Genomic DNA, 56640 nt, shown 5'->3' on the forward strand with positions numbered 1-56640 from the left:
AACACAAGACCCCGAATGACCCTCGGCTGGGCCAACCCAGCTGACAAAATGGCCCAACTACTCGGTGTTGCAACCACCGGTTGAGCTCGCCATACGAGCCGTAACTCATCAAGATCTCGGGCTCGAAATGCCCGGCGCACTGGCCGGCGGCCCGAGCTGCGAGGGTGGCCAGCGGTTGGGATTCGAAGCATGCCGCGCGGCGCGAACAGCGCCATCAGGCGTACAGGAAGGCATGCGGCCTGCGGGGGCCGAGGTGTGCTGTCCGCCGCCTCCTGCGGCCGCGCCGATCAAGGCAATGTTCATCGATCAAGGGCGAACGCACGCGGAAAAGAGATCCAACCACGTGCATTCGCCCTTGATCGGCGGAACGTCGGCCGGGCGCGCGGCCGACGCGGGTGGGGTGGCGCGAAGCGGCGGCGCAGCCAAGCGGGAGGGGTGGGGGTTAGGTGGTTCGGTCTAAGGGGCCCCAATCGGGGGAGTGTTGGGCGTTGATTAAGTGCTCGGACTCGGTCAAGGCTTGCTCGGCTATCCAGGCGATCGGGCGGCGGCAGTGGACCAGCGGCTCGTTGTCTGGTCCGCGGCCGATCTCCTCGCCGATCAGCACCCATGGCCGTACGCCGGGACCGCGTAACTCTCGCAGGTGCCGGTAGTCGTACAGGCGGCGCGCCACCCACAGAAGTACGGGCCGGTCGCCCCACCAGGGCTCGACGGTGAGCGGGTTGGCGGAGAGGCCGGGCAGGGGTACGCCGGTGAGCGCGTCGCGGCTGGTCTGCTCGCCCGGGTCGGCCAGGTCCGGGTCAGGCCCCTTCGACCAGCGGACGTACAGGCCGGAGTCTTCCTTCTCGACGAGCTCAGCCAGCTCGCGGAGCGTGTCGACGGTCGGAAGGCTCACCGGCTCCCCTTGATCGCCAGTGTGCCGGCGACCGCGACCAGTACCGTGCACACGCTTGCCCCGAGCCAGCCGCCGGCGTACGCGAAGGCCGGCACAGCGGCCCAGAGCAGGACGGCGACGGCGATCAGCGTGGGTCCCCACCGCCGCCGCCGTTCGTCACCGAGGCCCATCCGGGCGACGAACTCGGGGTCGGTCGTACGCAGGCTCCGTGCGATCTCGTCCAGCCGGCGCTGGTCTTCTCCGCTGATCATGGCGCGGCCCTTCCACCCGGTGTTGCGCCATGGATACCCCGGGTACGCGCGTGATATGCGGGGGCATGTGCCATATCGGCGCGGGTCTACCTCGCGCCTCTCTTAGGCGAACCTTAAATCTCCCTGTGGTAGTCATCCGTAACAACGTCATCGACGTTGGGTCGTACGGGCCGATTTGTGCTGCTCCGCAGCTACGTCACGGGAGCCGCCGGAGCGTGTGGGGGTGCAGCGCTGGCTTAAGCGTTACAGCTGACCCCCGGTGGGCGTCTTGAGCCGATGAGGAAGGTTAACTACCGTCCCGTACGCCGCAGTGGGAAGAGAATCGGGACGGTACATGGCTGACCGGAATGTGCCACGCCACCGACCGTACGAGGAAGGTCGGTGGGAGAGTCAGGTCGTCTCCGCCGACAGCACCACCCGCAAGCCGCACTCGCACCACTACCGCCCCTACCAGCCGCCGCCCCCGCGTCACCGGGCACCATCCGAGCCGGCGCGCAGGGCGGAGCCCGAACGCAAGCCGGAGCGCGCGCGCCGTGCACCGCGCGAGGTCGCGCCGGGCAAGGTGGGGCGGCGCAGCGCGCTGCTCGCGCTGGGGACCCTGATCGCCGGTACCGCCGCCACGCGCACCCAGCAGGGTGGTCGGGTGGTCGACTGGGTACTCGGACGGAGCCAGACCGCCGGTGGTGGTGCCGGCACCGGTGCGGGCATCGTGCCGGACCGCCCGTCGGGCCAGCAGCCGAGCACCGTGCGTACCTACACGGAGCAGAACGAGTCGTACATGGGCTCGAAGGCCGGCGACGCGCTGAAGAAGAACGCGCCCGCCGGTGGCCGCAGGTTCTCCAGCCCGGCGATCGCCGCGAACGCCACCAAGGTCACCGTCGACACGGTGCTGTCCAATGACCCGGCCCGGCACCTCGCCAGCCGGTTGACGTTCGGCCCGACGCCGAAGGTGATCGCCGAGATCAACCAGCTCGGCATCGACGAGTGGATCGAGGTCCAGCTCGCTCCGGAGCGGATCGCCGAGACGCCGGCCGAGAAGAAGCTCGCCGAGTTGACCACGCTGGGCATGACGATCCCGCAACTGCGGGCGGCGCGCGCCGACCTGGAGTCCAAGGGCATCCGGGCCGACGAGCAGGCCGTGCAGGCGACCATCGCCCGGCAGATCTGGTCGGACCGGCAGCTCTTCGAGGTCATGGTCGCCTTCTGGAACGACTTCCTGCACGTGCCCGCGTTCTACGAGGGCTCGCAGGTGCAGCGGGCGTCGTTCGACCGTGACGTGATCCGGCGGTACGCGCTCGACAACTACCCGGACATGCTGGTGGCCGCCAACCAGCACCCGGCACTGCTCACGTACCTGGGGCAGAGCGCATCCACGAAGGACCGCGTCAACGAGAACCTGGCCCGGGAGAACCTGGAGCAGTTCTCGGTGGGCGTCGACGGTGGATACACCGAAAATGACGTCCGGCAGGCGGCGCTGCTCCAGACTGGCCACGGCGTCAAGGACGACCAGTACGCGTACCGGTCGGGCGACCACCACGTCGGCCCCGTGAAGATCATGGGGTTCTCGCACCCGAACGGTTCGGCCGCCGGTGGCGAGCGCGCAGCGGAGGAGTACCTGCGCTTCCTGGCGAGCCACCCGGCGACCGCCCGGGCGATCGCGGCCAGCCTCGCCACCCGCTTCGTCTCCGACACGCCGCCGAAGTCCCTTGTGGACCGGCTGGCGAAGAGCTACACGGTCAACCGGGGCCGGATCAAGCCGGTCCTCATGGAGCTGCTGAGCTCGTCGGAGTTCTGGGCGTCCGTGGGGCAGAAGGTGCGCCGGCCCCTGGAGTACGTCGTCGCCACCTACCGGGCGCTCGGGGTGTCGCCGGAGACGCCGGCCGGGTACCAGCCGGGGCCGGACAGCGGCGGGCGCACGCCGTTCGTCGACGGGCTCCGGCAGCTGCAGCAGAAGCTGGAGGAGCTTGGCCAGTACCCGATGGGCTCGCCGACGCCCGGTGGGTATCCCGACGTCTTCGTCGCCTGGACGTCGGCGGGGTCCATTGTGAACTGCTGGAACGAGGCGGGCGACGCCATCGTCGGCCGGCGGTCGATGTTCACGTACGTCAAACCGGAGCAGCTCGCCGGCGCCACGCCCGCCACCGCGGGTCCCTATCTGGAAGCGCTCACGAAGCGGCTCGTCTTCCAGTCGATCAGCATCCGGGAGCGCGTCCTCATCCTCGGCATCGCGGGCCTCACCCCCGACACGCCGGTCGACCCGACACTGAACGGCGCTATCGTCCCCATCGCACGCGCCATCCTCGCCTCGCCCCAACACCACCTGAGGTAGGTCATGAGTACCCGCCATCCCGAGTTCAGCCGCCGTGCCCTGCTGACGGGTGCCGCCGCGACGGTGACGGCGGTCGCCACGAGCCAGGTCGTGGCGGGGCGGTCGGCTTCGGCCGCTACCGCCAACGGCACGCTCGTGCACGTTTTTCTGAGCGGCGGGCTCGACGGGCTGAGCGTGGTCGCCCCGGTGGACGACCCGGTGCTGCGCAAGACCCGCCCCAACCTGCGCCTCACCGACCGCACCGCCCTCGCCCTTGACCGCGAGTTCCAGCTCACCAGCGCGTTCGCGCCGCTGGAGCGGTACCTCAAGGACGGGCACCTGGCGTTCATCCCCGGCGCGTCCGACACCCGCCTGTCGCGCAGCCACTTCCAGGCCGTCGACGCCTGCAACCTGGGCGGCCTGCCGAACGAGACCGGTGGACGGGGCTGGCTCGACCGGCTGGCAGACCACCTCGGCCCGGGCACCGCGTTCCGCAGCGTAGGCATCGGCGGCACGCTGCCGCGCTCGCTGGTCGGTGCGAACGGCGCCCTGTCGCTGCGCAGCGTGGAGGGTCTGAAGCTCAACGGCGATCCCAAGTTCGCCGCCGCGTCGGTCAAGGCGATCGAGGGGCTCTTCGGCGACATCAACCACCCCGTGGAGCAGTCGATGAAGGCGGTGTTCGGCGCGCTCGGCGCGCTGCCGGCGCCGTCCGAGCCAGCGGCGGGCGTGACCTACGAGGGGATCGGCGTCGCGTTCCGGCAGGTGGCCGAGCTGATCAAGGGCGGCTCGAACGTCCGCATCGCGGCGATCAACAGCGGCGGCTGGGACACCCACGAGGACCAGGGCACGGCCGACGGCGGGTACCTGCACGGCCGGCTCAGCGATCTCGCCGACGGCCTGGCCGCGTTCTTCGCCGATCTCGGCGACAAGGCGAGCGGGGTCACCGTGATGGTGTCCAGCGAGTTCGGGCGCCGCGTGGCCGCGAACGGCAGCGGCACCGATCACGGTCACGGCGGCGTGGTCGCGCTGCTGTCGGGCCGCAAGCTCGCCGGCTCGCTGCTCGGCCGGTGGGACGGCCTTGGCCAGCTCGACGGCGGTGACGTGCCGGAGTACAACAACCTGTTCAACGTGTACGGATCGGTGGCGCAGAGCCAGTTTGGACTCACCGACGCCCAGATCCGCAAGGTGTTCCCGAAGCGCCAGTACTCCCCGATGAAGCTGTTCGCCTAAGAAGCTGCTCGGCTAGACGGCGTGGCCCGTGCGCGGGCGGAGCGTGCCCGCGGGGCGTGATCCGGTGGGCCGCGAGCCGCCCGGCCGTGATCCCGATGGGCGGGTACCGGCCCACCGGGACAGCGCGGATACGCCGTTCAGGGTCTCGACCCCGAACGCGCGTCCCACTACGTTGACACCTAACATGCGCACCCCCGCTCGCGCCTGTCCGGCGCTACCAGCCTTAACGACCGCGGAGCCGGCCGGTCGCTGGTACGCGATCAAGCCGTGCCTAGGCGGCGCGTCGCAAGGTCGAGGTCTGGCGGGGCAGTCCCGGTCGGCGCGTCGCCGTGGCGGTGCGCAGCGCGTCGACCAGCATGCCCTGCACCGCGTACGAGTCGGGCAGCAGCCAGCATGTCTCCTGTGGAGACACCGACCAGCGCACCGGGCCCTCCGGGAGCCGGGTCGGTGGCGCCGGGATCCACGATCCGGGCCCGTGCCGCACGACCACGAGGCTGTCGTCGAGCTCGGGACGCAGCGGATCGCCTGGGCGTACCAGAAACATCCAGCGCCCGGTCGGCGTCACCGCGACCGGACCACGCACCTGTCCGCGTCCCGGTCCTACGACGCCCGCGTACAGGCGAGCCGCACCCAGTACACGCAGGCCGAGGTGTGCCGACACCTCGAGCACGTCGAACGCCCTGCCGGTCGGCAGCAGCACCGCGTGCGGCTGCTGCCGCCACCAGGCGGCGATCTGCACGCAGTCGGCGGAAGCGTCCTCCTCCCAGCGTTCCAGGGCGGGGTGGCAGCCCATCGTGGGGCAGCCAGGGCGGGCGCAGTCGAAGCGCTCGCCCGCGAAACAGGCACCCGGCGTCACGTCCCAGCCGTGTTCGGCGTAGCGCATCGCGGCGCGGCGCAGACGGGTGCGGTCGAGGGTCAGTTGCAGGCCCCGCGCCCGCGGTGCGGACGGGTGGACGAATGGCGGTCGCGGACTCCACCGCATGGGTATAAAACCTCCCGCGTCGGGGGCCGGCGTCATATCAGACGGCCGGCGCCGTCACTTGCTACGACACGCGTCGTTGCTCCAGACAGAGAGCCGTTTTGCAACTTGCATCAAAAGTACGAGCCACGGTCAGCGAGCCAGCGCACACACAGTGCGACCAGCACCAACGGGTGACCGCCTCCGTCACCCGGGACCGCAGCGCTCGACCGGTAGGCCACTGCCGGTGAACGCAAGGGGAGGGGCGGACGTGGATGAGCTGCCTATCGGGCGCCGCGTCGCTTACTGGCGCGCCCGCCGGAAGATGTCGCAGCAGGTCTTCGCCGACCGGCTGGGTAAGTCCAAGAGCTGGGTCGACAAGGTGGAGCGTGGGGTACGCCGCCTCGACAAGTTCTCAGTCGTCTACGAGATCGCCGACGTGCTCCAGGTCGACGTCACGCTGTTGCTCGGTAAGGAGCCCGAACGGCGCTCCGACAGCCTCAACTGCATAGACCAGATCGAGGTCGAGGAGATCCGCGCGGCTCTCGAACGGTACGACCAGATCAGCACGTTCTTCTTCGCCCCGCCCGAGGCGCCGCCGCTGACCGAGATGCGCAAGGCGGTCAGCCACGCCTGGCTGACTTACCAGCACGCGAAGTACGGGGTGCTCGCCCGCGCGCTGCCGAAGCTGCTGCGCGACGGCCAGGCCGCCGACATGGCGGGCAGCTGCGGAGAGAACGGCCGCGACGCCGCGCACCTGCTCGGGCAGGTGTACCAGATCGCCTCGTCGACGCTGCGCAAGCTCGGTGAGCACGAGCTGTCCTGGCTGGCGGCCGACCGGTCGATCGCGGTGTCCCAGCGGGCCGGTGACCATCTGCTGGCCGGCATCGCCACCTACCGGGTCGGCGCGGCGCTGCTCGCCCTCGGCCGGTCCCGCCCGGCGCTGGAGGTCAACGTCAACCTCGCCAACCGGCTGGCGCCCTGCGACAGCACCGAGGCGACACCGGAGCGGCTGTCGGTGTACGGGATGCTGCTGCTCAACGGCGCGATGGCCGCCGCGCGCATCGGCGACACGGCCACCGTCCGCGACCTGCTGCACGGCGCCGAAGAGGCGGCTCGCGAGCTGGGCAGCGACCAGAACCACTTCTGGACCTGCTTCGGCCCCACCAACGTGCAGCTGCACCGGGTGGCCGCCGCCGTCGAGCTCGGCGACGGGCGGGTCGCGGTCGAGACGCACGAGCAGCAGATCGACGGCGACGCGTTCGCGGCCCTGCTCCCCGAACGCCGCGCCCACCACTACATCGACGTCGCCCGCGGGTACGCGCAGATCGGCGACGTGGAGAAGGCGAGCGAGATGCTGCTCGAGGGCGACCGGCTGGCCCCGTCGGAGATCCGGTGCCGCCCCATCGCCCGCGAGGTCCTGTCCGACGTCCTGCGCCGCACCCGCGGCACGCCACCGGTACCTGTCGCCGAGCTGGCAGAGCACATGGGGGTTGGAGTATGACCGGGTGAGTCGGGGCGTCCTCTACCTGATCGCGTGCGGATCGCCGGTCGCGCGCGACATCGGCCGGCTGGTCACGCTCGCCCAGCGGGACGGGTGGGACGTGTGCGTGGTCGTCACGCCCGACGGGCGCAAGTTCGTCGACGTGCCCGCGCTCGCCCTTCAGACCGGCCATCCGGTGCGCACGCTCTACAAGAACCCCGGTGATCCCGACGTGCTGCCGCCCGCCACCGCGATCATCGTCGCGCCCGCCACGGTCAACACCATCAACAAGTGGGCCGCCGGCATCGCCGACACGCTCGCGCTCGGCCTCGTGGTCGAGGCGCAGGGGCGCGGGCTGCCGATCGTCGCGATGCCGTTCACCAACTGGGCGATGGGCGCACACCCGGCTTTCCGGGAGGGCATCGAGCGCCTGCGCGGCTGGGGTATCACCGTGCTCTTCGGCGACGACGTGCTGCCGCTGCACCCGCCCGGCACGGGTGAGCAGCATCGGGCGTCGTTTCCTTGGCATCTCGCCCTCGACGCGCTGCACGCCCGGATGGGTTCCGACCACCAGACGAGTCCAAAGGCGTAACCGACGCCGAGGCGTTGCCCGCTGGTAGCCTCGCCGCCGTGGCAACAACTCCACCCAGTGTGGCCGAAGTGGTGGCCGAGCTTGACCGGCGTTATCCGCCGGCGTGGGCGGAGTCGTGGGACCGCGTGGGGCTCGTTCTCGGCGAGCCGGACGCGCACGTCCGTCGCGTGTTGTGCGTCGTCGACTGCGTGCCCGAAACCGTCGAGGAAGCGCTGAATGTGCGCGCCGACCTGATCGTCGCCCACCATCCGCTGCTGCTGCGCGGGGTGTCGTCGGTGGCGCCGACGACGTACAAGGGGCGCATCATCCACCGGCTCATCAAGAACGACGTCGCGCTCTTCGTCGCGCACACCAACGCCGACGTCGCGGACCCAGGCGTGTCCGACGCCCTGGCCGCGCGGCTCGGCCTGCGCGACCTACGACCGCTGCGGCCCGCGGACGACAGCGGCGACGGCCGGGGGATCGGCCGGATCGGTCGCCTGCCGGCGCCCGTGACGCTCGCCGACCTCACCCTCACCGCGGCCAGGGCGCTGCCGTCGACCGCTTGGGGGGTACGCGCGGCGGGGCCACCCGATCGGATCGTCGAAACCGTGGCGGTGTGCGGCGGGGCCGGCGACTCCTTCCTCGCTGACGCAACCGCGGCGGGCGTCGACGCGTACCTGACAGCGGACCTACGCCACCATCCGGTCAGCGAGCACCTCGCGGGCGGCGGCCCGGCGCTCCTGGACGCGGCGCACTGGGCCACCGAACGCCCGTGGCTGGACGACCTGGCCGCATACCTTCGCGCCACCCTTGACGTCGAGACCGTCGTGTCCGACGTCGACACCGACCCGTGGACCGTGCACCAATCCTTGAAGGAGCCCCGCCCGTGAAGGCAGATCCGGAAGCCCAGCGGCGCCTGCTTGACCTCCAGGCGATCGACACGACGCTGGCCCAGCTCGCGCACAAGCGTCGCACCCTGCCCGAGCACGCGGAGCTGGACGAGCTCGCACGGCAGCTTTCCGCGCTGACCGACGAGCGGGCCCGCGCCCAGGTCGCCGTCGACGACATCGACCGCGACATCGCGCGACTGGAGAAGGACATCGACCAGGTGCGCGCCCGCAAAGACAAGGACCAGGCGCGGCTCGACACCGGCCGCGGCCCCGCTCGGGAGTTGGAGGCGCTCCAGCACGAGATGGCCTCGCTCAAGCGCCGGCAGACCGAGCTGGAAGACGCCGAGCTCGAGTTCATGGAGCAGCGGGAGACAGCACAGGCGACCCTCGACGAGATCGAGGCCCGGCAGGCGACGGCGCGCGAGAAGCGTGAGGCGGCCGAGGCGCGCCGCGATCAGGCGCTCGCCGACATCGCCAAGGAAGAGGAGTTCAAGTCGACGTCGCGGCAGCCGCTCGCGTCGGACCTGCCCGCCGACCTCATCGCGCTGTACGACAAGGTACGTGAGGCGTCCGGCGGCCTCGGCGCCGCACTGTTGAAGGCGGGCCGGTGCGGCGGTTGCCGGCTGGAGCTGTCCGGCAGCGAGCGGGCACGTATCAAAGCGGCGCCCGCCGACGAGGTGGTCCGGTGCGACGAGTGCCGCCGCATCATGGTCCGCACCGCGGAGTCCGGTCTATGAGCCCATCCGGGCTACGGGTCGTCGTCGAAGCAGACGGGGGCGCCCGGGGGAATCCCGGGCCCGCCGGCTTCGGTGCGGTCGTCCGCGACGCCGACTCCAGCGACGTACTGGCCGAGCGTTCCGGTGCGCTGGGCGTCACGACCAACAACGTCGCTGAGTACTCCGGCCTCATCGCCGGCCTGGAGGCGGCCGCCGAGTTCGGCGCCGCCGAGGTCGAGGTGCGGATGGACTCCAAGCTCGTCGTCGAGCAGATGTCCGGGCGCTGGCAGATCAAGAACGCCGGGCTGCGTCCGCTCGCCGCGAAGGCGGCGGCGCTCGTGCGCAGGTTCGAGAAGGTCTCGTACACGTGGGTGCCCCGCGAGCGGAACAAGCACGCCGACGCGCTCGCGAACCAGGCGATGGACGCCGCGGCTGACAAGCCTACGGCGGCTCACAAGCCTGAGAAGGTGGAGCGCGCGCCACGCGCCTCCTGGGAGCCGCCCGCGACCGTGCCAACGCGCCTTCTGCTGGTGCGGCACGGCGCGACCGAGCTGACCGCGCAGGGGCGGTACTCCGGCCGGGGCGACGTGTCGCTGTCGGAGGCGGGGCTCGCACAGGCGCGTGCCACCGGAGCCCGCGTGGCGGCCCTGGGCGCGCCGATCGCCGCTGTCGTCACGTCACCACTCACGCGCTGCGTCCGCACGGGCGAGGCGATCAGCGCGGCGCTCGCCGGTAACGTGCCGCTTGCCGTAGAACCCGATCTGGTCGAGTGCGACTTCGGCGAGTGGGAAGGGCGCACCTTCGCCGAGGTCCGTACACAGTGGCCGGACGAGATGGACGCTTGGCTCGCTTCGACGAGCGTGGCGCCACCGGGCGGCGAGTCCTTCAGAGCGGTGGCCACGCGCGTACGCCGTGCGGTGGCGACGATCCTGAAGGCGTATCCGGAGAAGACCGTCGTCGTTGTCTCACACGTGTCGCCACTGAAGCTCATCCTGCGCGACGCGCTCGCCGCCGGCGACGCTCTCCTGCACCGCCTGTACCTCGATCCGGCCGGACTGTCCATCATCGACAACTGGGCCGACGGCGGGGTGGCAGTGCGGAGCGTCAATGAGACAGGGCACCTCTAAGGTTCGGCGGGCACCGGCGTAGAATTGCGGGTGCGACGGACGAGTCGACCGGGCGGTCGCGTCGGCGGGGTTCAGGCCCCGTCGCCGAGGAACGTCCGGACTCCGTAGGGCAGGGTGGTTGCTAACGGCAACCCGGGGTGACCCGCGGGAAAGTGCCACAGAAAACAGACCGCCGAGCTTCGGCTCGGTAAGGGTGAAACGGCGGGGTAAGAGCCCACCAGCGTCACGGGTGACCGGGACGGCTCGGTAAACCCCACCCGGAGCAAGGCCAAGAAGAGCCGCCGTCGTGAGGCGGTGGCTCGCGCAGGCGTTCGAGGGCTGCCCGCCCGATGCCTGCGGGTAGGCCGCTGGAGCCTGCTGGCAACGGCAGGCCTAGATGGATGGCCGCCGGCCGGCGACACCGTCGCTGGCAACAGAATCCGGCGTACAGGTCGACTCGTCCGTCGCCTCGCACTCGCCAACCACAGTGGATCTGACGCCATCGGGTACGCCTTGCGGGTGGTCTGTGACGGAAAATTCTTCTGGACGATCGGTATGCCGTCGCCATCCGTACCTCTGTTCGCTTACCGCTGTAAATCCCTTATCGAATAAGGCCTTTCACCCGACCGAAGGTCTTCTTGTCGCGTCGTACCCTTCTCGACCTGCGCGGTCTATTGTGGAGGCGGTGCCATTTTTTCTGCTGAAAAGGTGGCGCTTGTTCGTTTCGCGGTGCACAGTGATCTCATGAGCAACAGCGGGAGTGGTGGCCGGTACTTCTGGTGCCTGCGCCATCACCGCGTCGAGGACGACTCGAACTCGTGCCCGAGCAAGTACCAATTGGGTCCGTACGCGTCGGCGGAAGAAGCCGAGCGCGGACTGGAACGTGTACGCGAGCGCAATGAGGACTGGGAAGCCGAAGACGCTCGCTGGGCCGGAGAAGAGAACTGATTCGGCGTGAACCGCCGCCGCGCCAGCAGATTCAGCTGGGCGGGTATCGCACATCGCAAGGAGGAGACCGAGATGGCCGTAGCGAAGAAGGCCACTAGCACATCGGCCGCGAAACGCGCGGCTGCCAAGAGCACCACCCCGGCGGTCGAAGCACCGGCTGCCGTACCAGCACCCAGCGAGACCGACGCCGCGCCGAAGAGCACGGTGGCGGCGACGAAGACCACCGCGCGGAAGACCGTCACGAGCAAGGCCGCCGCGAAGAAGGCGCCCGCGAAGCGGGCCACCGCCAGCAAGGCCACCACCACGGCCAAGAAGGCACCCGCCAAGAAGGCAGCCGCCAAGAAGACGGCTCCGGCTTCCCGCACCGCCGCGAAGAAGGCACCCGCCAAGGCGGCCTCTCGGGCAACGGCGGGGTCGACGCGCCCCTCTACAGCGAAGCGCGCGACTGCGGCCAAGGCGACGACGGCGAAGTCCACGACCGCCAAGCGCACGACCGCCGCGAAGTCGACTGCGGCAAAGTCGACCGTGGCGAAGAAGACGGCGGCCAAGAAGACGGCGGCCGCGACCAAGACCACCGCGGCGAAGAAGACGACCGCCAAGGCGACGACGAAGTCGACGCGTCCGGCGGCGGCGAAGAAGACCGCGGCGACGAAGGCGCCCGCCAAGAAGGCGGCGGCGAAGTCGACGGTGGCCAAGAAGGCACCCGCCAAGAAGGCCGCGGTCAAGAAGACGACCGCCGCGAAGAAGACCGCTGCGGCAAAGACGACGGCGAAGAAGGCACCGGCCCGCAAGGCGCCGGCGCGTAAGTCCGCCGCCCGCTGATTGAAAGGGGCGCCAGGCTGATATGAATGGCCCCGTGGCCACTCGACGCATCCTGGCGCCCAGCATCGACTTCGGTGCGCTGCGCCGCGAGTTGGAACTGCCCGAACAGTTTCCCCTCGCGGCGCAGCGGGAAGCCGACGAGTCGGCGGCGGCGACCGCACTGCCGGCTGTCGACCGCACCGACATTCCTTTCGTCACCATCGACCCGCCAACCTCGCGCGACCTCGATCAGGCGATGTGCCTGCGGGAGCGCGCCGGCGGCGGATACCGGGTGCATTACGCGATAGCCGACGTGGCCGCGTACGTGCGGCCGGGCGGCGCGCTCGACACCGAGACCTGGCGCCGCGGGCAGACGGTGTACCTGCCGGACGGCAAGGTGCCGCTGCACCCGTACTCCCTGAGCGAAGACGCCGTGAGCCTGCTGCCCGGCGTCGACCGCGCGGCCGTGGTGTGGACCGTCGACGTCGACGCCGACGGTTCCACTGTGGCCATACAGCTCGAACGAGCCAAGGTGCGCAGCCGCGCCAAGCTCGACTACGCGGGCGTACAGGCTGATGCCGACGCGGGGCGGCTCGCTGAACCCATCGCCGCGCTGCCCGCCCTCGGCGCTCTTCTCTTCGAGCGCGGGCTGGAGCGCGGCGCCATCAGCCTTCCGCTGCCCGAGCAGGACGTCGAGCCCGACGGCGACGGCTGGCGGCTCGTCCTGCGGGCACCGCACGCGGTCGAGGAGTACAACGCGCAGATCTCGTTGCTGACCGGGATGGCGGCCGCGAGCATCATGCTGACCGGTGGCGTGGGCCTGCTGCGCACGATGCCCGCCCCGCGGTCCGAGGCGGTGGGCCGGCTGCGCGCCGCCGCGCCGGCGCTCGGCATCGAATGGCCCGACGGCCAGCCGGCCGGCCGAGTGGTCGCCTCCGTCGACCCCGCTGACGCGCGCGCCGCAGCCTTCCTCGACCACGCCGCCGAGCTTATGCGGGGCGCCGGGTACACGGCCTTCGACGGCAAGGCACCCGACGACCCCGGGCACGGCGCGGTCGCGGCCCCGTACGCACACGTCACCGCCCCGCTGCGGCGCCTGGCCGACCGGTACGCGACCGAGGTGTGCCTCGCGCTGTACGGCGGCGTGGAGGTGCCTGACTGGGCGCGTGCGGCGCTGCCCCGGCTGCCCGAGGTGATGTCCGGCACTGACCGAGCCGCGTCGGCGGCCGAGCGCGGCGCGGTCGACCTCACCGAGGCGGTGCTGCTCGCGGGCCGGGTCGGTGACGAGTTCGACGCCGCGGTCCTCGACGTTGACGACCGGCCGAAGAAGGTGCCCGGGGGCCTGATCGCGCTCGACGAGCCGCCCGTGCGGGCGCGCTGCGAGGGCGACCTGCCGCTGGGCGAGCGGATCCGGGTGCGGCTGGTCACCGCCGACCCGGCGCAGCGCCGGGTCCTCTTCACGCGATCGGGATGAACCTCATATCAACGGGCGGCGCGACGGTGGCAGGATCTGAGCATGGGATTTGACGCGAGCGCCCTACCCGACGTGTCCGGCCGCACCGTCGGCATCATTGGCGGCACCGGCGACCAGGGGCGCGGGCTGGCGTACCGGTTCGCGCGCGCCGGGCACCCCGTGGTCATCGGCAGCCGGTCGGCCGAGCGCGCCGCACAGGCGGCGGCCGAGATCGGAGCCCTGCCCGGTGTGACCGCCGAGCCGAGTGGCGCCGCCAACGACGACGCCGCTCGCCGGTCCGACATCGTCGTGATCGCGGTGCCGTGGGACGGCCACGCGGCCACCGTGGCGGCGCTGCGCGAGCCGCTCGCCGGCAAGCTCGTCGTCGACTGCGTCAACCCGCTGGGCTTCGACAAGCAGGGCCCGTACGCGCTGCCGGTCCCCGAGGGCAGTGCGGTACAGCAGTGCGCGGCGCTGCTGCCCGAGTCGACCGTCTGCGGCGCCTTCCACCACGTGAGCGCGCCGCTGCTGGCCGACCCCGAGGTCGAGCGGATGGACCTCGACGTGCTGATCTGCGGTGAAGACCGGGAGGCGATCGCGACGGTGGCGGCGCTGGCGGGACGGATCCCGGGCATGCGCGGCATCTACGCGGGGCGGCTGCGTAACGCGCACCAGATCGAGGCATTCACGGCCAACCTGATCGCCATCAACAAGCGGTACAAGGCACACGCCGGCATCCGCGTAACCGACCTCTAACCACCGGGGTGCGTAACGAGTGTGAAATGTTCCACTAACACCTGACGGGGTCGGTGTGGCCGGTGGGACGCTTGCTCCAGAACCCGGGGACCGCGAGCGCGGCCTCGAGGCGAGAGGAGACGACGATGTCCGAGCCGGCCCTTTACGGCGGCCCTGCCACTCGACGGGTACGAACGCGCGACCTGATCGCGGCCAAGCAGCGCGGCGAGCGCTGGCCGATGCTGACCTCGTATGACCAGTACACCGCCGCCATCTTCGACCAGGCGGGCATCCCCGTCCTGCTGGTCGGCGACTCCGCGGCCAACAACGTGTTCGGCTACGAGACCACCGTGCCGGTGACGGTCGACGACCTGCTGCCGCTGGTACGCGCTGTGGTCCGCGCCACAAAGCGCACCCTGGTGGTCGGTGACATGCCGTTCGGCTCGTACGAGGAGGGCCCGACCCAGGCGCTGCGCACGGCGGTGCGGTTCATGAAGGAAGGCGGCTGTCACGCCGTCAAGCTCGAAGGCGGCCGGCGGGTCGCCGAGCAGATCGCCGCGATCACCGGCGCGGGCATCCCGGTCATGGGCCACGTCGGATTCACGCCGCAGAGCGAGCACCAGATCGGCGGCTACCGGGTACAGGGGCGTGGCGACGCCGCCGAAGACGTGGTCGCCGACGCGCACGCCGTCACCGAGGCGGGCGCCTTCGCGGTCGTACTGGAGATGGTCACCAGCGAGGTCGCCAAGCGGATCACGCACGACCTGCCCATCCCGACGGTCGGCATCGGCGCCGGGCCCGACACCGACGCGCAGGTGCTGGTCTGGCAAGACATGGCCGGCCTGCGCACGGGCCACGCGCCGCGCTTCGTCAAGCGGTACGCCGATATGGCCGGCGCGCTCACGGAGGCCACCCAGAAGTTCGCCGAGGAAGTTCGCGGCGGCGAGTTCCCCGGCCCCGAGCACGCCTTCCACTAGCGTTCCTTCGCCCTGATCACGAGGGGTGTTCGCGCCAGCGGTTGGTGATGGGTAGGCGCCGGTCGCGGCCGAACGCCTTGATCGAGATTTTGGTGCCGGGCGCGGACTGCCGGCGCTTGTACTCGGCGACGTCGACCATGCGCAGCACCCGGTCGACCAGCGCCGGGTCGTGCCCCTCGGCGACCAGCTGGTCGCGCCCGAGATCGCCGTCGACGTACCCGGCGAGGATCGCGTCGAGCTCGTCGTAGTCGGGCAGCGAGTCGGTGTCGAGCTGGCCGGGGCGCAACTCGGCGCTCGGCGGCTTGGCGATCGAGTTTTCCGGGATCGGCGGCTCGGCGCCGCGCCGCTCGGCTTCCGCGTCTCGCCAGCGGGCGAGCTTCCAGACGAGCGTCTTCGGCACGTCCTTGAGCGGGTTGAAGCCGCCGACCGAGTCACCGTACAAAGTGGAGTAACCGACGGCCAGCTCGCTCTTGTTGCCCGTGGTGAGTACGAGGTGACCCTCCTGGTTGGACAGTGCCATGAGGATGACACCGCGCACGCGCGCCTGGAGGTTCTCGACGGCGAGACCGGAGAGCGACATGTTGGCCAGGAACGCGTCGACCATCGGCTGGATCGGCTCGATCCGGTAGTCGAGGCCGGTGCGCTTGGCGAGGTCGGCCGCGTCGTCCTTCGAGTGCCCCGACGAGTGCTGGCTGGGCATCGACACGCCCACGACCCGGTCCGAGCCGAGCGCGTCGACGGCGATCGCCGCGACGACCGACGAGTCGATGCCGCCGGAGAGGCCGAGAACCACCGAGCGGAAGCCGTTCTTCTCCACGTAGTCGCGCAGGCCGAGCACCAGCGCGTGCCACACCTCTGCCTCGTCGGTGACGCGGTCGGCGATACCACCCTCCACAAGGGAGGACGGTGCCGGCGGCGCGGCGGGAACCTCCACGCGGCGCACTGACATCTCACCGAGGTCGCCGGTGGGCGCGTCCGGCTCCGCGGCGGGCAGGTCGAGGTCGTGGATCATCAGGTGCTCGGCGAACTGCGGCGCGCGGGCGAGCAGCGTGCCGCCGGCGGTCACCACGATCGAGTCGCCGTCGAAGACCAGCTCGTCCTGGCCGCCGACCATGTTGACGTACGCGATCGCCGCCCCCGCCTCCGCGGCCCTGCGCTGAACGAGTGAGAGCCGCACGTCGTCCTTGTTCAGCTCGTACGGCGAGCCGTTGATGTTGACGACCAGGCCGACCCGGGCCCGCCCCGCCACCGCGAACGGGCCACCGGCCTGCCAGATGTCTTCGCAGATGGTGAGCGCGATGTCGACGCCGGCCAGCCGGATGACGGTGAGCGTGTCACCCGGCTCGAAGTACCGGTCTTCGTCGAAGACGCCGTAGTTGGGCAGGTGGTGCTTGTAGTACGTGGTGAGCACCTCGCCGCCGTGCAGCACGGCGAGCGCGTTGCGGGGACCACCGTCGGCGTCGAGGTAGCCGACGACGACCGGCAGCTCGCCCAGCCCGTCGGCGGCCAGGTCGGTGGCGAGGCTCCGCAGGGCGGCCGTGGACGCCGCGACGAACGACTTGCGGAACACGAGGTCCTCGACGGGGTACCCGGTCAGCATCATCTCGGGGAACGCCGCGATCTGGGCGCCGGAGTCGGCGGCGGCGCGGCTCCACTCGCGCACGGTGGCGGCGTTGCCGGCCAGATCGCCGACGGTCGGGTTTACCTGGGCGAGGGCGATGCGCAGAGTCGGCATGACTCCATCTTCCCCGGTGACGCGGGCCACTGTCCCAGCGGCTGGGCCCGGTCGAGCGCCCGGCGCAGGGTGTCGGCCACATCGTCGGGGTCCACCGTGCCGGCGGGACCGAGGTGGCGCAGTACCGACAGCACAGCACCCACGCGACCGACCGCGAGGTACCCCGCGCGCGTGCCGCTCTCGCCGCGAGCGGTGACGCGCACCGCGTACGCCTCGTCGCCGACCCGGCGCAGCGCCATCTCGCGCAGGTGGACGCGGACGGCCGTACCGTCATCGAGCCGCGCGTCGAACTCGGGACAGGCCCCCGACGCGGCGCGGAGTTCGCCGAAGGCGCGCTGCGCGCCGTCGGATCCGAAGAGCGTGAGCGCCTGCCGCAGCAGGGTGCCGTCGCGCCGCCCGGCGAAGTCGCCGACCGCGCGGTCGGTGGCCCGGGCGCGCGTGACGTCCCACGGCCGCTCGAAGAGCGCCCGGCAGCGTTCCCGCCGGTCAGGGCCGGCGGCGGTCCGCGGCGGCGGCGTCTCGCGGTAGCCGTCCGGCAGGTCGGCGGCCGCGAGCAGCGCCTCGCTCAGCTCCGGTTGGGTCGCGGTGAGCGGTCCGAGCCGCGGGGACGGCGTGGGGTCCGCGGTGTGCCCGCCGGTCACCCGCACGTGCACGACACCAGCCAGCACGAGTACCGCCGCCAGCAGCCCGCCCAGCGTCAGGCCGCCGACGATCACGCGGCTGCGTACCATGAATTGTCCCCTCCCGGTCTGTTTGGTATCAACGGCGAGGAACCGGACAGGGTTGCGCCCAGCCCCGAGACATGCGGCGCTCGGCGTTGCCGTAACGTCGGCGTAACGGGGTAGGGGGAGACTCCGTACAGCTCAGCGACCACGTAACGGCGTCACAAGGTCACCGCGTCACAAGGGGTTAGCAGTGGACCGTCAGCAGGAGTTCGTGCTCCGCACGCTCGAAGAGCGCGACATCCGGTTCGTCCGGTTGTGGTTCACCGACGTGCTGGGCACGCTCAAGAGCGTCTCGGTGGCGCCGGCCGAGCTGGAGGCCGCGTTCGAAGAGGGCATCGGGTTCGACGGCTCGGCGATCGAGGGCTTCGCCCGCGTCTTCGAGTCCGACATGATCGCGATGCCCGATCCGACCACCTTCCAGGTGTTCCCGTTCGAGGGCGGCGTCAGCGGCGAGAGCGCCCGGATGTTCTGCGACATCCTGCTGCCCGACGGCAGCCCGTCCTGGGCCGACCCGCGCCACGTGCTGCGCCGTGCGCTGTCCAAGGCGGCCGAGAAGGGCTTCACCTTCTACACCCACCCCGAGATCGAGTTCTTCCTGCTGGAAAACGGCCCCTCTGACGGCTCGTTGCCGACGCCGGTCGACGCGGGCGGCTACTTCGACCACACCACGCACGCGGTCGCGCGCGACTTCCGGCGGCAGGCCGTGCTCGCGCTGGAGCGGATCGGCATCTCGGTCGAGTTCAGCCACCACGAGGTCGCGCCCGGCCAGCAGGAGATCGACCTGCGATACGCGGACGCGCTCACCACGGCCGACAACATCATGACCTTCCGGCACGTGGTCAAGGAGGTCGCGCTCTCGCACAACGTGCGCGCCACGTTCATGCCGAAGCCGTTCACCGACCAGCCGGGCAGCGGCATGCACACGCACCTGTCGCTGTTCGAGGGCGAGCGCAACGCGTTCCACGACGCCAGCGACCCGATGAAGCTGTCGAAGGTCGCCAGAGCGTTCATCGCCGGCCTGCTGGTGCACGCCCGGGAGTACACCGCGGTCACCAACCAGTGGGTCAACTCGTACAAGCGGCTGTTCCCGCAGGCCCTGCCCGACCGGATCACCGAGTCGCCGGCGTACGTCTGCTGGGGGCACCTCAACCGGTCCGCGCTGGTGCGCGTCCCGGCGTACGGCAAGCCAAACTCCGCGCGGGTCGAGGTCCGCTCGCTCGACTCGGCCGCCAACCCGTACCTGGCCTTCGCGGTCATGCTCGGCGCCGGCCTGAAGGGCATCGAGGAGGGCTACGAGCTGCCGCCGGGGGCCGAGGACGACGTGTGGTCGCTGTCCGTCGCCGAGCGCAAGGCGATGGGGTACGAGGCGCTGCCGGAAAACCTCTCGGAGGCGATCGACGTGATGGCCGGCTCCGAGCTGATCGCCGAGGTGCTGGGCGAGCACGTCTTCGACTTCTTCCTGCGCAACAAGCGGGCCGAGTGGGAGCAGTACCGCCGCGAGGTCACCCCTTACGAGCGCCAGCGCTACCTCGGCGCTCTCTGAGCCGGATATGGCGGTGCCGCCCGCCGGCACCCCGGGGGACGGGCGCGGCGAGCGGCACCGGGCTTGTGCTACTTCGGGCCGGGGGCGCCCTTGCCGGCGAAGCCGCCCAGGACGCCCGCCTCGTACGCCTTGAGGATCGCGTCGGCCTGCTCCTGCGTGAGCTTGCCTTCCTTCACCGCGGCGTCGAGCCGGCTCTTCAGCTCGGCCTGCCGGTCGGCCTGGGTCTTCGGTGCGCCCTTCGGCTGGCCCTGAGGCTTCTGCTGCTCGCGTACCTTCTCGACGGCGGCGGCCACCTTGTCCTCCGAGATGCCAAGCTCAGCCGCCAGGGCCTTGGCGAACGCGGCGTCCCGGTCGGCGCGGGCCTGCTTCCGGTCGGTCTGGCTGGTGGACGAGGAGCCCGAGCCATCCTCCGCGAACGCGACAGTGGGTGCGGCGATGCCGACCGCGAGCACGCCCGCCGCGGCCAACCCGGCGAACATCGTCTTCTTGGATATCGGCCTGGACATCGAACCTCCGGATACGCGGTTGGGGGTGGGTACTCGACCGACCATGGAGCGCTGGCCTGTAACGGCACCATGGCGCCCCTGTCAACGGGCTGACAATCAAGCTCCCGGGTGGCCGATTTGCGCTGCGGCGGACGGTTCGTCACCAGCGGGCGCACAGGAAGAGCCCATGGACTCATTCGTACGTGTGTCGTAACGTCGGTTCTATGAACCGCGCCGTCCGGTTGTGCGCCTTAGTGGCCGAGTTGCGCGCGGCGTCCCGGCCACGCTCCGCGTCCTGGCTGGCGCGGAGCTTCGCCATCAGCGCGCGCACGGTCGAGCGCGACGTCCGCTCGCTGCGCCGCTCAGGGCTGCCGATCGTCGCCCGTCGTGACGGATACACCCTCGACCGCTCCCGCGTCCTGCCGCCGCTGCAGCTCGCGCCGAGTGAGGCCGTGGCGGTCGCGGTGGCGCTGCACCGGCTGGGTGGCACCCCGTTTCACGCGGACGCCGCCTCCGCCCTGCGCAAGCTGGGCACGGTGCTGCCCGAGACCGACGACGAGACCGCCCGGGAGTTGGCCGAGCGCCTGCACTTCGCCGTCGGTCACCCGGCACCCGTCGTGCCCCGGGTCATCGCCGACGCGCTGCACGGTCGCACCGTCCTGCGGATCGACTACACCGACCGGTACGGGATGGCCACCACGCGCCACGTGGAGCCGCTGGGCTACGTCGGCAACCGGGAGTACTGGTACCTGGTGGCGTGGTGCCGGCTGCGCGACGGGGTTCGGGCCTTCCGCACCGATCGCATCGAGTCCGTGACGGGCACCGCCGAGCCCGCCCCGCCGCGCCGCCTGTTGCCGAGCGACCTCGATCTCCCCGGAGACCTGGTGCGGCCGCTCGTTCTCGGTTGATGGTTGCTACCTCCTGGCCCGCCGCATCCCGGACCGCATGTCGGCCCGCATGCCCACGGAGGCGATGCCCAGGCCGAGGAGCAGGCACAGGGCGCCGGCGATGACGTTGCTGACGATCGCCGAGTTGTCTGGCGTAGGGCCGTTGACCAGCCATGGCGCGACGATCGTCCAAGCGCCGATCACCGCGGTGACCCAGGTGATGCCGTGCGTCCGGCCGTACACCGAGGCGAAGACGAGCGCGAGCAGCGCGACCGCTACGCCGCTGAAGAGGTTGCTCGCGGTCAGGCTCGGGGAGTCGCCGGTGAAGCCGACGACCCACGGCGACATCGCCAGGTACAGGCCGGTGAGGAGGGTGAGCCCGTCGACCAACTGAGCGGTCGGCGTCTCAGCGACCCGGTCGTACCGTGCGCGTAGGGCGGTAATGTCCGGGTGATCCTCGATTGCGGGGGTTTGCGCTGTCATCGCAACCCCACCTCCCTCACGGAGAGAAAGGGTGGAAGTCTTCCACTCACTCGAAGCATGCTCCGGTTGCGTGGGTAGCCGCTAGAGCAAGATTGTCTACCCGGACACACCGGGCTCGACGATCAGCGTGCCGGCCGCCGCGTCCATCGTGGCCGGGACGCCGACGGGCACCGTGAGCTGGCCGTACCCGTGCCCGATGGGCAGACCGCCGAGCACCGGGACGCCGAGGTCGCCGAGCCGGTCGAGCAGCACCTCGACGACGCTCACCGGCCAGTCGTCGGCGCAGTTCGTGAACTGGCCCACGGCCACACCGGCGATACCCGCGAGCGCGCCGGCGCGGCGCAGGTGGGTCAGCATCCGGTCCACTCTGTACGGTGCTTCGTCGACGTCTTCCAGAAGCACTATCGCACCGGTCAGGTCGGGCATGTCAGGTGTGCCGACGGACGACGCGAGCAGGCTCAGGTTGCCGCCGATGAGCGTGCCGGACGCCGCACCGGGCACGGTGACCGGTGCGGTCTGCTCGCTCTCGATCCGTTTCACCACAACGGGATCGGTGCTCATCAGCGCGGCGCGCAGCGACTCCGCCGACAGCGGTGGCGTGCGCTCCTCGAGCCACGCCACGCCCGGACCGTGCACAGTGGCCAGTCGCGCTCCGCGCCACAGGGCGAGCTGGAGACCGGTGATGTCGGAGAATCCCGCGACCACCTTGGGATCGCGCCGCACCGCCGCCATGTCGATCGCGTCGACGACCCGCTGCGCGCCATACCCGCCGCGGGTGCAGAGCACGCCGCGCACCTCCGGATCGGCGAACGCCGTGTTGAGATCGGCGGCACGCAGCACGTCGGCGCCCGCGAGGTACCCCTGCCGGGCGTACGCGTTCGGCGCGAGCATCGGCCGCAGGCCCCAGCCGGTCAGCAACTCGATCCCGCGAGCCACCCGCTCCGGCCGCGTGGGCCCCGACGGCGATACCAGCATGACCGTGTCGCCGGCCCGCAACGCCCGCGCCTGCACCCCGCTGTCCACGCGCCCGAGACTAGCCGCCCGCCCCCGCCCCCAGGGCGGCATACAGCTTTCACCCTGCTTTGCTCTGCTTCCCTCACGGCTACACCGATCGGGCACGGCGAGCATCCTCCTCCGGGCGTTTCCGTCAAGGAAGTAGAGCAAAGCAGGGTGCGACCTCACCCGGTGGGCGGCGGGGTGGGTGGGTAGGTTGGGCTGCGTGAGTACGGCGCTGGTGGTGGAGAACGATCCGACGGACGACGTCCGGTTGTTGGGGGAGTGGCTGACCGAGGCGGGCCTGCGGCTCGACGTCGTGCGCGCGCACGCGGGCGATCCGCTCCCAGCCGACCTCGACGGGTACGCGGCGATCGTGGTGATGGGTGGGGAGCAGTCGGCGTACGAGCCGCGCCCCGACTGGTTCGACGATGTGGAGGCGTTGCTGCGCAAGGCCGTCCGGTACGGGGTGCCGGCGCTGGGCGTCTGCCTGGGCGCGCAGTTGCTCGCCACCGCGCACGGCGGCACGGTGGAGCGGAGCCCGTCCGGCCCGGAGATCGGCCCGGCGCTGGTGGGCCGGCGGGACGCGGCGGCGGAGGATCCGCTGTTCCGGTACGTGCCGCTGGCGCCCGACGTGCACCAGTGGCACTTCGACGAGATCACCGAGCTGCCGGCCGGCGCGGTGCTGCTGGCCGCCTCGACGCGATACCCGCACCAGGCCTTCCGGCTCGGTGAGAAGGCGTGGGGGCTGCAGTTTCACATCGAGTGCGACACCGCCATGATCGCGAGCTGGGCGGCCGCCTCGCCGCACCTGGAAAACCCGGAAGCGCTGGTCGCCGCGTTTGACGCGATCATGGTGGACGTGGAGGAGGTGTGGCAGCCGTTCGCTGCCCGGTTCGCCGCGCTCGCGCTGGGTGAGCTGCGGGATACTCGCCGTCCGCTGCCCATCCTGGGACAGTAGGCGCGTGAGCAGACCCACGAGGGCACAGGGCCGGCTGGCACGGTACGGCTTCGGGGCGCGCGCCGACGATCTGCTCGGGCCGGATGGGCTCGGGCTGTGGGACGTGGGGGCCCAGGAGCCCGCGGGTGAGACCGCCGCCGACCTGCTGACCGCGCTGTCCCGAGCGGCCGACCCGGACCTGGCGCTGCGCCAGCTGCACCGGCTGGCCGAGGCCGAGCGCCGGACCGCGCAGGTACGCGTATTAGACGCCCTCACGGCCGACGCGGGCCTGCGGCGGCGGCTCATTGCCGTACTGGGTGCCTCGTCCGCGTTCGGCGATCACCTGGTCGCCAATCCGGACCAGTGGGGCGCGCTGGTGACCGAAGAGGACGGTGTCGCGCCGAACGCCGACGGTGTGCTCACAGTGGACGATCCCAGCGTGCCCGCGCTTCGCCGCGCGTACCGGCTGGCGCTTCTGCGGATCGCGGCGGCCGACCTGACCGGCGGGCGCGGCCTGGAACAGACGATGGAGGCGCTGTCGGCCCTGGCCGACGCGACGCTCGCGGCGGCCTACGACATCGCGGCGAAGGAGGTGGCCGCCGCGCCGCGGCTCGCCGTCGTGGCCATGGGTAAGTGCGGCGGCAACGAGCTCAACTATGTGTCCGATGTAGACGTCATCTTCGTGGCGGCCGCCGACGAGGACCTCGCGGCGGGCACCACGATCGCGGCGCGCCTCATCGAGATCTGCGGGCAGGTGGCGTGGCCGGTCGACGCGGCGCTGCGGCCCGAGGGCAGCCGCGGCCCGCTGGTGCGCACGCTCGCCAGCCACCTGGCCTACTACAAGCGCTGGGCGCGCACCTGGGAGTTCCAGGCGCTGTTGAAGGCGCGTTCCGCGGCCGGCGACACCGCGCTCGCGCAGGAGTGGATCGACCAGCTCGCACCGCTGGTGTGGCACGCGGCCGAGCGTCCCGAGGCGGTCGACGACGTACGCGCGATGCGGCGCCGCATCATCGAGAACGTGCCCGCCCGCGAACTGGACCGGGAGATCAAGCGCGGGCCGGGCGGCCTGCGCGACATCGAGTTCGCGGTGCAACTGCTTCAGCTCGTGCACGGCCGGATCGACGAGTCGCTGCGGACGCCGGGCACGCTGCCCGGGCTGCGGGCGCTCGTCGCGGGCGGCTACGTCGGGCGTGCGGACGGCGAGGCGCTGCTGCGCGGGTACCGGTTCCTGCGCAACGTCGAGCACCGGCTCCAGCTTCAGGCGCTGCGGCGTACGCACACGGTGCCGGCGGACCCGGACGCCGTGCGCTGGCTCGCCCGCGCGCTCGGCTACACGGCCACGCCGGATCGCGACGCCGTCGAAGCGTTCCGCGCCGACTGGGTCGCGCACGCGGCGGAGGTACGCCGGCTGCACGCCAAACTGCTCTACCGGCCGCTGCTGGAGGCGGTGGCCCGGGTACCGGCCGAGTCGCTGCGGATGGTGCCCGAGTCGGCGCGGCGGCGGCTGCAGGTGCTCGGGTTCCGCGATCCGGGTACCGCCCTGCGGCACCTGGAGGTGCTCACCGGCGGCGTGTCGCGCACCGCCTCGATCCAGCGCACGCTGCTGCCGGTACTGCTGGAGGAGTTCGCCGACGCGCCCGAGCCCGACCGCGGGCTGCTCAGCTACCGCCAGGTGTCCGACAAGCTCGGCAGCACTCCCTGGTACCTGCGCCTGCTGCGCGACGAGGGCCCGGTGGCGCTGCGGCTGGCGCGCGCGCTCGGGCTGTCCCGGTACGTGACCGACCTGCTCGTGCGCGACCCGGAGGCGCTGCGCCTGCTGGCGGACGACGCCGAGCTGACCCCGCGCCCGGTCGAGGTACTGCGCGAGGGGTTCGCCGCCGCAGCCGGCCGCCACACCGAGCCCGCCCAGGCGATCGCGGCCCTGCGGGCGTTGCGCCGCCGCGAACTCTTCCGCCTCGCCAGCGCCGACGTGCTCAGCCGCGCCGGCACGCTCGCCCCGCCGATACCGCTCGACGTGGTGGACATCGGCACCGCGCTGTCAGCGGTCACCGACGCGACCCTCGCTGCCGCGCTGCGGGTGGCGACCGCGGCACAGCCGCCGATGCCCGGCCTGCGGTTCGCGGTGATCGGTATGGGCCGGCTCGGCGGGTACGAGATGAGCTACCCGTCCGACGCCGACGTGCTGTTCGTGTACGAGCCGCCGCCCGGCGTCCCCGACGACGTGGCGAGCGGCGCGGCGCACGCGATCGCCGAGGAGTTGCGCCGGTTGTTGGGCGCCCCCGCACCCGACCCGCCGCTGGGCGTCGACGCCGACCTGCGACCCGAGGGACGGCAGGGCCCGCTCGTGCGCAGCCTGGCGGCGTACGAGCAGTACTACGCGCGCTGGTCGAAGGTGTGGGAGGCGCAGGCGCTGCTGCGCGCCCGGTTCGTGTGCGGAGACCAGCTGCTGGGCGCCCGGTTCGAGGCGCTCGCCGACCGCGTGCGGTACCCCGATGGCGGGCTGACCCGCGAACAGGTCATCGAGATCCGCCGCATCAAGGCACGAGTGGAGACCGAGCGCCTGCCGCGCGGCGCCGACCCGGCCACCCACGCCAAGCTCGGCCGGGGTGGGCTGGCCGACGTCGAGTGGGCGGTGCAGCTCACCCAGTTGCGGCACGCCCAGCGGGTGCCGCTGCTGCGGCGTACCCGCACGCTCGACGCGCTGGTGGCGGCGCGCGAGGTCGGGCTCGTGGCACCCGCCGACGCGGCGGCGATGGCGGCGGGCTGGACGCTTGCGGCGCGCGTCCGCAACGCGCTCACCCTGGTCCGTGGCCGCCCCACGGACCAACTCCCGAGGCACGGCGCGGACCTGGCCGGCGTGGTGAGGCTCCTGAGCGGCGGTGACCCCGGCGAATTCCTCGACCACTACCTCCGCACCACCAGACGCTCCCGCGCGGCCGTAGAACGCGTCCTTGCCGCGGCCTAAGCGACGACGTAGGTGGAGTCGTCGAACTCGGCAACGACCTTGAGGTGCCCGCCGAGGGCTTCGACGTAGGCGCGCAGTACGGAGACAGAGACGATGTCGAGCTTGCCACGTTCGACATCGGACACACGTGGCCCGGACACGCCCATCGCCTCAGCGACCTCGCGTTGTGTCAGGGAGCGGTTGCGGCGTATCTCGGCGAGGTGGAAGGCGCGGATCTCGTCATCGAGTCGGCGCTGCCCTGCGGCGCGTTCGGCTTCGGTGCGGACGTGGTGACCAGCGGCGCGGCGGGTCTCCTCGCCGCGGCGCTTGGCCTCGTCCCAGCTGACGCTCTTCATTCGTAGTTCCTCGTTTCCAGTTCAGCCAGGTGGACGTCGTAGCGATCGTCGGCCAACGGGATGGCGGTGTCGTACCAGCGACGCCAGTTGCCGGACTTGTCTCCGGCGACCAGCAGGACCGCTCGCCGTACCGGATCGAACGCGAACAGGATGCGCACCTCGCTGAATCCGGTCGAACCTGGACGCAGTTCCTTCATGTTGTGGTGGCGTGATCCCCGGATCCGGTCGACCAGAGGCCGGCCGAGTGCTGGTCCGTCGGACGCTAGCCGGTCGACCGCATCTTCGATGAGGTCGGCACTGGCCGGGTCGTTCTTGGTCAGGTCGACGAACCATTCGACGACCTCATCAACCAGCAGGATCTGCCAGGCATTTACTCAACCATGTTAACGCAGGGGTTAAGTTCGTGCGGTTCTATTTGGGTCACGAAGAGAGGGTGTAGCGGCCGGGTCCGGGGACGTGGACGGCGAGCCAGGGGCCGTCGGGGGCCAGGCGGGCCTTGCCGGTCGCGGTTAGCCAGCGCGAGTGACGCACGCGGATCTCGTAGGAGCCCGCCGCTGGAGCGTCGAAGGTGAGTGATGCGGCGTCCTGCCGCACCAGCGTCGCGGGGGCGGCCACCAAGGGGACCGGGGCGGGGACCTCGTACAGGCGCCAGTGCTCGTTGCTCCAGACCTCGGTGAGGGTGGAACGGACCAGGTCGGCCTCGGCGCGGCCTACCCAGGAGAGTTGGGCGTCCGGTACGGCCACGTAGGTGACCGCGTTGTCGGCCAGCCAGGCGCGGTACGCCGGCTCGGTGAGCGCTACCCCGGTGCCGGACGCGCCGGGCACGGTCTCGAAGAACAGCGGGTTCCGCGCGATGTCGACCTGGCGCATCCAGCCCCGCGCGAGTGGAAAGCCGTCCATGTACGCCGCCTCCCAGTAGTCGCGGGTCGGTGGCACCTCGATCCGGCCGGCGGGACGGCGGGTGCGCAGCTCGGCGAGCAGGGGCGCGAAGTAGTCCCGGTCGCTGGTCGGGTTGCCCGCGTCGCGTAGGTCAGCCCAGACGACCGGGGGCTGCCACCAGTACCCGAGCGTCAGGACCGCGACGAGCCCGGCGGCCGCCCAGCGGCGCCCGAGCCACCGCGGTGCTTGGAATCGCTCGGGCGGGCGGGCGCACGCCGCGAGCACCGGCAGCGCGAACATGGTGACCAGCCGGGTGGCGTTCAGGCCGACGGGCGTGTGCACGAGGGCGGCGGCCAGCACGCCGGCCGCGGAGAGCAGCGCGCCGGCCCGCACGGGGCGGTACCCGACGAGCAACGCCACGGCCAGGCTTGTCACGACGCCGTGGATCGCGTCGGTGCGGCTGATGTTCATCCAGCCGCCCTCGCCGAACACCAGCGACGTGACCGCGAGCGGGACAGCGGCGCCCGCCGCTAGCAGCACGCCGTCGCGGCGCTTGCCCAGCAGGAGGGCCACGCCCGCCAGGCCGGTGAAGAGGCCGGCGACGGGACTCGTGGCGGCGGCGAGCGCGGCGCCGGCAGCCGCGCCGCCGTACCGGAGCCACGCGGGACGGGCGGTCAGCGCCACCAGGGCGCCCAGGGCGAAGGCGACGCCCAGCGCGTACGTGACGCGGCCGGAGACAAGGTTGCCGGCGATGCACACCGTGCCCACCAGGCCGCCGAGCAGCGGGCGGGGCACGCCGGTCCGGAAGAGCAGCGCCGCGAACGCGAGTGCCGACCCCACCAGCGACAGCGCCCCGGTCACCCTTACGCCGATCAGCGCCATCACCGCCGGCGAGACGAGGCTGTACCCGAACTGGTTGACGCCGCCGTACCAGCGCAGGTCGACGGGGCTCAAACCGTGTGCGGCGAGGAAGTCGGCCCTGGCGACCTGCGCGGAGAGGTCGGAGCCCATGGTGGGAAGGGCGAGATAGACGCCCGCGAGCAGGACGGCGAAGAGGCCCACGACGCGCACCCGCACACGGTACTGGCAGCATGGTGACCGTGCGCAGGAACGTCACCATCGTCGCGGCTCTGGCCCTCGCGGTGACCGTGTTCCTCTATTTCACGATGATCCGGCACGGCTTCTTCGACCTGCAGGTCTACTACGGTGCCGTGAACTACTGGGTGCACGACGGCGGCGAGATATACGACTGGATCAAGCTGGACAGCCGGTACGGGTTCACTTATCCGCCGTTCGCGACGCTGGCGATGCTGCCGATGGCGTTCGTGTCATGGCCGCTGGCTATGGTGATCAGCATGACCCTCGCGGTGGTCACCGGCGGGCTGCTGCTGTGGTGGCTCGTCGACCCGATCGCCCGCCGCGAGGGCTGGACCCGCTGGTACGCCTTCGCGATCGCCGTGTGCCTCGCCGCCGCCTTCGAACCGATGCGCGAGACGGTCACGTTCGGGCAGGTCAACACGCTCCTGCTCTTTCTGGTGGCCGCCGACCTGCTGTGGCTGGTGGCGCGTGACAGCCGCTGGGCGGGCGTCGGCGTGGGGCTCGCCACCGCGATCAAGCTGACGCCGGGCATCTTCATCGTGTACCTGCTGGTCACGAAGCGGTGGCGAGCGGCGCTCACCGCGAGCGGCACGGCGGCGGGCGCGACGGTACTGGCCGCCGCGGCGGCGCCGGACTCGTCGCGGGAGTTCTGGACGCAGGCGGTGTGGAACACCGACCGGATCGGCTCGTTGTCGTTCGTGTCGAACCAGTCGCTGCAGGGCGTCGTCGCGCGGCTCGACCCGACGCATCCGAGCCGGGCGCTGTGGCTCGTGCTGGTGCTGCTCACGCTCGCGGTCTGGGTGTGGCGGGTGCGGGGTGCCGACGCGAAGACGGGCCTGGCCCTGACCGGCGTACTGCAGGGCCTGATCAGCCCGGTGACCTGGATACACCACCTGGTGTGGCTGCTGCCGGCGCTGATCCTGCTGTTCGACCGGGCGCTCGCCGCCCGCGATCGCCGGCGCCTTGGCTTCGCATTCTTCGCGTACGGGCTGCTTATAAGCCGCTTTGTCTGGATTTGGGAACGCGGTTCCGGTGGGTTGATCGGCTTTCTGGGGAGCAACGCGTACGTCTGGGTGAGCATCGCCTTACTGTTCGTCGTGCCCGCCCGCGATCCGGTGGAGCCACCGCTCTCCGATTGGTCCTCTGCCAGCGGGCAACGCGAGCGCATTGTGAAGGCATGAGTGACCCGCTGCTCGATACCGACCTACCCGTCGTGCTGCACGAGGTCCACGCCGCCGCGACGCCGTACCTGGAAGCGTTGACCGACCGGCCGGTGCACGACCCGGCCACCGCGTCGCTGCTCGCCGACCTCTCCGGTGACCTGCCGGACAAGGGGGAGGGCTCGGTCGCCGCCGTGCGCCGGCTGCTGCGCATCGGTACCGCCACCGCCACGAACTCGGCCGGTCCCCGCTTCTACCACTTCGTGATCGGCGGTTCGACGCCTGCCGCGCTGGCCGGTGACTGGATCGCGTCGATGCTCGACCAGAACGCGGCCTTCCGGGCGTCGTCCGCGTTCGCCACCGAGGTGGAGACGGTGGCGCTGCACTGGCTGCGCGAGCTCTTCGGGCTGCCCGAGGGGTACGGGGGCGCGCTGGTGGCGAGCGCGACGTTCGCCAACTTCACGAGCCTCGCCGCGGCCACCCACTGGTGGGGCGAGCGGCACGGCGTCGACGTGGCGGCCGACGGCATCGCCGGGTTGCCCCGGTTGCCGGTGCTGTCCGGCGGGTACGTGCACCCGAGCGCCCGCAAGGCACTGCAGATGCTCGGGCACGGCGGGCAGAGCGTCGAGGTGTACGCCCGGGACGCGGTGGGCCGGGTGGACGTGGACGCGATCGAGCGGCGGCTGGCTTCTTACGGTGGGCCCGCGGTGATCATCGGAAACGCGGGTGAGGTGAACGCCGGCGACTTCGATCCGGTCGACGAGCTCGCGGACCTCGCTGAGCGGTACGGCGCCTGGCTCCACGTCGACGGGGCGTTCGGGATCTTCGCGGCACTGTCACCCCGCACGGCGGGACTGGTGCGTGGCATCGAGCGCGCCGACTCCATCGCGTGCGACGCCCACAAGTGGCTCAACGTGCCCTACGAGAGCGGGTTCGCGTTCCTGCGAGACCCGGCGCGGCTGGGCCGGGCGTTCGGGATGCCGGGCGCGGCGTACCTGCCAGGGCCGGACGACCCGGGTGGCGGGTACGCGATGCTCGGGCCTGAGTCGTCGCGGCGGGCACGTTCGCTGCCCATCTGGGCCACGCTCGCCGCGTACGGGCGGGCCGGGTACCAGGCGATGGTGGAGCGCCACGTCGACCTGGCCCAGCGCCTCGCCGGCCTTGTCGACGAGGCGCCCGACCTCGAACGCCTCGCCGACGTGCCGCTGTGCATCGTGTGCTTCCGCGCCCGCCCGCCGGGCGTACCCGACTCGGCCCTCGACGGCCTGAACAAGCGGCTCGGCGAGGCGCTGATCGCGGACGGCCGCGTCTTCGCCGGCACGACGGTGTACGGCGGCCGGGTGGCCCTGCGCCCCGCGATCGTCAACTGGCGCACCACCGAGCGCGACATCGACCAGTTCGTAGCGACGGTGCGCGAGCTCCTCGCGGACCTGACTCCATGATCAGGGCGTCCCTCAAGTCGCTCTAACGACTTCAGGGACGCCCTGATCACAAACGTGGGGGGCGGTGCGCGTAAGCGCACCGCCCCCCACGACCCGGACTTTCGATTACACGTCGTAAGCGGTTACACGTCGTAGTACATGGCGAACTCGTGCGGGGTGGGCCGGAGGCGAACCGGNCCCCCCCCCCCCCCCCCCCCCACGACCCGGACTTTCGATTACACGTCGTAAGCGGTTACACGTCGTAGTACATGGCGAACTCGTGCGGGGTGGGCCGGAGGCGAACCGGGTCGACCTCGTTCTCCCGCTTGTACGAGATCCAGGTCTCGATCAGGTCGGGCGTGAACACGCCGCCCTCGAGCAGGAAGTCGTGGTCGGTCTCCAGCTTGTCGAGCACCTCGGGCAGCGAACCCGGCACCTGCTTGACGTTGCCCCACTCCTCCGGCGGCAGGTCGTACAGGTCCTTGTCGATCGGCTCCGGCGGCTCGATCTTGCTCTTGATGCCGTCGATGCCGGCCATCATCATGGCCGAGAAGGCGAGGTACGGGTTGCTCGACGGGTCAGGCACCCGGAACTCGACGCGCTTGGCCTTGGCGTTGCTGCCCGTCACCGGGATGCGGGTGCAGGCGGAGCGGTTGCGCTGCGAGTAGACCAGGTTGACCGGGGCCTCGAAGCCCGGCACCAGCCGGCGGTACGAGTTGACCGTCGGGTTGGTGAACGCGAGCAGCGACGGCGCGTGGTGCAGCAGACCACCGATGTACCACCGGGCGGTGTCGGACAGGCCGGCGTAGCCGGTCTCGTCGTAGAACAGCGGCTCGCCGTTCAGCCACAGGCTCTGGTGGGTGTGCATGCCGGAGCCGTTGTCACCGAAGAGCGGCTTGGGCATGAACGTCGCGGTCTTGCCCGCGTGCCAGGCGGTGTTCTTCACGATGTACTTGAACAGCTGAAGCTGGTCGCCAGCGTGCAGCAGCGTGGAGAACTTGTAGTTGATCTCGGCCTGGCCGGCGGTGCCGACCTCGTGGTGCGCCCGCTCGACCGTGAAGCCCACCTTCAGCAGGTTGGTCACGACGTCGTCGCGCAGGTCCGCGTAGTGGTCCTGCGGCGGCACCGGGAAGTAACCCGACTTGTAGGCGGTCTTGTAGCCGCGGTTGCCACCCGGCTCGTCGGCGCCCGTGTTCCACGCGCCTTCGATCGAGTCGATGTAGTAGTAGGCGGCGTTGGCGCTGGTGTCGTGCCGGATCGAGTCGAAGATGTAGAACTCCGCCTCGGCACCGAAGTAAGCGGTGTCGGCGATGCCGCTGGACGCCAGGTAGGCCTCGGCCTTCTTGGCGACGTTGCGGGGGTCACGCGAGTAGGCCTCGCGAGTGAACGGGTCGTGGATGAAGAAGTTCAACGCCAGGGTCTTCTGCGCCCGGAACGGGTCGATGAAGGCGCTGGCAACGTCCGGCAGCAGCAACATGTCGGACTCGTGGATCTGCTGGAAGCCGCGGATCGACGAACCGTCAAAGGCGAGACCGTCCGTAAAAATGCTCTCGTCGACCGACTCGACCGGGGTGTTGAAGTGCTGCATGACACCCGGCAGGTCACAGAACCGTACGTCGACGAACTTCACGCCCTCGTCTTTGAGGTACCGAAGGAGTTCCTCGGGATTGGCGAACAACACGTCCTCCTGGCACGTCGCTGAGCTAAATGGCGGCATGGCCGCTGGTGCACCTGGCTGGTCGCGACGGTATGGCTGTGCCGTTGCCCGGGCATGTCTCCATTGTTTCCGCCGTGTTACGTCACGTTGGGAACCCGCACGTCCTCACCAGTGCATCCGAGGGGACCATACACCCGTGCGGGCTCTCCGCGACCGGTCGCTTTCGGTGCGTCCCGAACTGCGGACTACCCTCGCTCTACATGGCCACCGAACCGGTTTCCCCGCCTTCCGCACCGGCTGGCGGATTCGAGCCGCCGAGCCTGGCGAAGCGGTTCGGCGCACTCGTGATCGACTGGGTGCTCTGCCTGCTCGCGTCCCAATTCATCGGCGATCCACTGCGTGACGGATGGCCGCCGGTCGCCGTGCTGATCGCCGAGTACGGGTTTTTCATCGGCCTCTTCGCGCAGACGCCAGGAATGGCGATGACCAAGCTGCGCTGCGTCTCGTTCTCCGACGGCGGGCGGATCGGCGTCGTGCGCGCTCTGGTGCGCGGGGTACTGCTGAGCCTGGTGGTCCCGGCGCTCATCATGGACCCGAACAAGCGCGGGCTGCACGACAAGGCCGCCGGCTCCGTCATGGTGGACGCCGTGCCACCTCAGTCGAGGGCGTAGACCCGCCGCGCGTTGCGGTACCCGATCATCTCGGCGACGCGCTGGGCGTCCGCGGCTGACCAGTCGCCGCTGGCGACCCGCTCGCCGAGCACGGTGCCCAGGGCGCGGCGCCACAGCTCCGCGCCGAGGTAGTGCAGCTCCGCGGGGCCGAAGGCGTCCGACGAGTACAGCATCTTGGCGAACGGGGCCAGCTCCAGCGCCTCGGCCAGCACGGTGGAGGCGGCGGCACCGACGTAGTTCAGCGTCAGGCCCACGTCGAAGAACACATGCGGGTACGCCTGCGCGAGGTACGCCGCGTGGCGGTGGAACGGGTAGCAATGCAGGAGCAGGACGGGCACCCCGTGCCGCTCGACAAGCTCGAGAAACCGGGTCAGCAGGAGCGGATCGGCCCGGTGCAGGCGCAGGTCGGGGTCACCGAAGCCGGTGTGGATCTGCAGGGGCAGGCCGCGGTCGACGCCCGCCCAGATGACGTGCCGCAGCAGTACCGGATCGGCCAGCCGGCCGCCGCCCGCGCCGAGCCAACGGCCGGCCGCCTCGGTGACCTCGGTCGCACTGGGGCGAGCCGGGTCGAAGTCGAGGCCGTACCGGTACGCGACGACGGTCTTGAGGCCCACGGCGGTTCCGGTGCGCTCGGCCAGGCGCTCGGCGTACCGGATGGAAAAGTCCGCGGCCGCGACGTCTGTGAGCTCCTCGGCCACCGACTCCAGGCGGACCACCTCGCCCGCGACGGCGCCGGACGCCTCGGCCATGCCGGCGGGGTCGAGCAGCTCGGCGGCCCGGAAGCCGGTCTCCACGAGAAAGTGCCGTACGCCGCTCGCGGCGAGGAACCTGCGGTTGACCTCGGCGGCACCCAGCTCCTGCCGGCGGGTGAGGTAGGCGCCGGGGTCGGCGTGCGGCCGCAGGTCGAGCACCGGGGCGCACCAGCGCCGGATCGCGAACCCGAGCGGCGAGTCGAAGGTGGTCATCCACGCCGGCACAGGCCGGTCGGACTCGGTGATGGCGTCTTCGAACTCGGCCCGCGTCAGGTCGTCGCGGCGCGCGCCGTGCACGTGGTGATCGACCAGCGGCAGCGCCGCCAGATCCACGGTCAGCGGCCGCGCGTCTGGCGGAAGGCGCCCTTCGAGGGACGCATGTTCTTGGGGATCGCGCCCTTGGGCATCTGCGGACGGGCGGTGAGCGCCTTCATGCGCTTGTCGAGCGCGTTGACGTCCTTACCCGTGAGGTTGCGCGGCAGCCGCATGAGCGTCATCCGCAGCTTGCGGACGGACAGCTCCTCTTCGCCCTGGCCGACGACGTAGTCGTAGAGCGGGGCGTTGCCGATCACCTTGGAGAGCCGCCGCTTCTCCTGGCCGAGCAGGCCGCGCACCCGCTGCGGGTTGCCCTCGGCGAGCAGGATCACGCCGGGGCGACCGATCACGAGGTGCACCATGTCCATCTGGGTGGTGGAGCTCATGGCGGGTGTCACCCGCCAGTCGCCGCGCATGTTCTCCACGATCTGGGCCGCCGCGCCCGGCTGCCCCTCGGCCGCGTTCATCATCGCGGCGTTGGAGCGCAGGTTGAGCACGATGAGCACCGCGAGCAGCGTGAGGAGGATGCCAACCGGCAGCCACAGCCAGCCCCAGGTGATCACGGCGACAACCGTCAGCGCGATGGGGATGAGCACCGCCCCGGCGACCAAGGGCATGAACCACTTGTCGCGTTTGGCGGTGAACGAGAACACCATCCCGATCTGCTTCAGCCGCTGGCCGAACGAGACCTTCTCCTCGGGCTTTGCCATGCCCCGGAGTCTAGTGGCCGCGGTCAGTAAGTACCTTACCGGCGTGGGAGGGTCGGGTAAGGACCCTCTGAGCCGGCGGATATGCGGCATCGCCCTCATGTGGCGGGGGTGCCTTCAGGCGAAGTCTGTAAGACATGAACGCAGCAGATGTCCACACCGTCCTGACCCTTCACCGTTACCGCACCGCCGAGCTGTACGCCGAGGCCGACCGCGAGCGGCTGGCCCGCGAGGTGACCCGGTCACGCTGGCTGCCCCGGATCGCGAGGCGGCAGCGCGCGGCCACCCGCGCACCGGCCATGTCCTGATCCGTGGAAATGCCTGATCCGTGGAAATGAATGTGCGTGAGTGTCGGAGGGGCATGTCATGCTCGATCTCGTGACCGCCCGTGCGACCAGCACCGTCCTTGTCGGCCGAGACGCCGATCTCGCCGCCCTGCGCGAGGCCCTCAAGCGTGCGCGGGGCGACGAGGCGGCAGCCGTGCTTGTCGGTGGCGAAGCGGGGGTCGGCAAGACACGGCTGATCGAGGAGTTCCGGCGGGTGGCCGTGAGCGATGGCGCTCAGGTGCTCACCGGCCAGTGCCTGGAGCTGGGCGAGGAGGGGCTGCCGTTCGCCCCCTTCGCCGCGGCGCTGCGCGACCTGCTGCGCCGCGACGGCCCTGGCGTCTTCAGCGGGCAGGAGAGCGAGTTCGCCCGCCTGCTGCCCGAGCTGGGTCCGGCGGCACCCGAGCGGGTCCCCGACGCCAACCGGGGTTACCTCTTCGACCTGGTCGCTGGCCTGTTCGGGCGGCTGGCCGAGCAGCGCCCGCTGGTCCTGGTCGTCGAAGACCTGCACTGGGCCGACCGGTCCACGCGTGACCTGATCGCTTTCCTCATCCGGTCCGCGCGCACCGCCCGCGTGCTGCTCGTCTGCACCTACCGCTCCGACGAGTTGCACCGTGGGCACCCGCTGCGGCCGTTCCTCGCCGAGCTCGACCGGGCCCGCGGCGTCGAGCGCGTCGACCTCGACCGGCTCGACCGCGACGGCACCTCCGAGATGCTCACATACCTGCTCGGCACCGAGCCCCGGTCCTCGGTCGTCGACACCATCCACCGGCGTGCCCAGGGCAACCCGTTCTTCGTCGAGGAGCTCGCCGCCATCGGCGACGGCACCGGCTGCTCCGACCTGCCCGACACCCTGCGCGACCTGCTCCTCGCCCGGGTCGACCGGCTGTCCGAGCCGGCGCAGCGGGTGCTGCGCATGGCGGCCGCCGGCGGCACCCGCATCAGCCATGAGCTTCTCGCCGCCGTCGCCGACGTGCCCGACACCACCCTCGAAGAGGCGCTGCGGGCGGCGGTCGCCGCGCAGCTCGTGGTCGCTGACCAGGAAGGCGGATACGAGTTCCGGCACGCGCTCGTCCGGGAGGCGGTGCACGAAGACTCCCTGCCGGGCGAGCGGGCTCGGCTGCACGCGCGATACGCGGCGGTCATCGAGGGTCGCCCGCAGCTCGTGGGCGCCGGCCGCGCTCCCGCGGAGATCGCCCACCACTGGTATACGGCACACGACCACCCGCGGGCGCTCACCTCCACGATGGCGGCGGCCGCGGCGGCCCGCCAGCGCTACGCGTACGCGGAGCAGAGCCGCCTGCTCGAACGCGTCCTGGAGCTGTGGGACCAGGTGCCCGACGCCGCCGAGCTGCTCGGCATGGACCACCTCGCGCTGCTCGAACAGACCTCCCGCGCCGCGTCCACAGCGGGCGACTTCATGCGGTCCATGAGCCTCACCCGTGCCGCGCTCGCCGAGGTCGACAGCGACGCGGAGCCGTTGCGCGCCGCGCGCCTGCTGGAGCGCCGCGGCCGGATGATTCGAGTACTGGGCAAGGGCAACGGCGCCGACGAGATGCGCAAGGCGTACGAGCTGGTCAGGCGGGTGCCCGACGACCCCAAGCGCGTGCGGTTGCTCTCCGACATCTCCAGCCAGCTCGGCCGCACCGACCCTGAGATGGGCGCCAGCATCGCCCGCGAGGCGCTGACCGCCGCCGAAACGCTCGGTGACGACGCGGCCTGGATCTCGGCCATGCTGACGTTCGCCCGGGTGTGCAGCCGGCGGATCTCGCTCGAGGTCGGCATGAGCGAGATGCTGCGCGCCGCCGACAGGGCGCGCACGACCGGCGACGCCGACCGTCTGGTGCACGCCCTGGTCAACATCTCCGACGCGCTCTTCGACGTGGGTAACTACACCGAGTCCGCCCGGGTCGCGGAGGAAGGCACCGTCGAGGCCAAGCGGGTCGGCATCAGCCGCTCCAAGGGCGCGTTCCTTCTCTCCAACCACGCCGAGGCGCTGGTCGCGCTCGGAAAGTGGGACCACGCCGACGCGCTCTGCGCCGAGACCGCCCGGGTCGACCCGCCCGGCACGCTCGGGCTGCACTGGCTGGAGATCCGGGCGCGGCTGCGGCTGCGTCGCGGGCACCCCCGTGCCGACGACCTGATCGCGCGCGCACTCGGCTTCCAAACCAAGCCCTACCTCGACCACCAGTTGGGCCTGCCGCTGCACGAGCTGCGCATCGAGGCCGCCCTCGCCGCCGACAACGTCGCCGACGCGGTCGCGGCCGCCCGGGAGGCGGTCGCGCTCGGTGGGCTCGACGAGGTGCCGCGATACGCCTGGCGGATGCTCGTCCTCGCGGCACGGGCCGCGGCGCTGGCCGACGACGAGGAGCTGCGCGCCCGGCTGCGCGCCCTGATCCCCACCATCGAGCCGCGGTACCCGGCTGAGCTGGCCGCCCGCGCCGAGGTGGCGGCCACGTTCGCGTCTGATCCACTACCCGCCTGGCAGGCCGCCGTGGCGGCGCGGCGAGTCGACGGGCAGCCCTACGAGTTGGGGCGGGCCCTGCTGTGGCTGGCCGAGGCGGCAGCGGCCGCCGGGGAGCGGGCGGTCGTGGCCGAGGCGCTCGAAGAGGCGGGGGCCATCGCGGCAGAGCTCGACGCGCGCCTCCTGCAAGACGGCCTCGACACGCTCGCGCGGCGGGTCGGCCTGCGCACGGCCGGCAGGTCCAGCGCGGTCGCGGAGACCGAGCTGCTGACCGAGCGGGAGCGTGAGGTGCTACGGCTGGTCGCCGAGGGGCTGAGCAACCGGCTGATCGCCGAGCGGCTGTACATCTCGCCGAAGACGGCGAGCGTGCACGTGTCGCGCATCATCGCCAAGCTCGACGTGGCCAACCGCGTCGAGGCGGCCGCGGTGGCGCACCGCTTGGGGCTGCTGGACCCGTCTTAGTTTTCGCGGGCGGCTAGTGCCTGTTGGTAGAGGCGGCCCGCGCGATACGACGAGCGCACCAGCGGGCCGCTCATCACACCGGCGAAACCGATCTGCTCGGCCTCCTGGCTCAGCTCGACGAACTCCTCCGGCTTGACCCACCGCTCCACCGGGTGGTGGCGCGGGGTCGGCCGCAGGTACTGCGTGATCGTCACCAGCTCGCACCCGGCGGCGTGCAGGTCGCGCAGCGCCTGCGACACCTCGTGCCGCTCCTCGCCCAGCCCCAGGATCAGGTTGGACTTCGTGACCAGCCCGGCGGAGCGCGCCTGGGTGATCACGTCGAGGGAGCGCTCGTATCGGAACGCCGGCCGGATGCGCTTGAAGATGCGCGGCACGGTCTCGACGTTGTGGGCGAGCACCTCGGGCTGGGCGGCGAACACCTCACCCAGCTGGATCGGGTCGCCGTTGAAGTCGGGGATCAGCAGCTCGACGCCGCATCCCGGCTGCAGCTTGTGGATCTGGCGGACGGTCTCGGCGTACAGCCAGGCGCCGCCGTCGGGCAGGTCGTCGCGCGCGACCCCGGTGACCGTCGCGTAGCGCAGGCCCATCGTCGCCACCGACTCGCCGACCCGCCGCGGCTCGTCGGCGTCGAACTCCGCCGGCTTGCCCGTGTCGATCTGGCAGAAGTCGCACCGCCGGGTGCACTGGTCGCCGCCGATCAGGAAGGTCGCCTCGCGGTCTTCCCAGCACTCGTAGATGTTGGGACAGCCCGCCTCCTGGCACACCGTGTGCAGACCTTCGCGTTGGACGAGGCCGCGCAGCTCGGTGTATTCAGGGCCCATTCTGGCCTTGACCTTGATCCACGGCGGCTTGCGCTCGATTGGCGTTTCCGCGTTGCGCGCCTCGATGCGCAGCAAACGCCGTCCCTCGGGAGCGATGGTCACGATTTTGAGCCTACGCTCACCGTGGTCAAGCTTGAACCGTGGGCGACGAGGCTCACCCCCGTCGTTATTGTGATGCCGCCCACGTGCCTTGGCTGGTAGCGTGGCCGGCCAACGGCGATGACGGAACCAAGTACCGCCCCGACCCCGCCGGCAGAGAGAGCCACCAGCAGCTGTGACGGTGGCCCGGCGCCGGGGCGCGAAGACACTCCAGAGCCTGTTTTGAATGAGGCCCCCTCCTCGGGGGTGAAGGCGCGGTGGCACCGCGAGTTCCCCACTCGCCCGCGCCCCACCGGGGTCGCGTTGCGCGATGACGAGGAGGTGCCCAATGCAACGCATCCTTTCCACGCAACTCCCTGCCCATGTGGGCCAGCCCGTGCGAATAGCCGGCTGGGTGCACCGCAGGCGATTGCTGAAATCCGTGGCGTTCCTGATCGTGCGGGACGCCGGTGGGTTTACCCAGGTCGTGGTCACCGCGCCCGAGGCGCGGGCGCTGGTCGAAAAGCTCACCGAGGAAACCGCCATCGAAGTCACCGGCGAGGTGGTCGCGAACTCCGCCGCACCCGCCGGGGTCGAGGTCGTGGAGCCTCGGGTACGCGCGCTCGGCCCACCCGCCGAAGCGCTGCCGTTCGACCTCTTCCGGCCCGACCTGGCCGCGACCCTGCCGACACAGCTCGACCACGCGCCGCTCTCGTTGCGACACCGCAGCCGCGCCACCGCGCTCCGGGTGGCGGCGGCCGCCACAGCAGGCTTCCGCTCCACACTGGACGCATCGGGCTTCGTGGAGGTGCACACGCCGAAGATCGTGGCCTCGTCTACGGAGAGCGGGGCCAACGTGTTCGCGCTCGACTACTTCGGGCGGCCGGCCTACCTCGCGCAGTCGCCCCAGTTCTACAAGCAGCTGATGGTTGGCGTGTTCGAGCGGGTGTACGAGGTGGGGCCGGTCTTCCGGGCCGAGCCACACGACACCGGCCGGCATCTGGCGCAGTACACGTCGCTGGACGTGGAGCTGGGCTTCATCGACGACCACCGGGACGTGATGGCGGTGGTGCGGTCGGTACTGGCGGGGATGGCGTCAGCCGGCTCTCACCTCGCACCTATCGAGGTGCCGGCTTCGATCCCGTCGGTGCATTTCACAGAGGCTCTGGTGATCGCGGGCGCGCCCGCCGACGAGCCCGACCTCGCACCCGCGCACGAGCGGGCGGTCGGCGAGTGGGCGAGGCGCGAGCACGGTTCGGACTTCGTGTTCGTGACCGGGTACCCGATGGCGAAGCGGCCCTTCTACACCCACCCCGACCCGGCTCGTCCCGGGTACTCGAACGGGTTCGACCTGCTGTTTCGTGGCGTCGAGCTGATCACTGGCGGCCAGCGGCTGCACCAGTACGACGACTATGTGGCAGCCTTGGCCGCGCGCGGCGAGCCCATCGAGCCGTACGCGTCCTATCTGGACGCGTTCCGGTACGGGATGCCGCCGCACGGCGGTTTCGCGATCGGGCTGGAGCGCTGGGTCTCGCGCTTGTTGGGCGTGGCCAACGTCCGCGAAGTGACCGCCTTCCCCCGCGACCGCCACCGCTTAACGCCGTAACCCGTGATCAGGGCGTCCCTCAAGTTGTTAGAGCTACTTGAGGGACGCCCTGATCACTGTTAGAGGAGCGTGGGTAGGTGGCGCTCTACGACCGGGAGGGCGTCGGCGACGCTCACGGAGCGGCCCAGCTCGGCGGTCAATGAGGTGACGCCGGCGTCGCTGATGCCGCACGGCACGATGCGGTCGTATGCCGACAGGTCGCAGTCGCAGTTGAGCGCGAACCCGTGCAGTGTCGTGCCCCGCGCCACGCGGATGCCGATCGCGCCCACCTTGCGCGCCGGGCCACGGTCGTCTTCCGGGACCCAGACGCCGCTGCGGCCCTCGACCCGGCCGGCGGCCAGCCCGAACTCGGCGCACACGTCGATCAGCAGCTGCTCGACCCTGCGCACGTAGGCCACCACGTCGACAGGCTCGGCCAGCTTGATGATCGGGTACCCGACGATCTGGCCGGGGCCGTGCCAGGTGATTTTGCCGCCGCGGTCGACGTCGACGACCGGGGTGCCGTCGATCGGGCGGTCCCACGGCTCGGTGCGCTTGCCGGCGGTGTACACGTCGGGGTGTTCGAGGAGCAGGACGGTGTCGGGCTCGTCGCCGCCCGCCACCAGCTCGTGGACGCGGCGCTGCTCGTCCCAGGCCGCGAGGTAGTCGATCAGTCCGAGGCGCCGCGTGTGCAGGCGCGGAATCGTGCTGGTCACGTACGCCAGCGTAACCCCGCGCCCGCCCGCTCCGACTCCGTGGCGGTCGTCACGCCGCCGCTCACATGATCCGGATAGCCCGCAGCCTCTGCACCCGGTCTTCGTAGATCTGGCGGCTTTCGTCGTCGCCCTGTGTCGTGGCCTCGGACAGGGCGCGCTGGGCCCGCTCGACCTCGAAGTCGCGGTGGGCGGCGAGGAAGTCGCGCACCTTGCCGATGTAGTCGTCTGTCTGCTTGATCACGACGCCAACCTCTCGTCGAGCCGACCGATCTCGTATTGGGACCTGCCAACCTCGTCGTGCCGGAAGGCTAGCCCTTCTTCGTACTGGCGGATGAGCTCAAGGTCTTTTTCCAGCTTGTCATGGAGCACGATACGTCGTAGCTGGTCAATCTCCTGCGGCTGCACAGCCACCTCCAACGCGACCTACTGACGGTCGTCGCGGGGCCATGCGACGGTGATGTGGGTTAGCGTACGCGGGTTTTCGGTGGGGGGTGGGCCCCTATCAGCGGGCGACGCGCCAGAGCCACACGTCGTCGACGCGCTCCGGCGGGCCGAGCAACTCGGTGGTGGCGCGCAGCAGGGCCTCGGGGTGCGCGGGCCACTTCGCACCGTGTACCCGGTCGGCCAGCACGACGATCTCGGCGTCCCAGTACCGCAGGTCCTCGCGGGCGGCGGCCCGGTCGGCGTCGGTGATCGGCGGTACCACGCCGGTGCGGGCGACCTCGAAGAGCAGGTCTGCCGACGGGCGAGGCACGGGACCGATGCGACCCTTGCCGTCGGGGCCGCCCGGGCCGAGGAAGAAGCCGGCCGGGATGGCGAACTCGCCCTGCCCGTGCGTGAGCGCGTACGACTGCCAGCGCTGCCCGTCGGGCAGGAGGTCCGAGGTCGGCGGGACCGGAGCGATCACGCCACCCTCGCTGACGTACTCACGCCACTCGCCCGACGTGATGAACCGCGGCACCGGCTCGTACTCGATCGTCGTCAGCGGGATCGGCACGAGGGGGAGCAGCGCGACCGCGAAGGCCGCGGGCCAGAGGCGGGACGGCCGGGGCATGGCGTCGACGGCGTACGCGAGCAGGACGCCGATGACCGGTGCGACGACCAGAGCCAGGCGGGCCGGCAGCGCCGCGTTGAAGACCGGCAGGCTCCCGACCAGCTTGTACGGCAGCGGGATGTCAGTGATCTCGCCGAACACCTTGAGCTGCGGTCCGAGCGACAGCACCGCGAACACTCCGGCGGTGACCGCCAGCGCCCGCAGGGTGACCCGCCTCGCGGGCGCGGTGCGCCACAGTACGACGAAGCACATCACGGCGAGCACGAGCAGCGGTACGCCGAAGAACGAGTTCTCCTCGGTGGGGTTGGGTGCGAGCGTGGTGCGAAGCCCTGCGATGCCCGCGAGCGACCGGTCCGGAAACGCGCCGAACGCGGCGAGGTCCTCGGCGTGGACGCGGGGGTCGAAACCGGTGCCGTGAAAGCGTTGCGGTCCGAAGAAGTGCAGCCACAAGGGGTACGACAGCAGCGCGAACGCCACCGCGGCGGTGACCGCCAGGCCACGGGTGAACGTGGGCAGCGCCGCACGCGCCTCGTCGCGCCGGCTGAGCGCCCAGGTGCCCAGGAACACGCCGCAGGCCAGGGCGGTGAAGAACAGGCCCTCGGCGGCGATCGAGAACGCGGCCGCGACCAGCGCACCGAGGATCAGCCCGTTGCGGAGCCAGCGGCCGGGCTCGCGAAGTGCGAAAACGCGCCACACGATGAGCGGTACCAGCCAGCCGGCGGTCCAGTTCAGGTGGGCGTTGGCGTGCGAGACCATGCCCGGCGCGAACCCGCAGAACACGCCGCCGACGGCCGCACCGAGCGTGCCGATCCCGAACCGGCGGGACAGCAACAGGTACCAGCCGAAGCCGGTGGCGGCCAGGTTGAGCGTCAGGATCACCAGGAACGACCACTGCGGGCCGGCGAGCAGGGTCAGCGGGGTGAAGAGCACGGCGTACACCGTGATCGAGGTGTTGACCGCGAGGTTCACGCCGTCGGGGACGTTGAGCAGGTGGGTGAAGAGCGGGTTCTCGGCGTGCGTGATGGCGTGCGCCCCGTACGACAGCAGCCATTCGAAGAACGCCTGGTCGCTGGAGTTGACCTTGATCGCCCGATCGTTGGGGTCCATCCACAGGCCGCCCGTGACCAGCACGGCGAGGCCCAGGCACAGGGCGGCGACGATCAGGTCGGGGCGCCGCCGCGCTGGCGCCGGCTCGGCCTCCGGGGCCACGGTCTCCGTCAGCGTCACGGGGCGCACCCTACCAATCCGCCGGCGACACGCCCGGAAGTGCTTGCGCCACTATTGGAAATGACTTCCAATGGCGAGTAGCAAACTAAAATCGCACTAGGAGCCCAGTACCGTGAAAATCGCCCTTGTCGGAAAAGGTGGAAGCGGCAAGACCACGCTGGCCGCCCTCTTCGCGCGGCACCTGGCCGGCACCGCGCCGCTGCTCGCCATCGACGCGGACATCAACCAGCACCTCGCCGCCGCGCTCGGCGCGTCGGACGAGGAGGCCGTGATGCTGCCGGCGCTGGGTGACCACCTCGCCGACATCAAGGAGTACCTGCGCGGCAGCAACCCGCGGATCTCGTCGGCCGCCGCGATGGTCAAGACCACGCCACCCGGCCGCGGCTCCCGGCTGCTCTCGGTCGCCGGCGCCAACCCGATCTACGACGCGCTGGTGCGCGAGGTCGGCGGCATCCGGCTGGCCGTGACCGGCCCGTTCGCCACCGAAGACCTCGGCGTCGCGTGCTACCACTCCAAGGTCGGTGCGGTCGAGTTGCTGCTCAACCACATGGTCGACGGGCCGGGGGAGTACGCCGTCGTGGACATGACGGCGGGCGCCGACTCGTTCGCGTCCGGGCTCTTCACCCGCTTCGACGCGACGTTCCTCGTGTGCGAGCCGACCCTGCGCAGCGTCGGCGTCTACCGGCAGTACGTCGGTTACGCGCGCGACTACGGCGTGCGGGTCCACGTGGTGGGCAACAAGGTGGACGACGAGTCCGATGTGGAGTTCCTGCGCGAGCACGCCGGCGACGACCTGCTGACCTGGGTGGGGCGCTCGGCGTACGTGAAGGCGGCCGAGCGCGGCCGGCCGCAGCCGATCTCAGCCCTTGAGCCAACTAACCGTGACGCTCTGGACACGATGCGTATCGCCGTCGATGCTTGTGCGAAGGACTGGGCCACATACACCCGGCAGGCTGTGGAGTTCCACGTGCGCAACGCCACCGCCTGGGCCAACGACAAGGTGGGCGAAGACCTCGCCGGCCAGGTCGATCCTGAGTTCGTGCTTGGGCCACACGTGATGGCCCCATGAGAGGAGAAAGCATGTCCCTCGACGTACCCGCCGCCCTGCTCGAACGCGCCGAAAGTGGCCGGGTCGACGACGCCGAGTTCGTAGCCGTGGTGCGCGACTCGCTGCCGTACGCCTGGGCCGTCGTATCGGAGGTGGCCGCGCGGTCCGCGGAGACTCCCGGCGAGTTCGCCGACCACGCGGTGCCGCCGCCGAGCGAGGCCGAGCGCGGCCAACTGCTGCGCGCGCTGGCGAGCGACTCGATCCGGGGCGCGCTGGAGCGCCACTTCGGCGTGAAGCTCGCGTTCCAGAACTGCCACCGGGTGGCCGCGTTCAAGCTGTCGGCGGTCGGCGGCGAGACGTACCAGGAATTTATTTCGCCGGTCGCTCAGATTCGCAACCAGTCACCCGAACTGCGTGACTGCTGACCTCTTCCTGCTCTCGGCACACGGTGCCGCGGCGACCGTGGAGTACGCGGTCGCCGCGGAGACCGCCGGCTTCGGCGGCGTGTGGCTCGCCGAGCATCACTTCATCGAGTACGGGCGGTGTCCGTCAGCGACCGCGCTGGCCGGCGTGGTGCTCGGGCGCACCCACCGGCTGGAGGTCGGCACGGCCGCGTGCGTGCTCTCCAACCGGCATCCCGTGGCGCTCGGCGAGGAGGCGGCGCTGCTCGACACGGTCTCCGGTGGGCGGTTCCGGCTCGGCGTCGGGCGCGGCGGCCCGTGGGTCGACCTGGAGGTCTTCGGCACCGGGCTGCGGCGCTTCGAGCGCGGGTTTCCCGAGTCGCTGGATGTGCTGCTGGAGTGGCTCTCGGGTACGCCATCCGTCTCCGCCGACGGCGAGTTCTTCGCTTTTCGCGACGTGGCTGTCGTGCCGCGACCACCACGGCGCCTGCCCGTCTGGGTCGCGGCCACCTCGACGTCCACTGTGGATGTCGCGGCGGCGCGCGGGCTGCCGCTGCTACTGGGCGTGCACGATGAGCCCGGGCCGCTGCTCGACCGGTACGGGCCGTCGGGGGCGGAGCACGCGGTCGCGCGCCTGGTCGCGCTGGGAGACAGCCGTGCGCAGGCCGAGCGCCGCCTGCGGCGCACGCTTCCGCGGTGGCTTGCCACGACCGCCGGGTACGTCCGCATCGACGGCACCTCACCGCCACGGCGGGACTTGGACGCGTACATCGACCATCTGCTCCGGATCAGCCCGATCGGCCCGCCGTCCGAGGTGGCCGCGGCGCTCGCCGACGCGGGCGCGAGCAGGTTGCTGCTGATGGTGGAGGGGTTCGGCGATCGCCGGGCCACGCTGGAGCAGATCGACGCGCTCGCCGCCGAGGTGCTACCGCTTCTCTAGCGCCTTTCGCAGGGCGTCCTTCAGCTCCGGGTACTGGTAGGTGAAGCCCTTGTCCAGAAGCACCTTCGGGACGGCGCGGACGCTCGACAGTGCCTCGCTGCTCAGCTCGCCCAGCAGGATGCGGAGCGCGAATCCCGGTACCGGCATGATGGTCGGGCGGTGCAGCGCGGCGCCGAACGCCTTGGTGAACTCGGCATTGCGCACCGGCCCGGGAGCGGCCGCGTTGACCGGGCCGGCGATGTCGTCGCGCGCGATGACGAACTCCACCACCGACAACCAGTCGTCCATCGCGATCCACGGCATCCAATGCCGGCCGCCGGCGAGCTTGCCTCCGATGCCGAGCCCGAACGGAAGCATCTGCGGTTTCAGGTATCCGCCGCTGCGGTGCAACGGATAGCCGACGCGCAGCCGCACCACTCGTACCCCGGCGTCCTCCGCGGGGCTCGTGGCGCCCTCCCATGCCCGGCACAGGTCAGCGAGGAAGCTCTCGCCCGGGGGATCGCTCTCGTCGACGACGCGGTCGCCCGTGTCGCCGTACCAGTTGATGCCGCCCGCGTTGACGAGGACCGGGATGCCCGCGCCCGCGGCCGCCTGCGCGAGCGTGCGGGTCGAGTTGACCCGGCTGTCGCGCAGCTCGCGCTTGTAGCTCTCGTTCCAGCGCTTGGCGTCGACCGCCGCCCCAGCGAGGTTGACGGCCGCGTCGATGTTTTGGAGAGCCGTCGCGTCGAGCTGTCCTTTGCTCGGATCCCACTGGACCTCGTCCGGCGCGTTCGCTGGCCTCCGCACGAGCCGGACGACATCGTGTCCGCTCGTGCGGAGCCTCCGCGTGAGGTGCGTCCCGAGGAACCCGGACGCACCGCTGACGACAACGCGCACGGTGTTACAGGCCCAGGTCGGCCTCGAAGTGACCGGCCTCCAGGCGTTCCTTGACCGCCGAGAGGAACCGGGCGGCGTCGGCACCGTCGATGATCCGGTGGTCGTACGAGAGCGCCAGGTACGCCATCGAGCGCGGCGTGATGACCTCGCCCAGGTCGGGATCGTCGACGACGACCGCCCGCTTGATCACGGCGCCCGTGCCGAGGATCGCCGACTGCGGCTTCGGCACGATCGGCGTGTCGAACAGCGCGCCCCGGCTGCCCGTGTTGGTCAGCGTGAACGTCGCGCCCGAGATCTCGTCCGGGCTGATCTTGTTGGTGCGGGTGCGCTCGGCCAGGTCGGCGATCCGCCTGGCCAGCCCGGCGATGTTGAGGTCACCGGCGTCGCGGATCACCGGGACGAGCAGGCCGCGCTCGGTGTCGACCGCGATGCCCAGGTGCTCGCCGTCTGGGTACGTCATCGTGCCCGCGTCCAGGTCGAGCGAGGCGTTGACGATCGGGTACCGGCGCAGCGCCTCGACCGCCGCGACCGCGAAGAACGGCAGGAACGACAGCTTGACGCCGTGCTGCGCCTGGAACTGCGCCTTGGCCTGCTGGCGCAGCCGGGCGATCTTCGTGACGTCGACCTCGACGACGGTGGTGAGCTGCGCGGAGGTCTGGAGCGACTCGAACATGCGCTTGGCGATCGACACGCGCATGCGGGTCAGCTTTTCGGTGCGGCCGCGCAGCGGGCTCGGCGCGACGGGTGCGGCCGGGGCCGCCTTCGCCGCCGCCGGCGCGGGAGCCTGCTGCTTGGCGGCCTGCTCCTGCTTGGCCTTGTCAGCGGCCTCCAGGACGTCTTGCTTGCGGATGCGCCCGCCGACGCCGGTGCCGTTGACCGCGGACAGGTCGACGTTGTGCTCGCTCGCGAGGCGCCGGACCAGCGGCGTCACGTACCCGACGTCGCCGCCGCCGTTCGTGCTCTGCTCCGCCTTCGCGGGCGCCGCTGCCGGTGCCGCGGCGGGCGCGGCCTGCTGTGCGGGGGCCTGCTGTGCCGGGGCCGGCTGCTGTGCGGGCTGCGCCGGGGCCTGCTGCTCCTCGACGGCCTTCGGCGCGGGTTCTTCGGCAGGGGGCGGGGCGGGTGCCTCACCCTGGGAAGGTGCCTGACCCTGAGAAGGTGCCGCACCAGCGGAGCCGATGACGGCCAGCTCGGCACCCACCGGAGCGGTCTCGTCTTCCGCCACCTTGATCTCGAGGAGCGTGCCGGCGGCCGGGGAGGGGATCTCGGTGTCGACCTTGTCGGTGGACACCTCCAGCAGCGGCTCGTCCGCCTCGACGGTGTCGCCGACCGCCTTGAGCCAGCGGGTCACCGTGCCCTCGGTGACGCTCTCGCCCAGCGCCGGCAGCGTGATGACCGTGGTGCCGCCCGAAGAGCCCTGCTGGGCGGGCGGCTCGTCCTGGTCCGTCGGCTGTGCGGCCGGCGGCGCCGCTTCAGCCTGCGCGGGCGCCGGCTCCTCGCCCGTGTCGGATGACACCTGGCCCGGCGCGGACGCCGAAGAGGGGACCTCGCCCCCCGCGGCGTCGGGCCCCTGCGGCGAAGCCGCGGCTTGCTCGGCGCTGCCGCCGGATTCCTCATCGCCGGAGATCACAGCCAGCTCGGCGCCGACCTCCGCCGTCTCGTCTTCGCCGACAACGATCCGGGTCAGCACGCCGGCCGCCGGCGACGGGATCTCCGTGTCGACCTTGTCGGTGGACACCTCCAGCAGCGGCTCGTCGACCTCGACTCGGTCACCCTCCTGCTTCAGCCAGCGGGTGACGGTGCCCTCGGTGACGCTCTCGCCCAGCCGAGGCATGGGGACCGATACCGGCATCTCGAAAGACTCCTTCGTGGGTGTGTGTCAGGCGTGCGCGTGCAGGGGTTTGCCCGCGAGCGCCAGGTGTGCCTCGCCGAGCGCCTCGTTCTGTGTCGGGTGAGCGTGCACGAGCTGGGCGACCTCGGCTGGGTAAGCCTCCCAGTTGTAGATCAGCTGTGCTTCGCCGATCAGCTCGCCAACGCGGGCGCCCACCATGTGAACGCCGACGACCGGCCCGTCAGCCACCCGGACCAGCTTGATGAAGCCCTGGGTGCGCAGGATCTGGCTCTTGCCGTTGCCGCCGAGGTTGTAGTTGTACGCCTGGACCTTGTCGGCCCCGTACTGCTCCTTGGCCTTCGCCTCGGTGAGCCCCATCGAAGCGACCTCGGGGTCGGAGTAGGTGACCCTCGGGATGCCGGCCTCGTCGATGACCGCGGGCTGCTGGCCGGCGATCTCCTCGGCCACGAAGATGCCCTGCTGGAAACCGCGGTGCGCGAGCTGGAGGCCGGGGACAATGTCGCCGACCGCGTAGACGTGGGGAACGCTGGTGCGCAGGCGCTCGTCGGTGATGACGAAGCCGCGCTCCATCTTGACGCCCTGCTCCTCGTATCCGAGGTTGGCGGTCGTCGGGCCGCGCCCGACGGCGACCAGCAGCAGGTCGGCCTCGATCGTCTCGCCGCCCGCGATCGTCACCCGTACGCCGGAGTCGGTGTGCTCCACCTTCTCGAACGGCTTGCCGGTCTTGAAGCCGATGCCGCGCTTGCGGAACGCCCGCTCGACGGCCTTCGAAACCTCTTCGTCTTCGGCGGCGACGAGACGGGGGAGCGCCTCGACGATCGTGACCTCGGCACCGAGCGAGCGCCACGCGCTGGCGAACTCGACACCGATCACGCCGCCGCCCAGCACGATCGCCGAGGAGGGAACGCGGTCGAGGTTGAGCGCGTGCTCGCTACTGATCACGCGCTGGCCGTCGAGCTCCAGGCCGGGCAGCGTCCGCGAGTACGACCCGGTGGCGAGCACCAGATTGCGACCGGTGTACCGCTGGCCGTCGACCTCGACCGTGGTCGGGCCGACGAGCTTGCCGGCACCCTCGACATACGTGATCTTCGCGCTCTTCACGAGGCCCTGCAGGCCCTTGTAGAGCTTGGCGACCACGCCGTCCTTGTACGAGTTGACGGCCGACATGTCGACGCCGATCAGCTCGGCCTTGATGCCGAAGTGCCCGGCGTCGCGGGTCTGGTCGGCGACCTCACCGGCGTGCAGCAGAGCCTTGGTGGGAATGCACCCGCGGTGCAGGCACGTACCCCCAAGCTTGTCCTTTTCGATAAGCGCGACCGAAAGGTCTAGTTGTGCGGCGCGCAAGGCCGTCGCATACCCCCCACTGCCGCCACCGAGAATGACGACGTCGAAGGTGCTTGGCTCGCTCATTTCGTCTCCCAGCCAGATCCAGTCAGGCGCGACTACCTCGGCCATCTTGTCACTTGTGGAGCCTGCCCGCGTAACGAGGTGCCCAATGACACGTCAGTCGGACGTACGCTTGCCACACCCGTCGATGACGGTGTGCGAAAGGAGACGGTTGGTGGGCTGGTTTCGGCGGCGTAAGCAGTCTGCGGGTGCGCCGGGTCGCACGGGAAATCGTGCCGATCTTGAGCATCTTGAGCAGTTTGTCCGGTCGCGCCGGGGTGTCGAGGCGTTCATCGAGCCGCGTACGACGGTCACCGAGACGACCGTCCTGCTGATCGCCCACGACGGCGAGTGGACGCGGCGGCGGATCGACAGCCCCGAGGGAGCCCGCCGGTTCGCCCACCGGCTGGCGATGCCGATCTACGACGTGGCCTTGGTCGGATACCCCCAACGCATGCGCGACTTCAACGAACGCCGCAAACGCGCCGCCGGCTGACCTTAATGATCAGGGCGTCCCTCAAGTCGTCATAGCGACTTGAGGGACGCCCTGATCACGCGAGGGAACGCTTAGCCGTTTGATTCGATGTCGTCGATGAGGGCCAGCAGGGTACGGATCGGGACGCCGGTGCCGCCCTTGCTCCAGTACCCGGTCGGCTCGCCGGAGTGGTAGCTCGGCCCCGCGATGTCGAGGTGCGCCCACGCCACGTCGTCCGCGACGAACTCGCGCAGGAACACGCCGCCCTGCAGCATGTGGCCGGCCCGGTCCATGCCGGCGTTGATCTGCGAGATGTCGGCGACGTCCGAGTCCATGCCTTTGCGTACGTCGTCCGGCAGCGGCATCGGCCACATCGCCTCGCCGACCCGCTCGCCCGCGGCCTTCACGCGCTCGCACATCTCGCGGGTGCCCATCACGCCGGCCACGCGCTTGCCGAGCGCCACCACCTGCCCACCGGTGAGCGTGGACGTCTCCAGCAGGTAGTCGCACCCGTCTTCGCACGCGCGGGCGATCGCGTCACCGAGGATCATGCGACCCTCGGCGTCGGTGTTGAGCACCTCTACGCGCTTGCCGTCGCGCATCGTCACGACGTCGCCGGGCCGGTACGCGCTGCCGGACGCCATGTTCTCCGCCATCGGCACGTACGCGGTGACCGCCACGTCGGGCTTGAGCTCGGCGATGGCGAGCATCGTGGCGGCGACCGCCGCGGCTCCCGCCATGTCGGACTTCATCTCCCACATGCCCTGCGCCGGCTTGATCGAGACGCCACCGGTGTCGAACGTGATGCCCTTGCCCACGAGGGCCACCCGGGTGCGCGGCGCCGAAGGCGTGTACGCCAGGCGCACGAGCCGCGGGGGAGCCTCCGAGCCGAGCCCGACGGCGAGGATGCCGCCGTACCCGCCGTCGCGCAGGGCGTCTTCGTCGAGCACCTCCACCTGCAGGCCGGCCTCGCGTCCCGCACTGGCCACCGCGTCGGCGAACTGCGGGGGCCGGAGCTCGTTCGGCGCGGTGTTGACCCAGTCGCGGGCCAGCGTCACGGCGCGGGCCACCACGCCGGCGCGGGTGATCTCCGCCTCGGCGGTGGCGTCGGCGGCGTCGGGAACGTGTACCGACACGGCACCGACGGGTGCCCGCCGCCCGGGCTGAGGCTTCGTCTTGTACCCAGTGAACCGGTAGGCGCCGAGCAGCGCGCCCTCGGAGACCGCCCGCAGCGCGGCCGGCGCGTCCTCGTCGTCGGGCAGCGGCAGGCTGAGCGCGACCGTGCCGGCGCCGGCGAGCGCGCGGACCGCGGCGCCGGCCGCCCGTCGCAGCGTCTCGGGCGGCGGGGCGGCGCCGGTGGGCTCCGGGCCGAGGCCGACAGCGACGACCACCGGCGCGGTGATCGTGCCGAGCGTCGCCAGCTTGGTCACCTCGCTTGGCGCGCCGGTGGCTCCGAGGAGCGCGAGCGTGCCGGTGAGCTGTCCGTCGAACGCTGCAACGATGCTCTCGGCGCCGGTGGCGAGCAGCAGCGTGCCGCCGTCCGCACCCGCCTCGTCGCCGTTGATGCTGTGCACACCGATGACGATGGCGTCCACGGCGAGTTCCGCTGGGTCCGAGTCGACCAAGCTGAGGGTGGGTAGTGGAGAAGTCACTAGCGGCTCCGGCTCGAGTGCGGGTGGCTCGTTGTCCCGCCGATGCTAACCACCTGGTGAACCCCCGGTAAGTTGCCACCCATGACGATGGAGTTGCGCCGGTCCCCGTTGCACGATCGGCATGCCGCGCTGGGAGCCAAGTTCGCCCCGTTCGGCGGCTGGGAAATGCCGCTCGAATACGCCGGTGGGGGCGTCCTGCGCGAGCACTCCGCGGTCCGCGAGGCGGTCGGCGTCTTCGACGTCTCGCACCTGGGCAAGGCGCGCGTAACCGGCCCCGGCGCGGCGGACTTCGTCAACTCCTGCCTCACCAACGACCTCGGCCGGATCGGGCCGGGCAAGGCGCAGTACACGCTGTGCTGCGACGACGCGACCGGTGGCGTGATCGACGACGTGATCGCGTACCTGCACGGCGACGACCACGTCTTCCTCATCCCGAACGCCGCCAACACCGCCGAGGTCGTCCGCCGCCTGCGCGCGGCGGCGCCGCCGTCGGTCGAGGTCGTGAACGAGCACGAGGACTACGCCGTGCTCGCGGTGCAGGGGCCGCGTTCGGCGGAACTGGTAGGGAGCCTCGGTCTGCCGACCGAGCACGACTACATGGGCTTCGCGACCGCCGGCGACCTCACGGTCTGCCGGACCGGATACACCGGGGAGCACGGGTACGAGCTGGTGGTGCCGGCCGGCAGGGCGGTCGCCGTGTGGGACGAGCTGTTCGCGGCCGGTGAGCCGCTCGGCCTGCGGGCGTGCGGGCTCGGCGCCCGCGACACGTTGCGCACCGAGATGGGGTACGCCCTGCACGGGCAGGACCTGTCTGTCGAGATCACGCCGGTGCAGGCCCGGCTGGGCTGGGCCGTCGGCTGGAACAAGCCCGCGTTCTGGGGCCGCGACGCGCTGGTCGCCGAGAAGGCCGAGGGCCCGCGCCGCACGCTGCGCGGCCTGGAGGCGCTCGACCGCGGGATCGCGCGGCCGCACATGACCGTGTACGCGGGCGAGCAGGCGGTCGGCGAGGTGACCAGCGGGACGTTCTCGCCGACGAAGAAGGTGGCGGTGGCGCTCGCGCTCGTCGACACCGCCGCCGGCCTGGAAGACGGTGCAACGGTCGAGGTCGATGTCCGCGGCCGCCGCGCGGCGATGCGCCTGGTCAAGCCCCCGTTCGTAAAACCGCAGGTCAAATAAGCTTCGAGCTACCGCGACGCCCGTCGCGCGCGAGACCGTTGCTCCCGCGGCCTCACCGTCCGCCGATCAAGGACGAACGCACGCGGTTGGATCTCGTTTCCGCGCGCGCCCGCCCCCAGCCCCGCCCGTGACGGCGTCGCCACGCCCGGTCCGCCGGCCTCCCGCCGATCAAGGGCGAATGCACGTGGTTGGATCTCTTTCCGCGTGTATTCGCCCTTGATCCATGCGATTGCCCTTGATCGGCGCGCAGGGCGCAGCGACACGCCGCCGCCCCGCTGCCACCCCCTCAAACCCGACGGCCAGCCCCGGCCACGACGGCGCGCCGCCTCACACCCGGGAACCTCTTTCGTCGATCAAGGCCATGTGCGTGGATCAAGGGCAAATGCACGCGGAAAGAGATCCAACCACGGGCCTTTGCCCTTGATCGGCCGCGCGGCGCGTGCCGCGCTGCGGCGTGCGGAGGGCGCCGCGCTGCGGCGCGGGGCGCAGGGCGCGCGGCGGCGGCGCACTGGGGCGTGTGGCGGCGGCGGCGCACTGCGGCGTGTGGCGGGCGGCGCACCGTGGCGCAGGGCGGGTGGTGTGCGGCCCGCGCGTTGCGGCGTGACTGGGCGCGGAGGGCGAGGCTGCGGGAGCGACGGCCTGAACCACGGCGGGCGTCGCGGCAGCCCGAAACTCGATCTTGATTTTGAACGGTCTAGCGGACGGGCTCGGCGAAGAGGGTGGCGCACACGCGTGCGTAGTACTCGTTGGCCGGGCCGGGGTAGTGCAGCGGCGGCGACACCGTCAGAAACGAGTCGGCTTCCGGGTCGGTCGCCGGGTCGAGACTGAGTAGCAGGTCAGCCGCTCGGTCGCTGCCCCGCTCGGGCGGCGCGCCGTACGCCGCCGCGATGTCGTGGCCCGTCACCGTGACCGTCGACGGCATCGGCAGGAACGCCGGCTCGCCGGGCGCGTCCAGCGCGTCGCTCCAGATCCGCAGCAGCCGCCGGGCCACGCCGGTCAGCGTGGCGCCCCAGCCCCGCGCCAGGTGTGACGGCACGTCGATCGTCTGGAGCTCCAGGTGCCCGAAGCGGCCGAGCCCCTTCGTGGTGAACCACATGCTGCTGTCGTCGTCTTCGTTCGGCGAGTACGGGATCAGGATCCAGTCGGTGAGCCTGACCCGCCCGTCGGCGTCGGGCAGCGAGCGCAGGGCCGCGTCGGGGGTCAGCACCTGGGTCTGGAAGCCGTCGATCAGGTCGGCGCCGTGCAGGCGCGCGATCGCGGCGGCCATCGCGCGGGAACTCCACTCGTGCGCGGGCGGCCAGCCGGGCCGGAAGCCGGCGGCGACCGTGACCACGTGCGTGGCGCCGGCCATGCGACTCACCTGCCGCTCGGTGGCGCCGAAAGCGGCCAGCAGGTCGAGTGGGAGCGGCGGCAGGTCGTCGACGTCGTGCGTCTCGACGGTCATGAGCGGTCCGGCGTACATCTGCTGAGCCAGGTCGCGGGCCGGGCCGGTGAGGATCTGGTCGAGCAGCTCGACCGCCTGGTCGCCGATGGTCACCGGGTCGTCGGGCGGCGTGGCGAGGGGCACCAGGTAGGTGGCCGACACCGCCTCGGGCACGGGCAGGATCAGCGCGTCGTCGGAGTCGAGCACGGCTGCGACGTTACTCCGGCAGAGGCCCACGCTGCCGCCCCGCGACCCCGCCTCTCCGTGATCAGGGCGTCCCTGAAGTCGCCCTAACGACTTCAGGGACGCCCTGATCACCGGAGCGCCAGTGCGATGTACGCCACGGTTGCCGCCAGCTCGATCGCGGCGCCCAGTACGTCGCCGGTGACGCCGCCGAATCGGCGTACACAGTGGCGCAGGAGAAGCACCGCGACGGCGAGCGCGGCGAGCACGGCGACCGGCCCCTGCCACGGGCGACCCGGCACCGCCGGGATCGCGACGACCGCGACGGCGGCCGTGGCGACCGCCAGGGTCACCGGCCCCACGGTGCCGGCGACGAGCGCACCGAGCCCGTCGGGGCGGGCCGGCGGGACACCGCGCCGGCAGGCCCACGTGGCGGCCAGGCGGGCGGTGGCGGTGGCCGCGACGGTGGTCGCGAAGACGGCGGCCCAGCCCTCATGAGCGAGCCCGGCCAGCGCGGCGGCCTGGATGAGCAGCACGAGCACCAGCGCCGCGACGCCGAACGGGCCGACATCCGGCTTTTTCATGATCTCCAAGGCCGCCTCGCCGCGACGGTACGACCCGAGGCCGTCGGCCGTGTCCGCGAGCCCGTCGAGGTGCAGTCCGCGGGTCAGGAGCGCACCCGTGGCGAGTGTCACACCACCGGCGACGAGCGGCGGCGCGCCGGCGGCGGCCAAGCCGAAGAGCACGGCCGCGAGCGCGACTCCGAGCGCCGCGCCCACGGCCGGCGCGAGCGCCATCGCCACACCGGCGGCCGGCCGGTCGACCCGGCCGGCCCGCAGCGGGACGACCGTGAACGTGGTCAGCGCGAGCCGGACACCGTCACGCACTGTCGCTGGCGAGCGTCGGATGCGCCGGCAGTCCCGCGCCCAGCGTCAGAGCCGCGCGCAGCAGCGGCAGCGCGGCCAGCGCGGTCGCGCCCTCGCCGAGGTCGAGCCGCAGGTTCAGCAGCGGTTCCAGGCCGAGCACGTCGGCGGCGAGCTTCACGGCCGGGTGGCCGCCGTGGTCGGGCAGCAGGCACCAGTGCCGCGCCTGGCCGGCGAGGTCGCGGCTCACGAGGCCGGCGGCCACACCCACCGGGCCGTCGATCAGCACCGGCGTGCGGCGGGCGGTCGCGCCGAGCAGCACGCCGGTCGCGACCGCGATGTCGCCGCCACCCAACTCGGCGAGCACCTCCTTGGCGCCGCGGGAGCTGTGCCGGGTGCGGTGCACGGCGTCGCGCACGGCGGCGCAGCGCAGCATCCAGGCCGTGTCGTTGACGCGGCCGCCGGGCGCGATCACGCGGCCGAGTACAGCCGCGGGTTCGGCACCGGCGGTGGCCGCCAGGACGGCCGCGGCGGCGGCCTCGGTGCCCGCGCCGCAGGCCGCGAG

At 71.3% G+C, this 56640-nt stretch carries 52 protein-coding genes, 1 other RNA gene and 1 pseudogene (1 of these 54 only partly in view); 28 read left to right on the top strand and 26 right to left on the bottom strand.

What is annotated here, in order from left to right; genetic code table 11:
- Nucleotides 1-442: 442 nt before the first annotated feature.
- Both QMG73_RS41305 and QMG73_RS41310 read right to left on the bottom strand, forming a co-directional pair.
- Nucleotides 443-892, bottom strand: coding sequence for a DUF6098 family protein (locus QMG73_RS41305; protein WP_281904892.1), 450 nt, complete (start codon nt 890-892; stop codon nt 443-445).
- Nucleotides 889-1143 carry a DUF3040 domain-containing protein gene (locus tag QMG73_RS41310; protein WP_281904893.1) on the bottom strand — a complete coding sequence of 85 codons (255 nt, stop codon included), beginning with the start codon at nt 1141-1143 and terminating at the stop codon, nt 889-891. The genes QMG73_RS41305 and QMG73_RS41310 overlap by 4 nt, the downstream gene beginning before the upstream one ends.
- A gap of 334 nt (nt 1144-1477) precedes the next feature.
- Between QMG73_RS41310 and QMG73_RS41315 the strand changes: the two genes are divergently transcribed.
- Both QMG73_RS41315 and QMG73_RS41320 read left to right on the top strand, forming a co-directional pair.
- Nucleotides 1478-3472, top strand: coding sequence for a DUF1800 domain-containing protein (locus QMG73_RS41315; RefSeq protein WP_281904894.1), 1995 nt, complete (start codon nt 1478-1480; stop codon nt 3470-3472).
- Nucleotides 3473-3475: 3 nt separating this feature from the next.
- Nucleotides 3476-4681: a DUF1501 domain-containing protein gene (locus tag QMG73_RS41320; protein WP_281904895.1), complete on the top strand. Its 1206-nt coding sequence runs from the start codon at nt 3476-3478 to the stop codon at nt 4679-4681.
- A gap of 271 nt (nt 4682-4952) precedes the next feature.
- Here QMG73_RS41320 and QMG73_RS41325 read toward each other — a convergent pair whose 3' ends face one another.
- Entirely contained in the window at nt 4953-5564 is a 612-nt protein-coding gene (locus tag QMG73_RS41325) for a bifunctional DNA primase/polymerase (RefSeq protein ID WP_281905039.1), read from the bottom strand.
- A 346-nt stretch (nt 5565-5910) separates the two neighbouring features.
- Between QMG73_RS41325 and QMG73_RS41330 the strand changes: the two genes are divergently transcribed.
- The 11 genes from QMG73_RS41330 (at nt 5911) to panB (ending at nt 15322) form a co-directional block, all read left to right on the top strand.
- On the top strand, nt 5911-7143 hold the full coding sequence (locus QMG73_RS41330) for a helix-turn-helix domain-containing protein (protein WP_281904896.1): 1233 nt from the start codon (nt 5911-5913) through the stop codon (nt 7141-7143).
- A gap of 4 nt (nt 7144-7147) precedes the next feature.
- Nucleotides 7148-7714 (top strand): flavoprotein, encoded by a 567-nt coding sequence (locus QMG73_RS41335; protein WP_281904898.1) that lies wholly within the window; start codon nt 7148-7150, stop codon nt 7712-7714.
- Between the two features lie 68 nt (nt 7715-7782).
- Nucleotides 7783-8586, top strand: coding sequence for a Nif3-like dinuclear metal center hexameric protein (locus QMG73_RS41340; RefSeq protein WP_281905041.1), 804 nt, complete (start codon nt 7783-7785; stop codon nt 8584-8586).
- A complete protein-coding gene (locus QMG73_RS41345; RefSeq protein ID WP_281904900.1) occupies nt 8583-9323 on the top strand; it encodes a zinc ribbon domain-containing protein in 741 nt (246 codons plus the stop codon). Before QMG73_RS41340 ends, QMG73_RS41345 begins: the two co-directional genes overlap by 4 nt.
- Complete coding sequence (locus tag QMG73_RS41350; protein ID WP_281904901.1) at nt 9320-10429, top strand: bifunctional RNase H/acid phosphatase; 1110 nt, start codon at nt 9320-9322, stop codon at nt 10427-10429. The genes QMG73_RS41345 and QMG73_RS41350 overlap by 4 nt, the downstream gene beginning before the upstream one ends.
- A 40-nt stretch (nt 10430-10469) precedes the next feature.
- An RNA gene (rnpB, locus tag QMG73_RS41355) (RNase P RNA component class A) lies at nt 10470-10872 on the top strand.
- Between the two features lie 280 nt (nt 10873-11152).
- On the top strand, nt 11153-11356 hold the full coding sequence (locus tag QMG73_RS41360) for a hypothetical protein (RefSeq protein ID WP_281904903.1): 204 nt from the start codon (nt 11153-11155) through the stop codon (nt 11354-11356).
- A 72-nt stretch (nt 11357-11428) separates the two neighbouring features.
- Nucleotides 11429-12178 (top strand): hypothetical protein, encoded by a 750-nt coding sequence (locus QMG73_RS41365; RefSeq protein ID WP_281904904.1) that lies wholly within the window; start codon nt 11429-11431, stop codon nt 12176-12178.
- A gap of 34 nt (nt 12179-12212) precedes the next feature.
- Nucleotides 12213-13631 (top strand): RNB domain-containing ribonuclease, encoded by a 1419-nt coding sequence (locus QMG73_RS41370; RefSeq protein WP_281904907.1) that lies wholly within the window; start codon nt 12213-12215, stop codon nt 13629-13631.
- A gap of 42 nt (nt 13632-13673) precedes the next feature.
- Nucleotides 13674-14366, top strand: coding sequence for an NADPH-dependent F420 reductase (gene npdG / locus QMG73_RS41375; protein ID WP_281904910.1), 693 nt, complete (start codon nt 13674-13676; stop codon nt 14364-14366).
- Nucleotides 14367-14491: 125 nt separating this feature from the next.
- On the top strand, nt 14492-15322 hold the full coding sequence (gene panB / locus QMG73_RS41380) for a 3-methyl-2-oxobutanoate hydroxymethyltransferase (protein WP_281904911.1): 831 nt from the start codon (nt 14492-14494) through the stop codon (nt 15320-15322).
- 16 nt (nt 15323-15338) lie between these two features.
- Here the strand turns inward: panB and QMG73_RS41385 are convergent, their stop codons facing one another.
- Both QMG73_RS41385 and QMG73_RS41390 read right to left on the bottom strand, forming a co-directional pair.
- A complete protein-coding gene (locus tag QMG73_RS41385; protein ID WP_281904912.1) occupies nt 15339-17057 on the bottom strand; it encodes an NAD+ synthase in 1719 nt (572 codons plus the stop codon).
- Nucleotides 17024-17788 carry a hypothetical protein gene (locus tag QMG73_RS41390; RefSeq protein ID WP_281904914.1) on the bottom strand — a complete coding sequence of 255 codons (765 nt, stop codon included), beginning with the start codon at nt 17786-17788 and terminating at the stop codon, nt 17024-17026. Before QMG73_RS41390 ends, QMG73_RS41385 begins: the two co-directional genes overlap by 34 nt.
- Nucleotides 17789-17972: 184 nt before the next feature.
- Between QMG73_RS41390 and glnA (QMG73_RS41395) the strand changes: the two genes are divergently transcribed.
- The gene (glnA, locus tag QMG73_RS41395; protein WP_281904915.1) at nt 17973-19325 is read left to right on the top strand and encodes a type I glutamate--ammonia ligase; all 1353 of its coding nucleotides are present in this window, start codon (nt 17973-17975) and stop codon (nt 19323-19325) included.
- A 68-nt stretch (nt 19326-19393) separates the two neighbouring features.
- On the opposite strand, the gene QMG73_RS41400 is transcribed toward glnA (QMG73_RS41395), so the two are convergent.
- On the bottom strand, nt 19394-19831 hold the full coding sequence (locus QMG73_RS41400) for a hypothetical protein (RefSeq protein ID WP_281904917.1): 438 nt from the start codon (nt 19829-19831) through the stop codon (nt 19394-19396).
- A gap of 203 nt (nt 19832-20034) precedes the next feature.
- Here QMG73_RS41400 and QMG73_RS41405 point away from each other — a divergent pair, with 203 nt between their 5' ends.
- Nucleotides 20035-20718: a helix-turn-helix transcriptional regulator gene (locus QMG73_RS41405; RefSeq protein ID WP_281904918.1), complete on the top strand. Its 684-nt coding sequence runs from the start codon at nt 20035-20037 to the stop codon at nt 20716-20718.
- Between the two features lie 6 nt (nt 20719-20724).
- Here QMG73_RS41405 and QMG73_RS41410 read toward each other — a convergent pair whose 3' ends face one another.
- The gene (locus tag QMG73_RS41410) at nt 20725-21180 is read right to left on the bottom strand and encodes an SPW repeat protein (RefSeq protein WP_281904920.1); all 456 of its coding nucleotides are present in this window, start codon (nt 21178-21180) and stop codon (nt 20725-20727) included.
- 96 nt (nt 21181-21276) lie between these two features.
- Nucleotides 21277-22155: a S66 peptidase family protein gene (locus QMG73_RS41415; RefSeq protein ID WP_281905043.1), complete on the bottom strand. Its 879-nt coding sequence runs from the start codon at nt 22153-22155 to the stop codon at nt 21277-21279.
- A 244-nt stretch (nt 22156-22399) separates the two neighbouring features.
- Between QMG73_RS41415 and QMG73_RS41420 the strand changes: the two genes are divergently transcribed.
- A complete protein-coding gene (locus tag QMG73_RS41420; RefSeq protein ID WP_281904922.1) occupies nt 22400-23134 on the top strand; it encodes a type 1 glutamine amidotransferase in 735 nt (244 codons plus the stop codon).
- Nucleotides 23135-23138: 4 nt separating this feature from the next.
- Complete coding sequence (locus QMG73_RS41425) at nt 23139-26078, top strand: bifunctional [glutamine synthetase] adenylyltransferase/[glutamine synthetase]-adenylyl-L-tyrosine phosphorylase (protein WP_281904924.1); 2940 nt, start codon at nt 23139-23141, stop codon at nt 26076-26078.
- Here QMG73_RS41425 and QMG73_RS41430 read toward each other — a convergent pair.
- The 3 genes from QMG73_RS41430 to QMG73_RS41440 form a co-directional block, all read right to left on the bottom strand.
- Nucleotides 26075-26413 carry an XRE family transcriptional regulator gene (locus QMG73_RS41430; RefSeq protein ID WP_281904925.1) on the bottom strand — a complete coding sequence of 113 codons (339 nt, stop codon included), beginning with the start codon at nt 26411-26413 and terminating at the stop codon, nt 26075-26077. The two genes, QMG73_RS41425 and QMG73_RS41430, sit on opposite strands and share 4 nt — an antisense overlap.
- Nucleotides 26410-26772 carry a type II toxin-antitoxin system RelE/ParE family toxin gene (locus QMG73_RS41435; protein WP_407676931.1) on the bottom strand — a complete coding sequence of 121 codons (363 nt, stop codon included), beginning with the start codon at nt 26770-26772 and terminating at the stop codon, nt 26410-26412. The genes QMG73_RS41430 and QMG73_RS41435 overlap by 4 nt, the downstream gene beginning before the upstream one ends.
- A gap of 61 nt (nt 26773-26833) precedes the next feature.
- Complete coding sequence (locus tag QMG73_RS41440) at nt 26834-28369, bottom strand: hypothetical protein (RefSeq protein ID WP_407676928.1); 1536 nt, start codon at nt 28367-28369, stop codon at nt 26834-26836.
- Between the two features lie 14 nt (nt 28370-28383).
- Here QMG73_RS41440 and QMG73_RS41445 point away from each other — a divergent pair, with 14 nt between their 5' ends.
- Together QMG73_RS41445 and QMG73_RS41450 are read left to right on the top strand one after the other, a co-directional pair.
- Nucleotides 28384-29571, top strand: coding sequence for a glycosyltransferase family 87 protein (locus QMG73_RS41445; RefSeq protein ID WP_281904928.1), 1188 nt, complete (start codon nt 28384-28386; stop codon nt 29569-29571).
- Nucleotides 29568-30992 carry a pyridoxal phosphate-dependent decarboxylase family protein gene (locus QMG73_RS41450; protein ID WP_281904929.1) on the top strand — a complete coding sequence of 475 codons (1425 nt, stop codon included), beginning with the start codon at nt 29568-29570 and terminating at the stop codon, nt 30990-30992. Before QMG73_RS41445 ends, QMG73_RS41450 begins: the two co-directional genes overlap by 4 nt.
- 232 nt (nt 30993-31224) lie before the next feature.
- Here the strand turns inward: QMG73_RS41450 and glnA (QMG73_RS41455) are convergent, their stop codons facing one another.
- Nucleotides 31225-32649, bottom strand: coding sequence for a type I glutamate--ammonia ligase (gene glnA, locus QMG73_RS41455; protein ID WP_265249734.1), 1425 nt, complete (start codon nt 32647-32649; stop codon nt 31225-31227).
- A 239-nt stretch (nt 32650-32888) separates the two neighbouring features.
- Here glnA (QMG73_RS41455) and QMG73_RS41460 point away from each other — a divergent pair, with 239 nt between their 5' ends.
- Entirely contained in the window at nt 32889-33299 is a 411-nt protein-coding gene (locus QMG73_RS41460) for an RDD family protein (RefSeq protein ID WP_281904932.1), read from the top strand.
- Here the strand turns inward: QMG73_RS41460 and QMG73_RS41465 are convergent.
- Together QMG73_RS41465 and QMG73_RS41470 are read right to left on the bottom strand one after the other, a co-directional pair.
- Nucleotides 33284-34384, bottom strand: a complete 1101-nt coding sequence (locus tag QMG73_RS41465; RefSeq protein WP_281904933.1) for an amidohydrolase family protein — start codon at nt 34382-34384, stop codon at nt 33284-33286. The genes QMG73_RS41460 and QMG73_RS41465 overlap by 16 nt on opposite strands.
- Before the next feature lie 2 nt (nt 34385-34386).
- Nucleotides 34387-35076, bottom strand: coding sequence for a DUF4191 domain-containing protein (locus QMG73_RS41470; protein WP_281904935.1), 690 nt, complete (start codon nt 35074-35076; stop codon nt 34387-34389).
- A gap of 134 nt (nt 35077-35210) precedes the next feature.
- Here QMG73_RS41470 and QMG73_RS41475 point away from each other — a divergent pair, with 134 nt between their 5' ends.
- Both QMG73_RS41475 and QMG73_RS41480 read left to right on the top strand, forming a co-directional pair.
- Complete coding sequence (locus QMG73_RS41475; RefSeq protein ID WP_281904936.1) at nt 35211-35381, top strand: hypothetical protein; 171 nt, start codon at nt 35211-35213, stop codon at nt 35379-35381.
- Nucleotides 35382-35439: 58 nt separating this feature from the next.
- Nucleotides 35440-38322: a helix-turn-helix transcriptional regulator gene (locus QMG73_RS41480; RefSeq protein WP_281904938.1), complete on the top strand. Its 2883-nt coding sequence runs from the start codon at nt 35440-35442 to the stop codon at nt 38320-38322.
- Here QMG73_RS41480 and lipA read toward each other — a convergent pair.
- Entirely contained in the window at nt 38319-39245 is a 927-nt protein-coding gene (gene lipA / locus QMG73_RS41485; RefSeq protein WP_281904941.1) for a lipoyl synthase, read from the bottom strand. The two genes, QMG73_RS41480 and lipA, sit on opposite strands and share 4 nt — an antisense overlap.
- Nucleotides 39246-39570: 325 nt before the next feature.
- On the opposite strand from lipA, the gene aspS reads away from it, so the two are divergent.
- The gene (gene aspS, locus QMG73_RS41490; protein ID WP_281904944.1) at nt 39571-40827 is read left to right on the top strand and encodes an aspartate--tRNA(Asn) ligase; all 1257 of its coding nucleotides are present in this window, start codon (nt 39571-39573) and stop codon (nt 40825-40827) included.
- A gap of 59 nt (nt 40828-40886) precedes the next feature.
- Here aspS and lipB read toward each other — a convergent pair whose 3' ends face one another.
- From lipB to QMG73_RS41510, 4 genes are all read right to left on the bottom strand, one after another.
- A complete protein-coding gene (gene lipB / locus QMG73_RS41495; protein ID WP_281904946.1) occupies nt 40887-41522 on the bottom strand; it encodes a lipoyl(octanoyl) transferase LipB in 636 nt (211 codons plus the stop codon).
- 61 nt (nt 41523-41583) lie between these two features.
- On the bottom strand, nt 41584-41763 hold the full coding sequence (locus QMG73_RS41500) for a hypothetical protein (RefSeq protein WP_281904948.1): 180 nt from the start codon (nt 41761-41763) through the stop codon (nt 41584-41586).
- Nucleotides 41760-41927 (bottom strand): hypothetical protein, encoded by a 168-nt coding sequence (locus QMG73_RS41505; protein WP_281904949.1) that lies wholly within the window; start codon nt 41925-41927, stop codon nt 41760-41762. Before QMG73_RS41505 ends, QMG73_RS41500 begins: the two co-directional genes overlap by 4 nt.
- Before the next feature lie 97 nt (nt 41928-42024).
- Nucleotides 42025-43803, bottom strand: a complete 1779-nt coding sequence (locus QMG73_RS41510; protein ID WP_281904951.1) for a DUF2079 domain-containing protein — start codon at nt 43801-43803, stop codon at nt 42025-42027.
- A 112-nt stretch (nt 43804-43915) separates the two neighbouring features.
- Here QMG73_RS41510 and QMG73_RS41515 point away from each other — a divergent pair, with 112 nt between their 5' ends.
- Genes QMG73_RS41515 through QMG73_RS41525 form a run of 3 tightly spaced genes read left to right on the top strand, consistent with a single transcriptional unit; the run spans nt 43916 to nt 46192 of the window.
- Nucleotides 43916-44872 (top strand): ATP-binding protein, encoded by a 957-nt coding sequence (locus tag QMG73_RS41515; RefSeq protein ID WP_281904953.1) that lies wholly within the window; start codon nt 43916-43918, stop codon nt 44870-44872.
- Nucleotides 44873-44883: 11 nt separating this feature from the next.
- Complete coding sequence (locus tag QMG73_RS41520; protein ID WP_281904954.1) at nt 44884-45276, top strand: SCO5389 family protein; 393 nt, start codon at nt 44884-44886, stop codon at nt 45274-45276.
- On the top strand, nt 45266-46192 hold the full coding sequence (locus QMG73_RS41525) for an LLM class flavin-dependent oxidoreductase (protein WP_281904955.1): 927 nt from the start codon (nt 45266-45268) through the stop codon (nt 46190-46192). The genes QMG73_RS41520 and QMG73_RS41525 overlap by 11 nt, the downstream gene beginning before the upstream one ends.
- Here the strand turns inward: QMG73_RS41525 and QMG73_RS41530 are convergent.
- From QMG73_RS41530 to lpdA, 3 genes are read right to left on the bottom strand one after another with little or no spacing between them, the layout of a single operon-like run.
- On the bottom strand, nt 46178-47068 hold the full coding sequence (locus QMG73_RS41530) for a TIGR01777 family oxidoreductase (protein WP_281904957.1): 891 nt from the start codon (nt 47066-47068) through the stop codon (nt 46178-46180). The two genes, QMG73_RS41525 and QMG73_RS41530, sit on opposite strands and share 15 nt — an antisense overlap.
- A gap of 4 nt (nt 47069-47072) precedes the next feature.
- Nucleotides 47073-48917 carry a 2-oxoglutarate dehydrogenase, E2 component, dihydrolipoamide succinyltransferase gene (gene sucB, locus QMG73_RS41535; RefSeq protein ID WP_281904958.1) on the bottom strand — a complete coding sequence of 615 codons (1845 nt, stop codon included), beginning with the start codon at nt 48915-48917 and terminating at the stop codon, nt 47073-47075.
- A 27-nt stretch (nt 48918-48944) separates the two neighbouring features.
- Entirely contained in the window at nt 48945-50327 is a 1383-nt protein-coding gene (lpdA, locus tag QMG73_RS41540; protein ID WP_281904959.1) for a dihydrolipoyl dehydrogenase, read from the bottom strand.
- 151 nt (nt 50328-50478) lie between these two features.
- On the opposite strand from lpdA, the gene QMG73_RS41545 reads away from it, so the two are divergent.
- Nucleotides 50479-50799 carry a hypothetical protein gene (locus QMG73_RS41545; protein ID WP_281904960.1) on the top strand — a complete coding sequence of 107 codons (321 nt, stop codon included), beginning with the start codon at nt 50479-50481 and terminating at the stop codon, nt 50797-50799.
- A 71-nt stretch (nt 50800-50870) separates the two neighbouring features.
- On the opposite strand, the gene QMG73_RS41550 is transcribed toward QMG73_RS41545, so the two are convergent.
- Complete coding sequence (locus QMG73_RS41550) at nt 50871-52430, bottom strand: leucyl aminopeptidase (protein WP_281904962.1); 1560 nt, start codon at nt 52428-52430, stop codon at nt 50871-50873.
- Between the two features lie 81 nt (nt 52431-52511).
- Here QMG73_RS41550 and gcvT point away from each other — a divergent pair, with 81 nt between their 5' ends.
- On the top strand, nt 52512-53606 hold the full coding sequence (gene gcvT, locus QMG73_RS41555; RefSeq protein WP_281904964.1) for a glycine cleavage system aminomethyltransferase GcvT: 1095 nt from the start codon (nt 52512-52514) through the stop codon (nt 53604-53606).
- Between the two features lie 694 nt (nt 53607-54300).
- Here gcvT and QMG73_RS41560 read toward each other — a convergent pair.
- From QMG73_RS41560 to QMG73_RS41570, 3 genes and pseudogenes are all read right to left on the bottom strand, one after another.
- Nucleotides 54301-55236, bottom strand: a complete 936-nt coding sequence (locus tag QMG73_RS41560; protein WP_281904965.1) for a DUF2314 domain-containing protein — start codon at nt 55234-55236, stop codon at nt 54301-54303.
- Nucleotides 55237-55343: 107 nt separating this feature from the next.
- Entirely contained in the window at nt 55344-56099 is a 756-nt protein-coding gene (locus QMG73_RS41565) for an adenosylcobinamide-GDP ribazoletransferase (protein WP_281904966.1), read from the bottom strand.
- Nucleotides 56100-56109: 10 nt separating this feature from the next.
- A pseudogene (locus QMG73_RS41570) lies at nt 56110-56640 on the bottom strand (bifunctional adenosylcobinamide kinase/adenosylcobinamide-phosphate guanylyltransferase); its annotated part runs 1158 nt beyond the window's last position; the annotation flags it as partial.

This window comes from Phytohabitans aurantiacus (assembly GCF_027923225.1).
In the GTDB taxonomy this organism is placed as follows: domain Bacteria; phylum Actinomycetota; class Actinomycetes; order Mycobacteriales; family Micromonosporaceae; genus Phytohabitans; species Phytohabitans aurantiacus.

What these genes read in the sequence shown, in the direction of transcription:
- QMG73_RS41310 (WP_281904893.1), bottom strand. Translation starts at nt 1,143, where the DNA reads ATGATCAGCGGAGAAGACCAGCGCCGGCTGGACGAGATCGCACGGAGC.
- QMG73_RS41315 (WP_281904894.1), top strand. Translation starts at nt 1,478, where the DNA reads ATGGCTGACCGGAATGTGCCACGCCACCGACCGTACGAGGAAGGTCGG.
- QMG73_RS41320 (WP_281904895.1), top strand. Translation starts at nt 3,476, where the DNA reads ATGAGTACCCGCCATCCCGAGTTCAGCCGCCGTGCCCTGCTGACGGGT.
- QMG73_RS41325 (WP_281905039.1), bottom strand. Translation starts at nt 5,564, where the DNA reads ATGCGCTACGCCGAACACGGCTGGGACGTGACGCCGGGTGCCTGTTTC.
- QMG73_RS41350 (WP_281904901.1), top strand. Translation starts at nt 9,320, where the DNA reads ATGAGCCCATCCGGGCTACGGGTCGTCGTCGAAGCAGACGGGGGCGCC.
- QMG73_RS41360 (WP_281904903.1), top strand. Translation starts at nt 11,153, where the DNA reads ATGAGCAACAGCGGGAGTGGTGGCCGGTACTTCTGGTGCCTGCGCCAT.
- QMG73_RS41365 (WP_281904904.1), top strand. Translation starts at nt 11,429, where the DNA reads ATGGCCGTAGCGAAGAAGGCCACTAGCACATCGGCCGCGAAACGCGCG.
- npdG (WP_281904910.1), top strand. Translation starts at nt 13,674, where the DNA reads ATGGGATTTGACGCGAGCGCCCTACCCGACGTGTCCGGCCGCACCGTC.
- panB (WP_281904911.1), top strand. Translation starts at nt 14,492, where the DNA reads ATGTCCGAGCCGGCCCTTTACGGCGGCCCTGCCACTCGACGGGTACGA.
- QMG73_RS41385 (WP_281904912.1), bottom strand. Translation starts at nt 17,057, where the DNA reads ATGCCGACTCTGCGCATCGCCCTCGCCCAGGTAAACCCGACCGTCGGC.
- QMG73_RS41390 (WP_281904914.1), bottom strand. Translation starts at nt 17,788, where the DNA reads ATGGTACGCAGCCGCGTGATCGTCGGCGGCCTGACGCTGGGCGGGCTG.
- QMG73_RS41400 (WP_281904917.1), bottom strand. Translation starts at nt 19,831, where the DNA reads ATGTCCAGGCCGATATCCAAGAAGACGATGTTCGCCGGGTTGGCCGCG.
- QMG73_RS41405 (WP_281904918.1), top strand. Translation starts at nt 20,035, where the DNA reads ATGAACCGCGCCGTCCGGTTGTGCGCCTTAGTGGCCGAGTTGCGCGCG.
- QMG73_RS41410 (WP_281904920.1), bottom strand. Translation starts at nt 21,180, where the DNA reads ATGACAGCGCAAACCCCCGCAATCGAGGATCACCCGGACATTACCGCC.
- QMG73_RS41415 (WP_281905043.1), bottom strand. Translation starts at nt 22,155, where the DNA reads ATGCTGGTATCGCCGTCGGGGCCCACGCGGCCGGAGCGGGTGGCTCGC.
- QMG73_RS41430 (WP_281904925.1), bottom strand. Translation starts at nt 26,413, where the DNA reads ATGAAGAGCGTCAGCTGGGACGAGGCCAAGCGCCGCGGCGAGGAGACC.
- QMG73_RS41445 (WP_281904928.1), top strand. Translation starts at nt 28,384, where the DNA reads ATGGTGACCGTGCGCAGGAACGTCACCATCGTCGCGGCTCTGGCCCTC.
- QMG73_RS41450 (WP_281904929.1), top strand. Translation starts at nt 29,568, where the DNA reads ATGAGTGACCCGCTGCTCGATACCGACCTACCCGTCGTGCTGCACGAG.
- QMG73_RS41460 (WP_281904932.1), top strand. Translation starts at nt 32,889, where the DNA reads ATGGCCACCGAACCGGTTTCCCCGCCTTCCGCACCGGCTGGCGGATTC.
- QMG73_RS41470 (WP_281904935.1), bottom strand. Translation starts at nt 35,076, where the DNA reads ATGGCAAAGCCCGAGGAGAAGGTCTCGTTCGGCCAGCGGCTGAAGCAG.
- QMG73_RS41475 (WP_281904936.1), top strand. Translation starts at nt 35,211, where the DNA reads ATGAACGCAGCAGATGTCCACACCGTCCTGACCCTTCACCGTTACCGC.
- QMG73_RS41480 (WP_281904938.1), top strand. Translation starts at nt 35,440, where the DNA reads ATGCTCGATCTCGTGACCGCCCGTGCGACCAGCACCGTCCTTGTCGGC.
- aspS (WP_281904944.1), top strand. Translation starts at nt 39,571, where the DNA reads ATGCAACGCATCCTTTCCACGCAACTCCCTGCCCATGTGGGCCAGCCC.
- QMG73_RS41520 (WP_281904954.1), top strand. Translation starts at nt 44,884, where the DNA reads ATGTCCCTCGACGTACCCGCCGCCCTGCTCGAACGCGCCGAAAGTGGC.
- sucB (WP_281904958.1), bottom strand. Translation starts at nt 48,917, where the DNA reads ATGCCGGTATCGGTCCCCATGCCTCGGCTGGGCGAGAGCGTCACCGAG.
- lpdA (WP_281904959.1), bottom strand. Translation starts at nt 50,327, where the DNA reads ATGAGCGAGCCAAGCACCTTCGACGTCGTCATTCTCGGTGGCGGCAGT.
- gcvT (WP_281904964.1), top strand. Translation starts at nt 52,512, where the DNA reads ATGACGATGGAGTTGCGCCGGTCCCCGTTGCACGATCGGCATGCCGCG.